Below are 55,156 nucleotides of genomic sequence, written 5' to 3'. Positions count from 1 at the left end.
TTCGTCCGCTTCGTTATCCATCACTGCGGACAGCGATTCCTGCAGGGCTTCACGACTCATGGCGTTCCTCTCTTGGCTGTCGCCGCTGTCTTTAGTTTTCCTGCAACAACGGCTGCAGGGCTTTATCGATGGCCTCCCGGGCGCGGAAGATCCGGGAGCGCACGGTGCCCACCGGACATTGCATGACGCTCGCAATGTCCTCGTAACTCAGACCATCGAATTCACGTAAAGTTAAAGCCGTACGCAAATCTTCCGGCAGTTGCTGAATGGTTCGATGGACGGTGCCTTCGATCTCATCCCGCAGCAAAGCCCGTTCTGGCGACTCGAGATCCTTGAGGCCATGATCGCCATCGTAGAACTCTGCATCCTCGGAACTGACATCGCTATCCGGCGGCCGGCGGCCGCGTGAAACCAGATAGTTCTTCGCCGTGTTGATGGCGATGCGGTAAAGCCACGTATAAAACGCGCTGTCTCCGCGAAAATTTCCTAGTGCACGGTAGGCCTTGATAAAGGCTTCCTGTGCCACATCCTGGGCTTCATGGGTGTCGTGCACAAAACGCACGATCAACCCGAGAATTTTGTGCTGGTATTTCAGCACTAGCAGATCGAACGCTCGCTTGTCGCCGCGTTGAACGCGTTCGACCAGCTGCTGATCCTCTTCCTGGGTTAGCATGAACACTCCTCGATAAGCTCGAAGGAGGCTTGCACAACTAAACGTCCGGACTTGCAAACATAGACTCGGGCTTTTCGCAAAAGTTCTCCCCCTCCAGGCAAGTTTCCTGCGGGCTCTGATCGGCACGCACGAAAAACGCAGCGCGAGATTCCCCGGCTGCGCGAATAATCTTGTCATCGGTTTCGCCGGCAAGGATCCAAAGCAGATCCCGCGCTGAAGCCGACACTGTCCCTTGAATCAGGCAACCGTCTATTGATCTTGGGCCTTTGGCAAAAGTTCCAAATATTTATAGCTGCATGATCCGACATTGTGCGACCGTGCGGCGAAAAAGACTGTTAAATCCACGATACAGTTCAGTTGTCGCCAAATCGACCAAAAAAACATCCGACGAAGCGTCAGCTCTTTTCCATCACAGTAGTTTCACAATGCCATATAGGCTCGGCTATTGTGCCGATCCCCCCCTCTATATACTAGTGGGCTGTTCGCGAACCTGACTCGCCTGTCCAGTTGTCCAGCGCCTCCCTGACCCGGGTCGCTTTGAGCGGAATCCTGAAATGAGCCAACAGTTTCAACACGATGTTCTGGTAATTGGCAGCGGTGCTGCCGGCTTGAGCCTGGCGCTGACCTTGCCCGGTCATTTGCGCATCGCTGTCCTGAGCAAAGGCGACCTCGCCAATGGCTCGACATTCTGGGCGCAGGGCGGTGTCGCTGCGGTACTGGATGACACCGATACCGTCGAGTCCCATGTCGATGACACCCTGAATGCCGGGGGCGGCTTGTGTCACGAAGACGCCGTACGCTTCACTGTCGAGCACAGTAAAGAGGCGATTCAATGGCTGATCGACCAAGGCGTACCCTTTACTCGTGATGAGCAATCGACTGTTGAGGACGGCGGATTCGAGTTCCATCTGACCCGCGAAGGTGGACACAGTCATCGACGTATCATCCACGCCGCCGATGCTACCGGTGCGGCGATTTTCAGAACCTTGCTGACCCAGGCCAGGCAACGGCCGAACATCGAACTGCTGGAACAGCGCGTCGCCGTCGATCTGATCACCGAAAAACGCCTGGGCCTTGAAGGCGACCGTTGCCTGGGCGCTTACGTGCTCAATCGTGGTACCGGAGAAGTCGATACCTATGGCGCCCGTTTCGTGATCCTCGCGTCCGGTGGCGCAGCCAAGGTCTACCTTTATACCAGCAACCCCGATGGTGCCTGTGGTGATGGCATTGCCATGGCCTGGCGCTCGGGATGCCGGGTGGCGAACCTGGAATTCAACCAGTTCCACCCGACTTGTCTGTACCACCCGCAGGCCAAGAGTTTCCTGATCACCGAAGCCCTTCGCGGCGAAGGCGCGCATTTGAAGCTGCCTAATGGCGAACGCTTCATGCAGCGATTCGATCCCCGCGCCGAATTGGCGCCCCGGGACATCGTCGCACGGGCCATCGACCATGAGATGAAACGCCTGGGCATTGACTGCGTATATCTGGACATCAGCCACAAATCAGAAGACTTCATCAAGACGCACTTCCCGACTGTCTACGAGCGCTGCCTGGAGTTTTCCATCGACATCACCAAGCAACCGATCCCGGTGGTTCCGGCCGCGCATTACACCTGCGGCGGCGTTATGGTCGACCAGCAAGGTCGCACCGACGTACCCGGGCTGTACGCGATTGGCGAAACCAGCTTCACCGGCCTGCATGGCGCCAACCGCATGGCCAGTAACTCGCTGCTGGAGTGCTTTGTCTACGCGCGCTCGGCGGCTGCGGACATCATTGAGCAGTTGCCGCAGATTTCTGCCCCCATCGCCCTGCCCGCCTGGGATGCGAGCCAGGTAACGGATTCCGATGAAGACGTGATCATTGCGCACAACTGGGATGAGTTGCGTCGGTTCATGTGGGACTACGTCGGCATTGTGCGCACCAACAAGCGTCTGCAACGGGCCCAACACCGGGTGCGGTTGCTGCTCGATGAAATCGACGAGTTCTACAGCAACTATAAAGTCAGCCGCGACCTGATCGAGTTGCGCAACCTGGCTCAGGTGGCCGAATTGATGATTCTGTCAGCCATGGAGCGTAAAGAAAGTCGCGGTCTGCATTACACCCTCGACTATCCGAACATGTTGCCAGTGGCGCTGGACACTATTCTGGTGCCGCCCACCTACGCCGACTGAATTTGAGCCGAACCCGCAGGCGTCGGTGTATATCCGCCGCCTGCGAATCCCGGGGTACGCAAATGGCCCGGATCCGTCGCTCACCTTGCAGGCGAAAACGCAGCACCACCACCCAGGGCAGTGCCAAACTATCGGGCCGCAGCTGCACCGATTGCCACCCCGCCGCCCGATTCCACAACTGCCAGCCATCGGCATCGCGACGCAAGCCCAAAAACGCTTGTGGGTGTGTCAGCAGAATCTGGCGTGGCAGTAGCCGAACGCCATGGAGAAGGCAGCACAAAGCACTCGACACACTGGCCCAGAGCGGTAACTCAAGAAGAAGCAACGAACCCAGTGCGAACAACTGGGCAAAAACGTAAGCCGCCAGCAACTGCCGCGAGGCATGCCAGCGGCATTCGAAAGAATTACTTGGGCTGGACACGATCCAGGATCATGCGAACCATGCGCTGAAGCTCCGGATCTTCCGATTCGTTGCGCTCCATGAACCAGCCGAACATGTCCTGATCCTCGCATTCCAGCAAGCGGACGTACAACGCACGATCCACCTCGTTCAGACTTGCGTAAACCTCTTTCACAAACGGCACCAGCAACACGTCAAGTTCAAGCATGCCGCGGCGGCTGTGCCAGTAGAGGCGATTCAGTTCAACATCTTCGACCATGGAGCGCTCCTCAAATAGGCCGCAAGTATACAGCCCCGCGCTTCGCCGAACAGTCGGCTTTGGTCGGGCACCGGCGATCCTTTGTGAACTACCCATTTCGAAGGCGCCCCCTTATCATGTCCCCCAGACTCTTTAACCCTGCGATGACCCATGGCCGATTCTGCTTTTTTCTGCACGCTGTCTCATGAAGGTGTTCTGGCGGTCCGCGGCGCGGACGCCGGCAAGTTCCTGCAAGGCCAATTGACCTGCAACCTCAATTACCTGAGCGACACACAGTCCAGCCTCGGCGCGCGCTGTACCCAGAAAGGCCGGATGCAATCGAGCTTCCGTATCCTGCTCGAAGGTGACGGCGTGTTGCTGGCCATGGCCAGTGAACTGCTGGAACCTCAATTGGCGGACCTGAAAAAATACGCTGTGTTCTCCAAGTCCAAGCTGACTGACGAAAGTGCTGCCTGGATTCGTTTCGGCATCGAGCATGGCGATGCTGCAATAAAGAGCCTCGGGCTCGACCTGCCGGCAGAAACCGACAGTGTTGTGCGTCACGACGGTTTGATCGCCATTCGCATTTCACCCGAGCGCGCCGAACTCTGGGTCGCTGCCGATCAAGCCGACATCATCAAGGGAAAGCTGTCCGCCATGCTGGCCGAAAGCGACTTGAATCAGTGGCTGCTGGGCCAGGTCCGTGCAGGGATCGGCCAGGTCATGCCCGGTACCCGCGAGCTGTTCATTCCGCAGATGCTCAATCTGCAAGCTGTCGGTGGCGTGAGTTTCAAAAAAGGCTGTTACACCGGTCAGGAAATCGTTGCCCGGATGCAGTACCTGGGCAAACTCAAGCGTCGACTCTATCGCGTGAAACTGGATGCCAGCGACCTGCCTGAGCCCGGTACCCAACTGTTCTCCCCAAGTCACAACAGTTCAATCGGTGAAGTGGTGCTGGCAGCCCGTGGCGAAAACCACATTGAACTGTTGGCCGTATTGCAAGCCGAAGCTGCAGAAGGTGGCGATATTCATGTGGGTGCAATTGACGGCCCTGCGCTGCACTTGCTCGACCTGCCTTATCAACTGGACCGTGACCGCGAAATCCAGCGTTGAACGCAGTACTTTTTTGCGACACCTAGAGAAACTAAATGATTGAGCTGGCGGAAAAGGTCCAACAGGATTTGGTTGAGGCCATCGATAACGATGACCTGGTTCTGCCGACATTACCGGAAGTGGCGTTGCAGATTCGCAAGGCCGCTGAAGACCCGGAAATCAGTATCAGCAGTTTGAGCAAAGTCATCGGCCGTGATACGGCGCTGTCGGCGCGCCTGATCAAAGTGGTCAACAGCCCGCTGCTACGCGCAACCCAGGAAGTCACTGATCTGCACACGGCAATCACCCGCCTGGGCATCAACTACAGCAGCAATCTGGCGATTGGCCTGGTCATGGAGCAGATCTTCCATGCCCGCTCCGAGGTGGTGGAACAGAAAATGCGCGATGTCTGGCGCAAGAGCCTGGAAATCGCCGGCGTCAGTTATGCGCTGTGCCGCAGCTACACCCAGCTCAAACCCGATCAGGCAGCCCTTGGCGGACTGGTGCATCAAATCGGTGTGTTGCCGATCCTGACGTATGCCGAAGACCACTACGAACTCTTGTCCGATCCGGTCAGCCTCAACCATGTGATCGAGCGCATTCATCCGCTGCTCGGCGACAAACTTCTGAGGGTCTGGGAGTTTCCGGAATTGCTGGTACAGGTGCCACTGCTGTATCAGAACTTCAAGCGCCAATCAGCCCAGATCGATTATGTCGACTTGGTGCAAGTTGCCAGCCTGTATTGCCACAAAGATACCGATCACCCGATTTCACGCATCGATCCTTTCAGCGTTCCGGCCTTCGTCAAACTCGGGATCGATCCGGACAACAAGGCTATGTGTGCTGATTTGGAAGAAACGCGCTCGATGTTTTACTGAAAGCTGCGCGGGCAAGCCTCACTCCTACACGATTTCCACCGTCTTGCAGGAGCGAGGCTTGCCCGCGAACACTCCAGAACAGATGCCATCACTCCCCGGCAATGAAACTCACCCGAACTTTCAACCCTGCATGCTCACCATCATGCAGGCTGATCTGCGCCAGGTGTGCGCGGCAGATCTCGCCGACAATCGCCAGTCCCAAACCTGATCCGGCCACTTGCTGGTTGCGTCGATAAAAACGTTCGAATACTCGCTCGCGCTCAGCCAGCGGTATTCCGGGGCCATCGTCCTCGACTTCCAGTACCGCTGGTGCCGAGACTCTCAAAATAACGTTGCCGCCCGGCGGCGTGTGGGCCAGTGCGTTGTCCACCAGATTGCTCAACAACTCGTTAAGCAGGGTCGGCTCCCCACGCAACCAGACCGGCTCGTCCGCCTCCAGCGCCAGCGCTACGCCGCGTTTGTGGGCCAGCGGTGCCATGGCCATGCCAAGCTCTCGCGCCAATTGACTGAGATCGAGCAATTGCGCGCCGCCCTCGGCAATCGCCCGGGCACCGTTTTCGACCCGCGCCAGCGAGAGCAGTTGGTTAGCCAGATGAGTCAGGCGATCTGTGCCCTGCGCCGCGGTTTCCAGTGTGCTGCGCCAGGTTTGTGGCTCGTCCGAACGCAAGCCCAGCTCAAGCCGCGCCTTGAGCGCCGCCAACGGGGTGCGCAGCTCGTGGGCGGCATCGGCAATGAATTGCGCCTGACGCTCGAATTGTCCACGCAGACGTTCGGTAAAGTGATTGAGCGCACGCACCAACGGCCACAATTCGTGTTGCACTTCAACCAGCGGCAACGGCCGCAGATCATCGGGCTGACGCTCCTCGACCGCCGTGCGCAAGCGCTCCAGCGGACGCAGTGCGGCGCTCACCGCGAACCAGACGATCATCAGCGCCCCGACGGCCAACATGCCCAGACGCAGCAAAGTGTCTGCCGCCAGGCTGCGAGCCATGCTTACCCGCGCTTCATCGGTTTCCGCCACGCGGATTTCCGCCATGCCGTTCATGTTAGGTTCGCTGACAGCCTTGAGCAGGCTGACGACCCGCACGTTCTGCCCCCGATACGTCGCGTTATAGAACCGCGCCAGCGCCGGGTAATCATCGGTGCGCGGGGTTCCGGGCGGAGGAGCCGGAAGGTTTTCGTAGCCGGAAATCAGGTTTTGATGGATATCGTTGACCAAATAGAAAATCCGCCCGGCACTGTCGTAGGCGAAGGTGTCGAGGGCCACGTAGGGCACGTCGAGACTCAGAGAGCCATCGCGCTCGGAGAGACCCGCAGCGATGGTCCGCGCCGAGGCCAGCAGCGTTCGGTCATAGGCGGTATCGGCGGCCTCGCGACCGTTCCAGTACGCGCTCAAACCACTGGCCAGCATCAATACCACCAGCAGCAATGCCAGATTCCACAGCAACCGCCAGCGCAGACTGCTGGGTTTATGCATCGCGGCTTTCCAGCAAATAGCCGAGGCCGCGGAAGGTCACGATGGCAACCGGCTGGCCGTCGAGTTTCTTGCGCAAACGGTGCACGTAGATTTCGATGGCGTCGGGGCTGGCCTCTTCGTCGAGGCCGAACACCTGGGAGGCCAGTTGCTCCTTGCTCATCACCCGCCCCGGACGGGCGATCAGTGCCTCAAGCACAGCTTGCTCGCGCGAGGTCAGGGTCAGCAGCTCCTCGGCGAGCGTGAAGCGCCGGGTCTCCAGATCGTAGGCCAGCACGCCGCAGCGTTGCAGGCGTTCACCACCCAGCACACTGCGGCGCAGCAGGGCCTTGACCCGCGCTTCGAGCTCGGTCAACTCGAACGGTTTGGCCAGGTAATCATCGGCGCCAAGGTTGAGGCCATGCACCCGATCCTTCACGTCGCTGCGCGCCGTCAGCATCAACACCGGCAGATTCTTGCCCCTTGCGCGCAAGCGTGCGAGGACTTCGAAGCCGTCCATGCGCGGCAATCCGACATCGAGGATCGCCATGGCGTATTCCTCGCTGCCCAACGCCAGATCGGCCGCCACGCCGTCGTGCAGCACATCCACGGTCAAACCGGTGCTCTTGAGCGCCTGGGCGACACTTTCGGCGAGCTGCAGATGGTCTTCGACGAGCAGAACACGCATGGATCTTTTCCTCATTCAGGGATGGTCGACACCATTCTTTGGCGCGGAGTTTACAGCGGCATCCGTCGCTGTGAAGCCTGAACAACCGTGAAAGTCTTCTGAAAGGTTAGCGAAAGGTTGGGCCGTTAGAGTCGGGCGACGGATGGTTTCGTCTGCCTGCCATCCAATCGTGCTTTGAAATGTAGCTCCCGAAAAACGCCTCGATGCGTTTTCGACAATAAGAACAATAACCGAGGTACCCAATCATGTTGTCGAACCAACATCAGGCTTGCACGCCCCGCCCCATCGCTCACTCCCCATCGTATACCTTCGCCAGCGCCGAACCCGGCTGCACCGCGCGTAACTGCCGCACCTGAATCATCCCCAAAAACAAAAACTCCTGTGGAGACAAAAATGAATCGATCAATGCGCCGTCTCGCCCTCGCCGCCAGCTGCATGCTGTTCGCCGGTCAACTGATGGCCGAACCCAAACGTCCGGAATGCATCGCTCCGGCCTCCCCGGGTGGTGGTTTCGACCTGACCTGCAAACTGGCACAGAGCGCGCTGGTCAATGAAAAATTGCTGACCAAGCCCATGCGTGTGACCTACATGCCCGGCGGTGTCGGCGCGGTGGCTTACAACGCGGTGGTCGCCCAACGCCCGGCCGATGCCGGCACGCTGGTGGCATGGTCCAGTGGTTCGCTATTGAACCTGGCACAAGGCAAGTTCGGGCGTTTCGATGAAACCAATGTGCGCTGGCTCGCCGCTGTCGGCACCAGCTACGGTGCCATCGCGGTGAAAAGCGATTCGCCCTACAAGACACTCGACGATCTGGTGCAGGCTCTAAAGAAAGATCCGAGCAAAGTGGTGATCGGTTCCGGCGGCACCGTGGGCAGCCAGGACTGGATGCAAACCGCGCTGATCGCCAAAGCCGCCGGGATCAACCCGCGTGACCTGCGTTACGTCGCCCTCGAAGGCGGCGGAGAAATCGCCACCGCCCTGCTCGGTGGTCACATCCAGGTCGGCAGCACCGACATCTCCGACTCCATGCCGCACATCCAGAGCGGCGACATGCGCCTGCTGGCGGTGTTCTCCGACAAGCGCCTGGACGAGCCGGAAATGAAAGACATTCCTACCGCTCGCGAACAAGGCTACGACATCGTCTGGCCAGTGGTTCGTGGTTTCTACCTGGGGCCGAAAGTCAGCGACGAAGACTACGCCTGGTGGAAGGACTCCTTCGACAAACTGCTCGCTTCACCCGAGTTCGCCAAGCTGCGCGATCAGCGTGAGCTGTTCCCGTTCGCCATGACCGGCCCGGAACTGGACACCTACGTGAAGAAGCAAGTTGCGGACTACAAAGTGCTGGCCAAAGAGTTCGGCCTGATCCAGTGATCGCCTCTGTCTAGTGGCCGCGACTCCGTTTGGCGGAGTCGCGGCACAGGAGTTCCTCATGCTCTTACAACGCATTTTTGCTTCGGTGCTGTTGCTGGTCTGCCTGAGCCTGGTGGCGATGGCCCTACCTTATCAGGCACCTTTTTCCTACGAGCCGATCGGCCCGCGGGCCTTTCCGCTGTTGATGCTCGGGCTGATGGGCCTGGCGCTGGTTTACATGGTGTATCGCCCCTCGCCAATCAAGCACACCGATGAAGATCCGCCGATGGATCGCGAGACCTTGACCAAGATTGCTGTCTGCGTGCTGTTGCTGCTGGTTTTCGCCGGGCTGTTCGAACCGTTGGGCTTCATCCTCAGCAGCATGCTGGTTGGGATTCCGCTGGCCCGCCTGTACGGCGGACGCTGGTTGCCGGGCGCAGTCATCATCAGCTTGATGAGCGTCGGCCTGTACCTGCTGTTCGACAAAGTCATGGACGTGCCACTGCCACTGGGCCTGCTCGACGTTCTGGAGAACTGATATGGATACGCTTGGTTATTTGAGTCACGGCTTCGGTGTCGCGCTAACCCCTTACAACCTGGTGACTGCACTGAGCGGCACATTGATTGGCACCGTTGTCGGTCTGCTTCCCGGCCTGGGTCCGATCAACGGGGTGGCGCTACTGATCCCGATCGCGTTTGCATTGGGTCTGCCACCAGAGTCGGCACTGATCCTTCTGGCGGCGGTTTACCTGGGTTGCGAATATGGCGGTCGGATCAGTTCGATCCTGTTGAACATCCCGGGCGAAGCCTCGACCGTCATGACCACCCTCGATGGCTATCCGATGGCCCGCCAGGGTCTGGCCGGAGTGGCCTTGTCTCTATCGGCATGGAGTTCGTTCATCGGCGCCTTCATCGCCACCTGCGGGATGGTGGTGTTCGCGCCCATGCTGGCGAAGTGGGCGATCGCCTTCGGCCCCGCGGAATACTTCGTGCTGATGGTGTTTGCGATTGTCTGCCTTGGCGGCATGGCGGGTGATCGGCCGCTCAAGACGTTTATCGCGGCGCTGATCGGCCTGTTCCTGTCGACCGTCGGCATTGATGCCAACAGCGGTGTCTACCGGTTCACCGGCGACAACATCCACCTCACCGACGGCATTCAATTCGTGGTGCTGGTGCTGGGTCTGTTCTCCATCAGCGAAATCCTGTTGCTGCTGGAAAAAACCCACCGAGGCCAGGAAGCCTTCCAGGCGACCGGCCGGATGCTGTTCAACTTCAAGGAAGCCGCTTCGGTGTTCTGGGTGAACATGCGTTGCGGGGTGCTCGGCTTCATCATGGGCGTGCTGCCGGGGGCTGGTGCGACGCTGGCCAGCGCCGTGGCCTACATGACCGAGAAACGCATCGCAGGCCCCGGCGGAAAATTCGGTCAAGGCGACAAGCGTGGCCTGGCTGCACCGGAAACCGCCATTGGCGCAGAGGCTTGCGGTGCTCTGGTGCCGATGCTGACGCTTGGCGTTCCCGGCTCGGGCACCACGGCAGTTATGATTGGCGCGCTATCGCTGTACAACATCACGCCCGGCCCGCTGCTGTTTCAACAGCAACCAGACATCGTCTGGGGCCTGATCGCTTCTTTGTTCATCGCCAACATCATGCTGGTGATCCTGAACATCCCGATGATTCGCATCTTCACCAAAATCCTTGCCGTACCGAACTGGGCGCTGGTGCCGATGATCGCCATCATCACCGCCATTGGCGTGTACGCCGTACACGCCACGACCTTCGATCTGTTCCTGATGATCGGCATCGGTATTTTCGGTTACATCCTGCGCAAGCTGGACTTCCCGTTATCGCCGGTTTTGCTGGGTTTCATCCTCGGTGGTTTGATGGAGCAGAATCTTCGTCGGGCTTTGTCGATTTCCAACGGTTCGCTGGATATTCTCTGGTCGAGCGGTATCACCGTCGGTGTCTGGGGGTTGATCGTGGTCATGTTGCTGGTGCCGATTGTACGCATCTGGCGCAAGCGCTCCGTTGCGCAACGCGCTATCGCCGATGTCTGATCGGTCCCCCTTCAAGCTTTGGTGGGGAACCCCGCTGGTCGGCCTGCTGGGCGGTTATCTCGCCAGCCAGGTCGGCTGGCCTTTGCCGTGGATGGTCGGCTCGTTGCTGGCGATCATCCTCGTGCGCTGCCTGACGCCGTGGCAACTGGCCGAAATCCCTGGCGGACGCAAGTGCGGCCAGTGGATCGTCGGCATCGGTATTGGCCTGCACTTCACCCCGGTGGTGATGGAACAGGTACTGAGTCATTTCGGTTTGATTTTCTTTGGTGCGTTGGTGACCAGCCTGTCGGCCGTGGTCGGTGTCTGGTTGATGCGGCGTACCGGTGAAGATCGCGCCACCGCATTTTTCTCCAGCATGCCGGGCGGCTCCGGGGAGATGGTCAACCTCGGCGCCCGCAACGGCGCAGTGCTCAGCCGTGTTGCGGCGGGACAAAGCTTGCGCGTGCTGGTCGTCGTACTGTGTGTCCCGGCAGCGTTCAAATACCTGATGGGCGACGGTGCGCCGATTTCCCACGCTGGCAGCATCGATTGGCGCTGGCTGGCGATTCTGTTTCCCGCAGGAGCGTTGGCCGCCTGGATTTGGGAGCGCCTGCGTCAACCCAATCCGTGGCTGTTCGGACCGTTGCTGGTCAGTGCGGCGGTGAGTATCGGTTGGGATTTGCACATCGGCTTGCCCAACGGCGGCAGCCAGATCGGCCAATGGTTGATCGGCAGCGGTCTGGGCTGTCACTTCAACCGGCAGTTTTTCCGTCGCGCGCCTTCATTCATGGGCCGGACCTTGATCGGCACGGTGCTGACCATGTTGATCGCCACGGCAGCGGCACTGGGCTTGAGTGCGCTGACCCACCTGGATCTGCGTTCGCTGACGTTGGGCATGATGCCGGGCGGGATTGCCGAAATGAGCCTGACGGCGGAGACCCTGCAATTGTCGGTGCCGCTGGTGACGGCGATGCAGGTGATGCGGTTGTTGTTTGTGTTGTTTCTGGCGGAGCCGTTGTTCAAGTATTGGAACCGAAACCCGGATTCAGACTGATGGACCTGTGGCGAGGGAGCTTGCTCCCTCGCCACAAGGGCCCGTGGGGCAATCATCAAATTGGCGGTAACCGCCACTCGATCGGCGTCTCGCCATTCTGCTCGAGAAACTTGTTGGTTCGGCTGAAGTGCCCGCAACCAAGAAACCCGCGATAGGCCGACAGCGGAGACGGGTGCACCGAGGTCAACACCAGATGTTTGGTGGCGTCGATCAGCTTCTGTTTGCTCTGCGCATGAGCGCCCCACAGCATGAACACCAGGTGCGGCTGCTGCTGGCTGACCACTTCGATGATCCGATCGGTGAAAAACTGCCAGCCCTTGTCCTTGTGCGCATTGGCGTTGGCGCGCTCGACAGTCATGGTGGTGTTGAGCATCAGTACGCCCTGCTCGGCCCAACTCTGTAGATAACCGTGGTTGGGGATGTCGATGTTCAGGTCACGCTTCAACTCTTTGTAGATGTTCACCAGCGAGGGCGGCGCCGGCACGCCCGGTTGCACCGAGAAACACAAACCATGGGCCTGGCCCGGGCCGTGGTACGGGTCCTGGCCGAGAATCACGACTTTGACCTTGTCCAGCGGCGTGGAATTGAGTGCGTTGAAAATCATCGGACCCGGTGGATAGATCTCCTTGCCGGCCGCCCGCTCCTGTTGCAGAAAGTTTCGCAACTCCGTCATGTAAGGCTGGTCGAATTCGGCACGCAGGGCCTCCTTCCAGCTCGGTTCGAGTTTGATACGGTCGTCAGCAGTCATGGTTACATCCGGCAAAAACAATGGGGCGAACCCTAGGAAAGCACACCTCGCTTGTCAATTGATCTGACACAGATCCGGCACTTTCCTACACAGCGATCATACTTAACCCTCAAATTCCCGATCGAGGTCACGATGAATCTGCACTTCGAAGAACTCACCGGCACCGACGGCGCCCGCATCGGCATTGCCACGCTGGATGCCGAAAAGTCGCTGAACGCACTGTCCTTGCCCATGATCAACGCCTTGCGCGACCGACTGGATGCCTGGGCCAAAGAGCCACAAATCGTTTGCGTGCTGCTGCGTGGCAACGGTGCCAAAGCCTTTTGCGCCGGTGGCGAGGTACGCAGCCTGGTAGATGCCTGCCGGGCCCATCCGGGCGAAGTGCCGCCTCTGGCCGCGAACTTCTTCTCAGCGGAATATCGCCTGGACTTCAGCCTGCACACCTATCCGAAACCGTTGATCTGTTGGGGCCATGGTTATGTGCTCGGCGGCGGCATGGGCCTGCTGCAGGGCGCGAGCATTCGTATTGTCACGCCGAGCAGTCGACTGGCCATGCCTGAAATCACCATCGGCCTGTACCCCGACGTAGGCGCCAGTTGGTTCCTGTCGCGCCTGCCGGGCAAGCTCGGATTGTTTCTCGGCCTGACCGGCGCCCACATGAATGCGCGCGATGCGATTGATCTGGACCTGGCCGATCGCTTCCTGCTCGATGAACAGCAGGCAGATTTGATCGAAGGTCTGCTGCAATTGAACTGGCAGGAACAGACGCCGATGCAACTCAACAGTCTGCTCAAGGCCTTGCAGCAGGAAGCCGTTGCGCAAATGCCCGAGCCTCAGTGGCTGCCGCGGCGCCAGCGCATCGATGAATTATTGGATGTCAGTGATGTGCGCTGCGCATGGAAGGCGATCAGCCCATTGCGTGATGACGCCGATCCGTTGCTCAGTCGCGCCGCCCGGACCATGAGCGAAGGCTCACCTCTGACCGCTCACCTGGTCTGGGAACAGATCGCCCGCGCCCGACATCTGTCACTGGCCGAAGTCTTTCAGATGGAATACACGCTAAGCCTCAACTGCTGCCGGCATCCGGAGTTCAGCGAAGGCGTACGCGCGCGGTTGATCGACAAGGACCAGAAACCGCACTGGCACTGGCCGGACATCAATAACGTGCCTGAAACGGTGGTGGAAGCGCACTTCCACAAGGCTTGGGAGGGGCGGCATCCGTTGGCGGATCTTTCCCAGTTCTGAACGAACTGTGGGAGCGAACTTGCTCCCACAGATTTTCTCATTAGACGCAATGATCAGCGGTGATTGCCCCGGCCGTCCCGATCACCGCGCCCGTTATGGTCACCTCGACCGCGATAGTTGTCGTTACGCCCGCCATGGCCCCGATTATTGCTGTCCCAGCCACCACGGTCACGTCCATCCCAACCACCACGGTTGCGGCCATCCCAGCCATGACTCTGATGCGCCCGGTAGTCGGGGCGCGACTGATAGTGGCGCGGCGCCGTCTGGTAGTAGCGCGGTGCGGGTTGGTAGGTCCGCGGCTGCGAGTAATAGCGCGGCGTTGGTTTGTAATATCGCGCAGGAGGCGCGTAGTAACGGGCGGGTGGCGAGTAATAACCGCCATTGGAATAGTAACGATCGCCCCCGGCGTAGTAGCCCGGCGCTGGCGAGGTATACACCTCGGAACTGTAGTAGCTGACGCCTCCATCGGAATAAGGCACGCATGCACCCAGGGATAAGCCCGACACAGCAATCAAAAGCACTCGACGCAGCATTTTTAGACAGAGCATAGCGGCCTCCTGGACCGCGAGTGAGCCGCACCAGCGACGCTGGCGGGCGACAGTCAATGATTCGGCGACTGTCGAAAGATCAGACATCGAATTCCGAATCCGGTGCGTCCCAGCAACAAGTTGAAACATCTGCCCGATGAAAGGTTTTTCATCCATTCACGCGCTGATTAGTGGTGACCATGGCGATATCCACCGCCGTAATGCCGAGGCCCGTGCCCGCCCCAGTAGTAATAGCGGTAGCCACCATAGAAGCGCGGACCGCCGTAGTAATAGCGTGGGCCGTAATAGTAGGAATAAGGTGAATAACCAGGGTAGTAATAAGGCGAGGAGTACACGTCGTAGGAGCCGGTGTAGTAATAACAACCGGTCAACCCGAGCCCCAAAAATGCACCGAGCAACAGTCGACGAAACATGGCGGCCTCCTGAAAGACCCACAATCGGAGCAGGCCCGACTGACTCCTGTTTTGACTGAAATTCCCTCACGGAGTGCCGGATTGCAGTGACCTTCGGATCAGCGGCCGCCCGCGCCACATCTCAGTGCATCGACGCACCATCTCAAAGCAGCCCGCCCCTCGCGCACTCACCGAAGATGTTGCACGCCCCTACGCTAGAGGCCTTCTACGGACTTGGCACGGGTCTCGCTTTAGCAATCGCGTGCAGGAGTCATCACAGGTTCGCGGCACCACAATTTGCAAATGGCTGACTAGGGTTCCGGCTCGCAAGTGCGAGTGACTGGTCCGAGAGTTGGCGACCTCCAGTTGAGGTTACACGGCGGGACAAAAGCCCGGGAGACAAGCCACCGTTCGCGGTGCCGCGTTGACTCCTGCCCGCCCTTATCAACTGGAGATTCCGAAATGTCCCGACTACGTTTCCCCGCCTTGCTCGCCGCCGCGTTTGCAGCGTTGCTCAGCAGCCAATCCCAGGCCGCCCAGAAAGACCACTTCAGCGTTTGCTGGACGATTTATGCCGGCTGGATGCCCTGGGAATACGCCGGCAGCCAAGGCATCGTCGATAAATGGGCGAAGAAGTACGGCATCAAGATCGATGTGGTGCAGCTCAACGACTACGTCGAATCCATCAACCAGTACACCGCAGGCCAGTTCGACGGCTGCACCATGACCAACATGGATGCGCTGACCATTCCGGCCGCTGGCGGCGTCGACAGCACCGCGCTGATCGTCAGCGATTTCTCCAACGGCAACGACGGCATCGTGCTTAAAGGCGAAGGCAAGAAAGTCGCCGACCTCAAGGGCATGGACGTCAATCTGGTCGAGCTCTCGGTGTCCCACTACCTGCTGGCCCGGGCCTTGGATTCGGTGGATCTCACCGAGAAAGACCTGAAAGTGGTCAACACCTCGGACGCCGATATCTCGGCGGCCTTCAACACCGATCAGGTCAACGCCGTCACCACCTGGAACCCGATGCTCTCGGACATCAAGGCCAAACCTGCGGTGACCGAAGTTTTCAACTCCAGCCAGATCCCCGGGGAAATCATGGACATGATGGTGGTCAACAGCGCCACCCTCAAAGACAACCCGGCCTTGGGCAAAGCCCTGACCGGCGCCTGGTTCGAAGTGGTCGAGCTGATGAACGCGAAAAACGCCGCCGGCAAGGCTGCCCTTGAGCACATGGCCAAGGCTTCGGGCACCGACCTTGCGGGTTTCCAGGCGCAACTGGACACCACCAAATTGTTCGCCACCCCGCAAGAAGCCCTGGCCTTCAGCACCAGCAAGCAACTGCCGGAAACCATGCGCAAGGTCGCCGAGTTCTCCTTCCAGCACGGCTTGCTGGGTGAAGGCGCCAAGGACACCAGCGCGGTCGGCATGGCCTTCGCCAATGGCGTGACCAGCGGCGACAAGGGCAACCTCAAGCTGCGTTTCGACCCCAGCTACGTGCAGATGGCCGCTGACGCCAAGTTGTAAAAAGAGGACTTGGCCATGCGCCTGATCAATCGTCACCCGGATCGCCCGAGTCGCCTGTTGCTGGTGATCCTGCCATTCGCCCTGGTGCTGTTCGCCTACTTCATGGGGTCGGCCGAGCGACTGGCGGACAACCCCAATGACAAGCTGCTGCCCAGCGCCGTGCAAATGACCGACGCGGTAAAACGCCTGGCCTTCGCTGCTGACAGCCGCACGGGCGACTACCTGCTGTGGCAAGACACCGCCTCCAGCCTGCGTCGCCTGGCCATCGGCCTGGGCATCAGCGCCGTGGCCGCGCTGTGCCTGGGCATCGCGGCGGGCACCCTGCCGCTGTTCGGGGCGCCGTTGTCGCCATTGCTGACGGTGTTGTCGATGGTGCCACCGCTGGCGATCCTGCCGATCCTGTTCATCGTTTTCGGCTTGGGCGAGTTGTCGAAAGTGATGCTGATCGTGATCGGCATCACCCCGGCACTGGCCCGGGACCTGGAACAACGCGCCCGGGAAATCCCCGTGGAACTGCTGATCAAGGCCCAGACCCTCGGCGCTTCAACCTGGACCTTGATGCTGCGAGTGGTACTGCCGCAATTGCTGCCACGGCTGCTGATCTCGTTGCGCTTGATGCTCGGTTCGGCGTGGCTGTTCCTGATTGCGGCCGAAGCCATCGCTTCCACCGACGGTCTGGGCTACCGGATTTTCCTGGTGCGCCGCTACCTGGCAATGGACGTGATCCTGCCCTACGTGGTGTGGATTACCCTGCTCGCCTGGCTGATGGACTGGGCTCTGAAACGCCTGACCCAACGCGCTTTCCCCTGGTACGAAGGAGCGCGCGCATGAGCTTCATCACGGTTAAAAATGTCTGGCAGCAATACGCCGATCAGGTGGTGCTCGAAGGCCTGAACCTGAGCGTCAGTGAGGGTGAGTTCTGCACGTTGGTCGGCGCGTCCGGTTGCGGTAAATCGACGTTCCTGCGCTTGCTGCTCGGCCAGGAAAAAGCCAGTCGCGGCGAAATCCTGCTGGATGGCCAGGCCTTGGCCGGTGAGCCGGATGCCAGCCGTGGCGTGGTGTTCCAGCGCTACTCGGTGTTCCCACACTTGAGCGTGCTGGACAACGTCGCTCTCGGCCTCGAACTGCCCCGCTCGCCCTTGCTGGGGCGTTTGTTCGGCAGCGCCAAAAAGGCTGCCCGCGAGCAAGCCGCCGTGCTATTGCACAAAGTTGGTCTCGGGCACTCGCTGGACAAGTACCCGGCGCAGCTCTCCGGTGGCATGCAGCAACGCCTGGCCATCGCCCAAGCGCTGATCATGAAGCCCCGGGTGTTGCTGCTCGACGAACCCTTCGGCGCACTCGATCCGGGCATCCGCAAAGACATGCACGCCTTGCTGCTGGAGCTGTGGCGCGAGACCCAACTGACCGTGTTCATGGTCACCCACGACCTGAGCGAAGGCTTCAGCCTCGGCACCCGCTTGCTGGTCTTCGACAAGGTCCGCCTCGATCCGCATGCCCCAGGCGCTTATGGCGCCCGCATCACCTACGACATCCCTTTGAACACTGACCGCCGCACCACCCGTGCCGCCGTCGATGCCTTGCCGATGCAACTGGCAAGCGCGCTTCGAACCGCTTGAGAGGACTTCCGCATGACTGATTCGACCCAACTGTTCCCGCCCTTCGCCGAAGAAACGCTCCCCGGTGGCGGCCATCGCTCCTTCGTCCTGAAGCGTGGCCAACTGCTGCGCCTGACCGACCTTCGCGGCGGCGCCAACGTCAGCCTGACGCTGCTCAACGCCAACGAAAAAACCGAGCGCCTGAACCTGCCCGACAGCCTCAAATGCCAGCACACCGCCAAGCTCACCGCCGGTCATTGCCTGTATTCGGACATGGGCCGCGTGCTGGCCGCCATCACCGCCGACACCTGCGGCTGGAGCGACAGTCTCGGCGGCGTTCTCTGTGCTGAAGAAGTCGCGGAAAAATACGGCGCCGGGCGCTACCAGGAACTGCGCAATGGCTTCTTCCGCAACGGCACCGACAACCTGTTGGTGGAACTGGGCAAATGGGGTCTGGGCCTGTCGGCCTTGCTGATGACCCTCAACCTGTTCAGTCGCGTCAACGTCGATGACGGCGGGCACTTCCACTTTGTCGAGGGCAATTCCAGGGCCGGCGATTACATCGAGTTGTACGCACCGATGGACACGCTGGTGGTGCTCACCGCGCTGCAACATCCGATGGACCCTTCGCCCGAGTACGCACCGAAACCACTGAAGCTCAGCTGGATGAACGCCGACGCCAGCGTCGCCGAACATTGCCGCACCTCGCGCCCGGAAAACGAGCGCGGCTTCATCAACACCGACCGTTTGTTTGCCTGAGGATCGCTGCCATGTCACTCGCTCTCATCAACACTGAAAAGCAGCCGGAAAACGCGATCTACCGCGCCACCATCCCCGCCGGTGAACCCTGGCTGATGGAGGTCAAGGCCGGCCAGACCTTGCGCATTCTCGACCTCGAAGGCAACCAGGCGGTCGATACTCTGTTCTACAGCGTTGCCAACCCCAGGGAACGCTACGACGTACAGCGCACCCTGCGCCGGCAGAACAGCGTGTACCTGAGTACCGGCAGCGTGCTGTATTCCAACCTCGGCAAGCCGATGCTGACCATCGTCGCCGACACCTGCGGGCGTCATGACACCCTCGGCGGCGCGTGTGCACAAGAGAGCAACACCGTGCGTTACGCCCTGGAAAAACGCTACATGCACAGCTGCCGCGACAACTACCTGCGCGCTTGCGTCCACGACGGACGACTGGGCAAGGGCGACATCGGGCCGAACATCAATTTCTTCATGAATGTACCGGTCACCGCCGACGGCGGGCTGACCTTCGAAGACGGGATTTCCGCACCAGGCAAATACGTCGATCTGCGTGCCGAGATGGACGTGATCGTGCTGATCTCCAACTGCCCGCAACTGAACAACCCGTGCAACGCCTACAACCCGACCCCTGCGGAGCTGCTGGTATGGAACTGAAATTTTCGCGGTTGCGCCGTTGGTTGTTTGCCCTGTGCCAGGCCCGTTCCGGGCAGTGCCTGAAATCTCCAGACCACCGCTAACCCTGTGGGAGCGGGCTTGCCCGCGATGAGGCCAACACATTGCACATTGATGGCGACTGACCCATCGCTATCGCTGGCAAGCCAGCTCCCACAGGAGTCGGTGCTGGTCTGAAGAGAATTGATTCTGCCGCTGGGGACGACCTCGGCGCTTATCGAAAAACTGCGGGACGGCCCGCATCCCCTTCAGGGGTTATGCCATGTTCGAAAAAGTCCTGATCGCCAACCGTGGCGCCATTGCCTGTCGCATCCTGCGTACCCTGCGCGAACTGCACGTCCAGGGCGTTGCCGTGTACTCCGAAGCCGATGCCGCCAGCCTGCACATCCTGCAAGCCGATGAGGCCCACAGCCTCGGCGAAGGTGCCGCCGCCGGCACGTATCTGGCGGTCGACAAAATCCTCGCCATCGCCAAATCCACGGGCGCCACGGCGATCCATCCCGGCTATGGCTTTCTGTCGGAAAACGCTGCGTTCGCCGAAGCCTGCGCAGCCGCCGACATCGCCTTCATCGGCCCGACGCCGGAGCAACTGCGGGTGTTCGGCCTCAAGCACACCGCCCGTGCACTGGCCAGACAACACGGCGTGCCGATGCTCGAAGGCACCGAACTGCTCGACAGCCTCGACGCCGCCCTGCTCGCCGGTGAACAGGTCGGCTACCCGGTGATGCTCAAAAGCACCGCCGGCGGTGGCGGCATCGGCATGCGGGTGTGCCGCAGTGCAGCCGAGTTGAGCGAGTCCTTCGAAGCGGTCAAACGCCTGGGGCAGAACAATTTCAGCGATGCCGGTGTGTTCATCGAGAAGTACATCCAGCGTGCCCGCCACTTGGAAGTGCAAGTGTTCGGCGATGGTTGTGGTGAAGTGATCGCCCTCGGTGTACGTGACTGCTCGGTACAGCGGCGCAACCAGAAAGTCCTCGAAGAAACCCCGGCACCGAACCTGCCGGACGGCATGGCCGATGAACTCTGTGCCGCCGCGATCAAACTGGCCAAAGCAGTGAGTTACCGCAGCGCCGGCACCGTGGAATTCGTCTTCGACAGCGACGCCCAACGCTTCTATTTCCTGGAAGTGAATACTCGCTTGCAGGTAGAGCACGGCGTCACTGAACAGGTGTGGGGCGTCGATCTGGTGCGCTGGATGGTGCAACTGGCGGCCGGTGATTTACCGCCGTTGAGCGGGCTGATGCACGGCTTGAAACCTGAGGGTCACGCGATCCAGGCGCGGCTGTATGCGGAAGATCCGGGACGGGATTTCCAGCCGAGCCCGGGCTTGCTCACTGCGGTGGATTTCCCTTCGGCCAACGGCATACAACTGCGCATCGACACGTGGGTCGAGGCCGGGTGCGAGATCCCGCCCTACTTTGACCCGATGATCGCCAAGGTCATCAGTTGGGCGCCGACTCGCGAAGAAGCCCGTGCCGATTTGCATCAAGCCCTCGGCGAAAGCCAACTGTATGGCGTGGAGACCAACCGCGATTATCTGCGGCAGATTCTGCTCGATCCCCCCTTCGCCAGCGGCCAGCCATGGACCCGTTGCCTGGAAGGCCTGGTTTATCAGGCCAACACTTTCGAAGTCATCAGCGCCGGCACCCAGACCAGTGTCCAGGACTATCCCGGCCGCCTCGGCTACTGGGCTGTCGGCGTACCGCCGTCGGGACCGATGGACAGTCGTGCATTGCGTCTGGGCAACCGCTTGCTGGGCAACGACGAAGGCGCGGCGGCACTGGAAATCACCATGAGCGGGCCGTTGCTGCGCTTCAACTGCGCAGCCGTGATCGCCGTGACCGGGGCTGTGATTCCATTGACGTTGAACGGCGAAAGCGTGCCGATGAACACGGCTTTGTTGATTCCTGCAGGGGCGACTTTAAGTCTCGGCACCATCGCCGGCGCCGGTGCCCGCAGCTACCTGTGCCTGCGCGGCGGCCTGCAAGTGCCGGATTATCTGGGCAGCAAAAGCACCTTCACCCTCGGCCAGTTCGGCGGCCATGGCGGTCGTGCCCTGCGGGCCGGTGACGTGTTGCATGTTCCGGCGCTGAGCGACCTCAGCGTCGGTCGCCAACTGACTGAGGAACTCGTCACCGCGTTGCCAGCCGTGCGACAGATCCGTGTGATCTACGGCCCCCACGGAGCCCCGGAATATTTCACCGAGAACTACATCGAGACCTTCTTCGCTACGCAGTGGGAAGTGCATTTCAATTCCAGCCGCACCGGCGTGCGCCTGATCGGGCCGAAGCCACAATGGGTGCGGGCCGACGGTGGCGAGGCGGGTCTGCACCCGTCGAACATTCACGACAATCCCTACGCCATCGGTGCGGTGGATTTCACCGGAGACATGCCGGTGATCCTCGGCCCGGATGGCCCGAGCCTCGGTGGGTTTGTTTGCCCGGTGACGGTGATCGAGGCCGATCTTTGGCAGTTGGGGCAATTGAAGGCTGGGGACAAGGTGCAGTTTCTACCCGTCGACCTCAAGACCGCCCGTCAATTGGCAACACAAAGCCTTTGTGGCGAGGGAGCAAGCTCGCTCGCCACAGGCCAAGTGCTCCCACAGGGTCTTGTGTCGCCAGTGGTGTTGGATCTTGGCCAGGACGATACCCGACTGGTCGCGCGTTTGTCGGGCGACACGCATTTGCTGCTTGAGATCGGCGCCCCCGAACTCGACCTCGTCCTGCGTTTCCGCGCCCACGCCTTGATGCAGGCGCTGGAAAGCCAAGACTTGCACGGTGTGATCGACCTGACACCCGGCATCCGTTCCCTGCAAATCCACTATCAACCCGAACAACTGCCGCTGTCCGACCTGCTCGGCATCGTCGCCGGTGAATGGGACGCGGTGTGCGCCGCCAAGGACCTGCAAGTGCCGTCGCGCATCGTCCATCTGCCGCTGTCCTGGGACGACCCGGCGTGCCAGTTGGCGATCGAGAAGTACATGACCACCGTGCGCAAGGACGCGCCGTGGTGCCCGAGCAATCTGGAGTTCATCCGCCGTATCAACGACCTGCCGAACCTCGATGAAGTGCAACGCACGGTGTTCGACGCCAGCTATCTGGTGATGGGCCTGGGCGACGTTTACCTCGGCGCACCGGTCGCCACCCCGCTCGATCCGCGCCATCGCCTGGTCACCACCAAGTACAACCCGGCCCGTACCTGGACCGCCGAGAACTCGGTGGGTATCGGCGGCGCCTACATGTGCGTTTACGGCATGGAAGGCCCCGGTGGTTATCAGTTCGTCGGGCGCACGTTGCAGATGTGGAACCGCTACCGCGAGGTCGCCGCGTTCGACAGCAAACCGTGGCTGCTGCGCTTCTTCGACCAGGTCCGTTTCTACCCGGTCAGCGCCGATGAACTGCTGCGCATTCGCCGGGATTTCCCTCTCGGGCGCTTCGATCTGAACATCGAACACAGCCAGCTGAACCTGGCGGATTACCAGGCGTTTCTGGCACAGGAAGCCGAGACCATCAACGCTTTTCGCGACCAGCAACAAGCCGCCTTCAATGCCGAACGCGAGCGCTGGATCGCCAGCGGCCAGGCGCATTTCGACAGCGAGGAACTGGCCCCGCAAGTGATCGAAGACGCACCGCTGGGCGATGGCCAACTGAGCGTCGACAGCCACATCGCGGGCAACCTCTGGCAGGTTCAGGTGGAAACCGACAGCCGTGTCGCAGCCGGCGATGTGCTGGTGATTCTGGAGTCGATGAAGATGGAAATCCCCCTGCTCGCCCCGATGGCCGGCGTGGTGCGCGAGATCCGCGTGCAACCGGGTTCGGCGGTGCGCGCCGGACAGCGCGTCGTGGTGCTGGCACTCGACTGAACCCATTTTGAAAAGGACGCACACCATGAACATCAATCTGCAACTCGACGCCCTGCGCAACGCCTACCGCGACGGCAGCACCACACCTCGGCAATTGCTGCTGAGCCTGCGGGACAAAGCCGCAGCGCTGAACCCGGACTACCACCTGTTCATCCACTTGCTGAGTGTCGAAGAACTGGAACCCTATCTAGCCGCGCTCGACGGTCGAGAAATCGACAGCCTGCCGCTGTACGGCGTGCCGTTCGCGATCAAAGACAATATTGATCTGGCGGGCGTTCCGACCACGGCGGCTTGCCCGGCCTTTGCCTACGTACCGCAACGTTCGGCCACTATCGTCGAACAACTGCTGGCGCTGGGCGCGGTGCCGCTGGGCAAGACCAATCTCGATCAATTCGCTACCGGCCTCAACGGCAGTCGTTCGCCCTATGGCGCGTGCCCGAACAGCGTGTTGCCGGAATATCCGTCGGGCGGTTCCAGTGCCGGTTCTTCGTTGGCAGTAGCGCTCGGTGTCGCGAGTTTTGCCTTGGGCACCGACACCGCAGGCTCCGGACGCGTCCCGGCGGCGCTGAACAATCTGGTCGGGATGAAAGCCACCAAGGGCCTGATCTCCACCGCCGGGGTAGTGCCGGCCTGTCGTACGCTGGACTGCGTGACCACGTTTACCGCGACCGCCCGCGAAGCCAGTCAGTTGCTGGCATTGACCGCCCGACTCGACCCAAGGGATGAGTACAGCCGCAGCAACCCACTGTGGAATGACGGCTCGGCGTTTGGTGTCGTGCGTCCGTTCCGCTTTGGTGTGCCGCGGGCGCAAGACCTGGAGTTCTTCGGCTGCACCGAGGGGCCGGTGCTGTTCGCCGAGGCCATCGATCAGCTCAAGGCATTGGGCGGTGAAGCCGTTGAGCTCGACCTGTCGCCCTTCCTTGAAGCCGCGCGCCTGTTGTATGAAGGCCCCTGGGTGGCTGAGCGCTACAGCGTGGCCGGCGAGTTGATGGCGCAAAATCCCGAGGCCGTGTTGCCGGTGATCCGCGCCGTGCTGGCCAAGGCCCCGGCTGTCAGTGGCGTGCAAACCTTCCGCGCCCAATACCGTCTGCAAGCGTTGAAAGCCCTGTGCGACAAGGCGCTGGAAAATCTCGACTGCGTGATCACGCCAACCATCGGCCGCCCGGTCACACTGGCAGAACTCGCCGCCGAACCAGTCCAGCGTAATTCCGAATTGGGCTACTACACCAATTTCATGAACCTGTTGGACTACGCCGCTGTGGCCGTGCCCAGCGCTTTCATGGGCAACGGTTTGCCTTGGGGTGTGACACTGTTTGGTCGGGCGTTTACCGATCAATACCTGTTGAGCGTGGCCGCTGGTTTGCAGCGCCAGCAGGGTTTGTCTGCCCCTGCTCCGACATCCGTGGCGCGCAATGATCGTGCGCGGCTGGTGGTCTGCGGCGCACACCTGGACGGGCTGGCGCTGAACTGGCAGCTCAAGCAGCGCGGCGCTCGATGGGTGGAAACGACAACCAGCTCACCCGACTATCAACTCTACGCCTTGGCCGGTGGCCCGCCGTTTCGTCCGGGCATGGTTCGGGTGAAGGAAGGTGGCGTGGCCATCGCCGTTGAAGTGTGGGAATTGCTGAGCAGTGAACTTGGCTCATTCCTGATCGGGATTCCCGCACCGCTGGGATTGGGCAAGGTGCAGCTGGCAGACGGGCGTTGGGAGAGCGGGTTTATCTGCGAATCGTATGGACTGGAAGGGGCGGTGAATATCAGCCACCTGGGCGGCTGGCGTGCCTACCTGAAAACCCTCGCCTGACTGATCGTTCCCACGCTCTGCGTGGGAACGCTCCTGTGACGCTCCGCGTCACCGGGGCGAAGGGACGCGGAGCGTCCCTGGCGGCGTTCCCACGCGGAGCGTGGGAACGATCAAACCCTCCAACTGTGTGGGAACGACCATTCGCGGCGTACATGGAGCAGTTATTTTCGGCGACAGCCCTTAGAATATCTGCCATCGGATTACTGACAATGGAATTGCCATGCCGCTCCGCTCGCCGCTGTATTCTCAACGCTGGTTGATACTCACGCTGATCGGGTTGCTGGGCGCAGGTTTCCTGGCCACGTCATTCCTCAGTTACTACGCCTCGCGGGCATCAATCCGCGACAACATCGTCAACACCGAACTGCCGCTGACTTCCGATACGGTGTACTCGGAAATCCAGAAAGACCTTGTCAGACCGATCCTGATTTCCTCGATGATGTCCCGTGACACCTTCATGCGCGACTGGGTGGTCAACGGTGAAAAAGACACCGATCAAATGACCCGTTATCTCAACGAGGTCATGACCCACTACGGCGCCTACACCGCGTTTTTCGTCTCCAACACCAGCCTGACTTACTACCACGCCAAAGGAGTGCTCAAGCAGGTCAAGGCCACCGAACCGCGAGATGCCTGGTATTTTCGGGTGCGTGACATGAAGGATCCCTACGAGATCAACGTCGACCCGGACCTCGCCAACAAGGACAACCTGACCGTCTTCATCAACTACAAAGTCTACGACTACAACAACCGTTTCATCGGTGCCGCCGGTGTCGGGCTCACGGTCGATGCAGTGATAAAACTGATCGACAAGTACCAACAGCATTATCAGCGCAGTGTGTACTTCGTCGACACCTTTGGGCGGCTGGTACTCACCGGTGCCGAAGGGGGTCCGCAAGGCGCCCAGGCCGGGCAGCCTCTGGGCGAACTTGAAAGCATGAAAAACCTGGTCAGCCAGTTGCCCAAGCCCCACAGCGGCAGCTACGAATATTCCGGCCAGGGCCAGGGCCATTTCCTCAACGTGCGGTTCATCCCGGAGCTGAACTGGTATCTGTTCGTCGACAAACTCGAAGACGGTGACCTCAGTGACATCCGTCGCTCGCTGTACCTCAACCTGCTGATTTGCCTGGTGGTCACCCTGAGCGTGCTGACCCTGCTCAACCGGGTGATCAAGCGCTATCAGAGCCGAATCCAGGCCCAGGCCACCCTCGACAGCCTGACCGAGTTGCCCAATCGCCGAGGCTTCGATCTGCTGGCTGCACAAGCGATGCACGAAGCTCAGCGCGAACCGAAGCCGCTGACGACGTTGCTGCTGGATCTGGACCACTTCAAGGCACTGAACGACACCTACGGCCACCTTGCCGGCGATCAGGTGCTGATCGGCTTTGCGCGGGATCTGGAAAGCTGTCTGCGGCATTCCGACATTGTCTGCCGCTGGGGCGGTGAAGAATTCATCGTGATGCTCAAGGACACCGACGCTGAGACGGGTCTGAAAATCGCCGAGAAAATTCGCCGGCACGTGGAACAGCAACGTTATGCCTACAACGGCAACGTGCTGCATCTGACAGTCAGCATCGGCCTGACTACCCTGCAAGCCAACGACACCTTGCACACCCTGCTGTCGCGGGCCGATCATGCGATGTATCGGGCCAAACAAAGTGGCCGCAATCGAACCTGCGTGGAAAAGCCTCACTCCCGTTATGAACCAGCCTGATCTGTGCCCCGCTTGCGGCGCCCCCAACGACTGCACCCTGGCCGATCCGCGAACTGCCGATCGGGCGTGTTGGTGTTATGGCGTCAGTATCGACCCGGCGGTGCTCCAGGCACTGCCGGCCGAACTGCGCAACGCTTCATGTCTGTGCCCGCGCTGCGCTGAGGTCGAGGCGCAGTTGCAGTTGCAAGCAGCGGCTCGACCGATCGAGTAAGATGCGCGGCCCTTTTATCGCCGATATTCAACCATGCGCGTCGACCGTTTCCTCAGCAACCTGTCGTGCTTCAACCGTAAGCAAGTGCGCCTGTTGCTGGTGGAAAAACGCGTGCGGGTCGACGGAAAAGTCGTCAGCGATCCACACAGTGAGGTCCGTGAATTCAGCCGCGTTGAAGTCGACAATGACGTACTGCAAGCCGGTAAACCGTTGCGTCACTTCATGCTGCACAAGCCTGCCGGTTGCGTCAGCGCCACCCGCGACTCGCAACACCCGACCGTTCTCGACCTGATCCACGAGCCGGACAAAGACGAGCTGCACATTGCCGGGCGCCTGGACTACAACACCACCGGCCTGATGCTGATCACCAACGACGGCAGCTGGTCACGACGCCTGACCCAACCGCAGACCAAACTGCCGAAGGTCTATTTCGTTGAAACCGAACAGGACATCGGCCCCGAATACGCAATCAAATTCCACGAAGGCCTGTACTTCGCCTTCGAAAACCTCACCACCCAACCCGCCGAACTGGAGCTGCTCGCACCAAAGTGCGCACGCTTGAGCATCGTCGAAGGCCGCTATCACCAGGTCAAGCGTATGTTCGGCCACTTCAACAACAAAGTGCTGCGCCTGCACCGCGAACGCATGGGCCCGCTGGCACTCGACACCTCGCTAAAACCGGGCGAATACCGCGCTTTAAGCGCCGAAGAGATCCAATCGATCTAAGCAGCCTACCGCTCAGCAGAAGTTGTCGAACAATTTACCAGCGGCACTTGCGCAAAGATGTGACCCCTGCTTGAATCAGGACGTCGGCCCGAATTGTGACCGACGAGTCACAACATACTTCTAAGAAACTTTTTGCCGGTAGGGACCCTTGGGTTCCGGCCTCACCCGGCAGACTGCCCGCCAATAACAATACCCGTCGACCGGACTGCACTGGATCGACATGGGCCTCCAAATTCCAAGGCATATGCCTACCTGTCACAAAGCTCGTGCAATCTCTTTTGCGCGCATACCCGCTTGCCAGGAGTCTTATGACATGAGGCCAGAAATCGCTGTGCTGGATATACAGGGTCAGTATCGGGTTTACACGGAGTTCTATCGCGCAGACGCCGCAGAGAAGACCATTATCTTGGTCAACGGCTCGATGGCCACGACTGCGTCGTTTGCACAAACCGTGAAAAACCTCCATCCGCAATTCAATGTGGTCTGCTACGACCAGCCCTACGCGGGCAAATCAAAAGCCCACAACCTGCATGAGAAATTGCTGACCAAGGAAGTCGAAGGGCAGATCCTCCTGGAGCTGATCGACCACTTCGCCGCCGAACACGTGCTGTCGTTTTCCTGGGGTGGCGCCGCGACCCTCGTCGCCCTCGCCCAACGGCCACGGCGCATCGAAAAAGCCGTGATCAGCTCGTTCTCGCCGGAGATCAACGCGCACATGCTCGACTATCTCGAGCGCGGTGTGGACTACCTCGGCAGCCGTGATGGCGACCGGGTCGGCAACCTGGTCAACAGCACCATTGGCAAACACCTGCCGACGTTGTTCAAGCGCTTCAACTACCGGCACGTCAGCAGCCTGGCCGATCACGAATACGGGCAGATGCATTTCCACATCAGCGATCTGTTGCACAGCGACCGCCAGTGCTTTTTCAAAGCGGCAGAGAAAATCAATGTGCCGGTGCTGTTCATGAATGGCGAATGGGACGAATACACCGCCGCCGATGGCGCCCGGTTGTTCGCCAACCACGTGCAACACGCCACTTTCACCACCCTTGAGGCCACCGGCCACTTTCTCGACATGGAACACAAAGCTGCCTGCCGAGACAGCCGCAACGCACTGATTGGGTTCCTGAAGCCGGCGCAGCACGAAAGCCGACCGCGTTACCACTACGTCCAGGACCACCATGCATTGGCCATCTGAAACAGCGTCATCGCGAGCAAGCCCGGTTCCGCAGGAACGAGGCTTGCCCGCGAATGACCGTCTCAGGTCCTTGTAGTGTTTCACCTGCGCTAAAGCCGTATCGCGCAAAGAAAAACTTCATTTCCACACGCACATCTGGTACAAAGTCACCGCTCTGAGCGGGTGTCGTATAATGGCATTACTCCAGCTTCCCAAGCTGATAACGAGGGTTCGATTCCCTTCACCCGCTCCACATCGTCTTTCCATGGACGTCTATACAAGTCCACGGAACGCATGCAAGTCACTGAGCTGATATGGATTTTTTCCTAGCCTCGTTCCAGTGACATCCAGCGAAAACCACTGACTACCGGTCTTTTCTGGTACATAAAGTGGTACATCAATGCAGTTTTTTTCGCGTATCGCATTGTGGCTGGAGGAGCCATCCCCAAGGGATAACCATCGCATCCAACTCTAATTCTGAGGGTTGGAAATGCTCACCGATTTCAAAATCCGCCAAGCCAAATCCACTGGTAAAAACTTTTTGCTTGCCGATTGCGTGTGGTCTATCCCTGTTCGTCTCAAGCCGCCAGCGGCGGGTGGACACTCAGCCAAGGAGTTGAGCGCATATCAGCGTATTGAAGATAATCATGCTCGGTAAATGATCAGCCGGGAATTGGGCCATGAAAGGATACAAATCACCGCAACGTATCTCGGCAGGTAGTTCGGCGAAGCTGTTAGATTCGTCATCTCGAGGTCTCACCATCTCCAGTTTACTAACACTTAGACAGGGCCAGAGTGGCGGATTGCGCCATTGTATTCACTGCCCTTCCTGGGTGTCGCATGCGATACCGGAGCACAAATGGGAAATCACCAGTCACTCGAAAAGGGTTTTCATTGGTGCAGCAAGACAAAAGGCATGAGATGACGGGAGAAGAGCAGGCCATCTGGGATGACGCGATCAGGTTTGCCCGATCGAACAAGAAGGCTATTGGTAAACGACTCACGGATCAGAGCAAGTATCCGCCCGAAAAGGAGCCTGTTTCGGTTTTCATGGCAGGGTCGCCCGGTGCCGGCAAAACAGAAGCATCCTTAGCCCTGCTCAACCTTTTCTCCGATACGCCCATCTTACGAATTGATCCAGACGAGCTCAGAAGCGAATTTGAAGCGTATCGAGGTGGCAACGCCTGGCTTTTCCAAGGCGCCATTTCGATCCTAGTTGGAAAGCTGATTGACCTCGCCCTAGAGCGAAAGCAATCCTTCCTGCTGGACGGGACGTTTTCAAATATCGAGATCGCGAGGAAAAACGTGCGGCGGTGTTTGGGTAAGGGAAGATTTGTGCAAATTCTCTACGTCTATCAAGACCCTGGGCTTGCCTGGTCCTTTGTGAAGGCTCGAGAGGAGGCTGAAGGACGACGGATTCGACCGGAGCATTTCGTCGAGCAGTATTTCGCAGCACGTGACGTGGTAAACACCCTTAAGCTAGAGTTTGGCAAGGATCTTCATGTCGATCTGCTTGTGAAGCATATTGATAACACTGGACGCCTCTACAAGGCTGGCGTCGACAAGATCGACTACCATATCCCCGAGAAGCATTCGACATACGAACTGATGACCATGCTTGGGATAAACGACGGAGCAAACCCATGAAATTCGGATCCATAAAGGAGTCCACGAGTCCATTCGCAGACTTCATTCGGAATGCAAAATCAGAAGAGAAAAAGCGCGTTTACAGCGAAGTGTTGACCGAAGCCACTAAAAAGCAGAATGAAGTTATGCTGGCGGCGCGTGAAAAGCAGGCCTGATAACGATCTGATTTCAAAAAAAGCCCGGCCGAGTGTCGGGCTTTTTCATTTTGCCGACGACCCCATCTCGGTACTGCCGATTATCGTAATCCATTAGCTACTAGTCGCGAGCGGTAGCATTCGGCCGATTCTGTTGAAAAAATCGGATTTTCAAATGGCCTGAACTCAGGCACGACCACCACCGGAGAACCTACTCACCACAATGAGTGGTTTTTCGGCCCTTCGGTGACCTTTGCTGCTCTGTTATTGGGTTAATTTGAGGTTTTTTGCTGAGTGCAGGCGCACCTATCCCGTGGCGGGTGGCCTTTGAGATGTAAATTTAGCCAGCCGTCGCAGGTTCTGCACCGCAGCGGCCAGCGTGAATTCATCTGTCGCACCATTCATGCCACGTAGCCGCAGGCGATCCAGTTTCAGGATGCGCTTGAGGTGGGCAAACAACATTTCGACCTTCTTGCGTTCGTGGCGAGAGCGCTGCGATTCGCCGAGCCACATCACGAGCGGCTTCATGGACGCTGCGGGCGATCTTGCGGAACGCTGTGTTCGGGCAGCACTTGGCTTTCATCGGACAGGCAACGCAGTCGGTCTGCCGGGATCGGAAGATGATGGTGTTGGCTTTGGTGACGTGCGAACGCTCGTTCTTGAAGGCTCGCCATTCGCTACATAATGCATTGCCGGCCGGACAGAGGTATTCCTCAGCCTCTTCATTCCAGTGGAAATTGTTGCTCGAAAAACTATCGTTCTTGCGCTCGGTTTTGTCCCACACCGGCACATGTGGCTCGATGTCTTTTTCCTCCACCATCCAGGCCAGCATCGGCGCGGTACCGTAAGCGGTGTCGCCAATGAGGCGTTCCGGCTTGATGTCGAACTGCGCTTCGACCCGGTCGATCATCGTCTTGGTGCTCTCGACTTCGGCCGTGCGATGAGCGGGTGTGGGTTCCACATCCATGATCACGCCGTGCTCGGTATCGATCAGATAATTCGTAGAATAAGCGTAGAAAGCTGGGCCGCCTGGAGCTGCGGTCCAGCGGGCCTGAGGATCCGTCAGCGATAGGCGCTTCGGTAGCGTTTCGGCCAGAGCCTCTTCATCGAGTGCCTCAAGATACTCACGCACGGCGCGGGTGCTCAGGGCCGGATCGCTCCAGTTGATCGGTTCATCTCCCGGTACCCCGCGCTGCCGACTCGCATCCGCTTTGATGATGCTGGCGTCCACGGCAAAGCCTTCGCCCTTGACCAGACCGGCGTCCATGCAGCGACGCAGCACTTCATTGAACAACCAGCGAAACAGATCACTGTCCCGAAAACGGCAGTGTCGATTTTTGGAAAAGGTCGAGTGATTGGGGACTTCATCTTCAAGACTTAACCGGCAGAACCAGCGATACGCCAGGTTCAAATGGGCCTCTTCGCACAGCCGCCGCTCGGAGCGAATACCGTAGCAATAGCCCACGATCAGCATGCGGATCATCAACTCTGGGTCAATCGAAGGACGCCCAATTGGGCTTTAAAAATCGGCGAGGTAATGGCGCAAATCGCTCAGATCGAGACACCGATCAACGCTACGCAGAATGTGATTGGCGGGGATGTGGTCTTCAAGGTTGAACGAGTAAAACAGCCGCTCCTGACCACTCGATAACTGTCCCATCATACTGCGTGCTTCCCTGCTGGCCGATGCGCGGATTTTGCCGCAGGCCAGACAGGGGAGCTACTTTTTCAACAGAATCGGCCGATTGCGGCCTGTAGCGAAGGACTGCAATCGACCCAAACCTACCTGTCAATACGGGCAAAATCGGCCAGGAGCGGGTGTTTAGAGTAACAAAAATAAATCTGTCCCCTTTTCACTTTTCTACTGCACCATCCGGAAGAGAAGAGCCGTTCGGGTTTTCTGGCGTCGGCAGCGCTCAAGGTGTTGCAGCAGGGCTAAGGGATGCAGGCACGATCACTATCACTTCTGCTAGTACAAGAGATGTCTTTCATACTGTAAAAACAGCGATGCCGCCTCTTCTTCGAGCATCCCATGACCACGCCCATTCGAGTTATCCAAAACAGCGGAAAAACGATTCTGCTTGCGACCAGTCAGAACCAGTCCGTCATGGCGGAAGTGATTCGAGGCATTGCAAACCCAATGGCATACACAGCCTATGGACACCTCTCAGCCCTTCGTCTTACTTCAACGCATCTGGGTTTCAACGGCGAACTTAGAGATCCGCACACTCGTTGGTATCTGCTCGGCAACGGTTATCGGGCCTATAACCCAGTGCTGATGCGTTTCCACAGCCCAGACAAGCTGAGCCCGTTCGGGGCTGGTGGATTGAACTCATATATGTACTGCGCTGCAGACCCCATCAATCATCGTGACCCAACTGGACGCTTCGCTATACCGGGTTTCCTCATCTCACTAGGGGGATATGCAGGCGGGATTTCCTCGTTTGGGGGGATTGGACTTTCATTGACCAACAGTGCCCGATTTAGCGGGCAAGGCACTTTGGCCCTTGGTACAGGGGCCGCTGGCGTTTTGCTCGGTGCCGCGGTGATTGCAAATCCTGCCACAGCAATAGCGCCGGTTCTGGCGAGTGTGAGTATGGTCGCAGGGGGAGCGGGCATAGCGCTGGGTTACAGGACTGCACGTGCAGCAACGGCAACTGGAACCCAATGGTTCCAGTCGGTGGCTCGATCCTTAGATAATCCACCGCGATACTCAACTTTATCGTTACTCGATCAGCCTCCATCATTCTCCAGCCTGGACTTGAGTCCGCCACCGCCATACAGCCCACCCAGAGTTTCAAATCAGATTGCCCCCACGCATTCAACTGTACGCACGACTCCGCAACAGCCAGGGCAAAGAGCAAGCTCTACGAGACATCAGAAGACCATCTTGGAGACCACACAAATGAGAGAGCTGCCTCGCCTGCAATTCATAGATGAAACAAAATCCGCAGGCAAAAAAATCAGAACCCCATAGTTCGGGTTTTCTGGCCTCGGCGGCACTCAAGGTATTGCAACAAGGCTAAGCGTGGTCCAGCGATGTATCGACCGGCCCTCAGTAGCCGGTTTTATTTGGACGGGATTGGGTGAAAGCGTGCTTTGAGCGGGCGCTTCGCCGTGCGTATTGCAGATAAAGCAACGTCCTACAATAGTCTGGGAAATGTCCGTACACTTGCGCATTGCTGTGCCTTTGTCATGAGACCTATAGTCCGGGCACGCCCAAATGGCGTGTCGGGTTTGGCGACTTGACGATACGGTGCAGAAGCTTCCGAGCAGTTATCGGTGTGCTTTTGAACGCAATGTGCTGCCAGTTTTTTGGTAGCTGTGCGTGGGAGATCCCAGGATCTGCCGGTTTTGCCGTGTCCCGGTTCGCCAACCCGCGTACAGCTGCCACCCTATTGTTTGGCGACGATGGAGTGGTTAATTCGCAAATTACACGGATACCGCTCATGAACGAATACATGGCTTTAACCAGCAACGCCGACGACCTCCCCACGTTTTACGTCAACACCACCCAACCTCTGCACTCCCTGCTCAGCAGCGCCCGTTATCGAATCGGTGCCGTTACGCAGGTTCTCGAAAACCTCGCGATGCGCGGTGAAATCAGCAGCGACTCGGTCATCCTCAGCGATTTCGCGTTGTTGTGCTGCATATCTTTGCGCGATGGCTGCGATGTGCTGGACGTCATTGCCCGTCGAATGGATGCAGAACCCTCCTGATTGCATAATGGCCCTGTGCAGGAGCCGGCTCGCTGGCGATAGCATCTTCACGATCGCCATCGCTGGCAAGCCAGCTCCCACAGGTATTGTGCCGACCGGCTCCTACGAAGAGCGATTCAAGCACCGATGATGATGTTGGTTGCGTGCAGCGCTGAAAGCCGCCCGTATATTTTGCGTAAGGATCGGCGTGCGCCAGTAAAGAAGGCGTAGCAAGGCGTTGAGACCGTAAATGGATGTCTTATCCTCTGGGCTCACCCTTCGCATCGAGATCAGCATGGAAAGTTCAGAGTTGGGGATCATGATCATTTCAATGATCGGGTTGTTCGGCTTTGCTTCATTTGTTTTTGAATACTTGAGCGCCAGGCGCTCAAAGAAAAGCAAACCGCAGTGATTTTCTCAGCGGTCAAAAATAGGGACAGATGACTCATCTGTCCCTATTTCGCTTCAGCGCGTCGCCACCATGAACAGCCGTGGAAACGGCAACAGCACCGATCCGTCGCTCAACGCAGGGTAGGCCTTTTCGATAGCTGTCTGATATTGCTTGAGGTATTGCGCCCGCTCGGCCTCATTCAGCGGCTCGAGAAACGGCCGCAAACCGCTGCCCTTGAACCACTCGACGACGCCCGAGGCGCCGCCCGCGAGTGGATGATGGTAGGTGGTGCGCCACACATCGACGCGGGTGCAGCAGGCTTTCAGTATCGAGTAGTAACCGCTTGCACTTTCAATGTCGGTTCGCTGGCCGGCGGCGTTCGCCAATTTGCCTGCCCATGGCCCATCAGCAGCCACTTCGCGCATCAAGCGGTGGGAGTGCTCATTGATATTGTCCGGCATCTGGATTGCCAGGCTGCCACCGGGTGCAAGTTTATTCACCAGCGAAGGCAGCAATGTGGCGTGATCAGGTACCCACTGCAGCACCGCGTTGGCGAAGATCACATCGAACGGGCCGTTGTCGTTCCAGGTGTCGATGTCGGCAACATCAAACCGCACGTTGGGCAGGCGCTTGCGTGCGGCCTCGATCATGTCGGCCGAACTGTCCAGCCCTCGCACTGTGGCACCGGCGAAGCGCTCCACCAGCAACTCGGTCGAGTTGCCCGGGCCGCACCCGATATCGATGGCCGAACGCACGTCCCCGGCGGGAATCGCCGCCAGCAGGTCACGGGCCGGACGGGTGCGTTCATCTTCAAAAGCGACGTATTGTTTGGCGGACCAACTCATTGCGTTCTCCTGTCGGTGCGTTGTCATGATCAGAGTCGACAACCGGTTAGCTACGATACCGCGATGCGCGCTGCCAGTGGATGCAGAACTAGGCTTTTCCAGTTGTACGTCAACCCCGGCCGAATTTTCATCTGCCCCCCGATGTCTGAATTTCAGGTTCATCCCTAATAAGGAAACACGGCCATGAAATTCGCAAAAATCGCGCAGAAACTCGCCCTGTGGGCCGGTAGCCCCACCACGTTCCTGGGAGCGATCATTCTGATTTTTTTGTGGGCGGTGAGCGGTCCGTTTTTTGGTTACAACGACACCTGGCAACTGGTCATCAATACCTCGACCACCATCATTACGTTCCTGATGGTGTTCCTGATCCAGAACACGCAGAACCGTGACACCGACATTTTGCATCTGAAGGTCGACGAGTTGCTGCGGGTGACGAAGGAAGCGCAGAACGCGATGCTCGGGCTCGAAGCACTGGACCTCAAGGAACTGGAGGCGCTGAGAAAGCGCTATCGCAGCCTCGGCGAGGGGCAGACCATTGAACTGGAAGGCACGGTTGTCGAAGAAAAGGGCAAGTCTGGTTTGAAGGACTGCTGAAATGCGCAGGCGACCGATGTCGCCTGCGCAATACCAAAAGCTAGCGGCTGGCTTGCAGCGCCCTGGCCATTTGCAGATGGTTCTGCAGTTTGGGCAGGGTTTCTTCGGCGAATGCCTTGATTTGTGGCACGTCGGTGGTTTGCGCCGTTTGCTCAAGCTGCTCGATGGCTTCTTGAGTGGTCTTCACCTGGCTCGCCGCGTAGGCCTTATCGAACGTTTCGCCATCCATCACTTGCGGCATCAGGGCCTTGGCCTTCTCCACCACTTCTTCACGGGGAGCCACAGGCAGATCCAGCTGTTTGGCGATCTTCGCCAGGTGCTGATTGGCGGTGGTGCGGTCGTTGATCACGACGATGGTGTAATCCTTGACCTCTTTGGATTCGGATTTCTGGTGCGCCAGGCGGCTGGCTTCGATTTCTGCCACGCCTTTGGCCGAGGTATCGTTGATGAATTCGGTGGGTGTCTGGGCGAAGGCGCCAGTGGCACACAGGCCCAGTAACACGGCAAAACCGCTGTTGCGTAATCGGGTGGCCATCCGGTTCATGGTCGCGCCCTCCTCTTAAAATTCAAACGGGAGCTTTCGCTCCCGCTTCTCAATCAAAACTACCAACATCCATTACTTGGATTTCTGTGCGGGCTTACGACCCATATCGGGTTTAGGCTCTTTGTCGACAGTCGTGGTGGTAGTTTTCCCACCTTTGCGACCGGCTTCAGACGCCTTCGTTCGATCGTTGGAGAAGTTTCCCGAGTTCGAGTTTCTTGAGTTAGGCATGATTCTCTACCTCTTGGTAATGATCGCGGCGAGCTGTAGCCCGCATAGAATCTGAATTTTCGCGATGCAAAAGGTTTAGAAAATCTGGAATCGCCACGACGAACGGTGAGATTTTTTCAGACGAGCCGCAGGTGTTGTTCACGCTTGGCGGTGTACATCGCTTCGTCGGCATGCCGGAACAATTGCTTTTCTTCCGTACCATGTTCTGGGTATTGCGCCACCCCGATGCTTGGCTGGATGCTCAGGCTGTGGCCGTCCAGACGCAACGGCGCGGCCAGCACCTGACGGATTTTCCCGGCCACGCAGTCGGCATCGCCTGAGGCGTGGATGCTGTGCAGCAACACCACGAATTCGTCACCGCCAATGCGCGCAACGGTATCGGTTTCGCGCACGCAGCCCTTGAGTCGATTGGCCACGGTTTGCAGGAGCATGTCGCCCACCGCATGGCCATGGGTGTCGTTGACCTGCTTGAATCGGTCGAGGTCGACATACAGCAGCGCCATGCGTCCGCAATCTGCGCGGGCCGCTTCGATTGACAGCTTTAACCGGTCACGCAGCAATTCGCGGTTAGGCAGTTGGGTCAATTGATCATATTGGGCCATGCGTTGCAGGCGTGCGTGCAATTGTTTGCGCTCGATCGCCGTCGCGACCTGGGCGCAGACGTACTGCAACAGCTCTTTATCCTGCTCGGTATAGCGCTCGCCACCGGGGATGCTTTTGACGATCAGTGCGCCGATGGTGCCGTTTTGCGAGTTCAGCGGCACACCCAGCCAGCACGGAGAATTCTGCCCGGTCACCAGTAATTCGAACCCTTCGGGTGGATTATCCTGGCCTGGGGTCAGCAGGATCGGCATGCCGCTGCGAATGACCTCGGCGCACAGACGCCCGGTCATTGTGCCGGGCTGTTCGGGTTGGGGTTCGTGATCGTCGACGTGATACGGGAAATTCAGCTGCGCGCAATGCTCGTCATACAACGCCACGGAAAAGTTCAGCGCTGGCAACCATTCACCAATGATCAGGTGGATGCGTTTGAACAACGCCAGCAGGTCTTCCGCCGCATGGGCCGCTTCCGAAATCGCGTACAGCGCCGCTTGCCGGGACTCCGCCTGCTTGCGCTCGGTAATGTCGCGGGCCACGGCGATGCGCAACTGATCGACCTCCGACCAACGCGCCGACCAAAGAATGTGCACCACCTGGCCGTCCTTGCGCAGGTAGCGGTTTTCGAAATTGAGCTTGGGCTCGCCGCCCATGATTTCGCGTGCAGCGTCCAGGGTTCGCTGGCGATCGGCCGGGTGCACCAGATCGATCATCGACTGGCCGATCAGTTCGTCAGGGCTATAGCCGAAAATGCGCTCGCAGGCGGCACTGACAAAAACGAAGCGACCCTGTTTGTCGACCGCGCAAACGGCGTCCAGCAAGAGATCGATGTAGCTCGCCATCGGAGCGGAATTTCTGGAGGTCATGGTGCCGAGCGCGTGTCCGAACAATGCAACAATATAAAAACCATCCCGTACGTGTGCGACTGATGCATCCCGGCAATCAGCGTCAAGCCTTGTTCGTCACCAGCCCCGGCAGCGCATGGGCCAAGGCGTTGATGGCGAAGCCGATGAACATCACCCCGCACAACCGGGTGATCGCCAGTTCATGCCGTTGATACAAGGTACGTACCCGGCGCGCCCCGACAATGCCGATGAGGATAGCGTAGGCGACAAGGCCGCCGACGAAGCTCAGGAAAATCAGCCAGGGCAACATCGACCAGGTCAGCAACTCGGCGCGGCTGGACAACAACGCCGTGAACGTGGCTACCGCTACCGGGTAGGCCTTGGGGTTGGTCAGGCCGAACAGGATGCCATGCCAGAACGGCTGACGCGCCGGGCCTTGCGGCGCTTGGGCACTTTGGCGGCGCACTCGTACTGCACGCCAGCCAAGCCAGAACAGATAGAGACCGCTGAGCACGCCCAGTACGTCAAACGCGGTGCTGCCGATTTCTCGCGCCCCGACAATCGCCACCAACGCGGTGCTGCACCAGATCACATCGCCCAGCAAATGCCCGCAAAGAAACCCCGCCCCTGCCCGTCGCCCATGCGCCGCGCCGATGCCAAACACAGCCAGTACGCCGGGCCCCGGAGTGATGCCGTAAATGAATCCCGAGGCGAGAACAGCCATCAGCAACGAGGGGGTCATGGGAAGTCCCTTTGAACTTTCTGGTGAATGGGCGCCAGTCTATATCAGGTCTTTAAAAGACGAATGACTGATCGTCGAAGAAGTCGCGGCAGGGACTACTAACGCCAGGATCAAAGGAAGGCACCGCCAGCGCCGTGTCAGTGAGAGGCAGGCATGCGGTGGGGGGAGTGAAGAAACAACCGCAAGGCGACATCAATTCCGCCATCACCAGCACAGCTCGCACAGGGTATTGACGGCGAATGCAAAACTGATGGCTGATGCAGTCAATGTGGGTGCGAGCGCGCTTGCGATGGCGCTGGGGTTGGCTCAGACACCGCTATTTTCGGTCATGCAAATCAAAAAGATCGCAGCCTTCGGCAGCTCACACAGGGATGCGTGGTCCTTGTGGGCTGCCGTAGCCTGCGAATCGTCAGATCTTGTCGAGCGTACGCAGCTTCTGCGGCAGCCCCCACATCAGCAGCGCCACGGCGATCAGCGCACAAACTCCAATCACATACAACGCCGGTGTGGTGCTGCCGGTCAGGTCTTTGATGCGTCCAACCATGACCGGGCTGACAATGCCGCCAAACTGACCCAGGGTGTTAATCACCGCAATCCCGCCCGCAGCTCCCGCGCCCGCACCGGCCAGCAATTTCGGTGGCAGGGTCCAGAAGCTTGGGATGGAAGCGATGATCCCGGCGCCGAGCAGGCCCAGCGCAACGATCAGGAAAGTCGTGTGGTTGGCGAAGATTCCCGCACAGAAGAAGCCGACTGCGCCCACCGCTACCAGACCCGCGACGAACTTGCGGCGCTCGCCGCAAGCATCGGACAAACGCCCAATCACCACCATGCTGATCGCACCGCAGATGTACGGAATCGCGGTCAGCAGACCAATCATCACCGGGCTCTCGGTCCCTGCGCTGCGGATCAGTTGAGGTGCCCAGAAGTTCAGGCCGTAGGACGCCACTTGAATCAGGAAGTAGATCAGGCCGAGGGTCAGGAAGCCCGGAATCCGCAGCGCCGCGAGCAGCGAGCCGCCGCTCTTATGCGGTTCATGGTGAGCGATGCGACTGGCCAGCAGTGTCTTTTCCGACGGTGTCAGCCAATGGGCGTCTTCGATGCGGTCCTTGAGCAAGGTCAGTACCAACAACCCGAGACCAATGCATGGCACGCCGCCGAGCAGGAACAACCAGTGCCAGCCACGCATTTCAAGAAAACCATCCAGGTGTTGCAACACCAGTCCGGAGAACGGTGCACCGACCAGACCGGCAAACGCCGACGCCAGGAACAACATCGACGTGATGCGCCCACGATAGTGCTGGGGGAACCACAACGTCAGGTAATACAGCACACCCGGCGCAAATCCGGCCTCCATCGCACCGATCAGGAATCGCAGGACGTAAAACTGCCATTCGCTGTTGACGAACACCATCAATGCGGTGGCCAGGCCCCAGGACATCATGATCCGGGCGATCCAGCGCCGGGCGCCGACCTTGTACAACATCATGTTGCTCGGCACTTCGAAAATCACGTAACCGACCACGAACAACCCGGCGCCGAGGCCATACGCGGTATCGCTCAGGCTCAGATCGGCCTGTAGCTGGAACTTGGCGAAGCTGATGTTGATGCGATCGAAAAAAGCGAACAGATAGCAGACCATGATCAGCGGCATCAGGCGCCAGGCGACCTTGCTGACCAGGGCTTTTTCTTCATCGTGGGTAACGGCCGGGCTCGCGCCGGCCTCCAGTGCATTAAGGCTCATTGTTTTCTCCAGGCGGACTTCCCTTGGGTGTCCGATTGTTTTTGTTGTCTGGTTGGTTTTTTACAGGTCACGCGTCATCAGGGGACTGGATGCAAATCGCAATTGCGTCCAGCCTTGGCCAGCTGGCCTGGCACTTCATGGCCCAGCAGTGCCGGCAATCCTCGGGAAAGCTTCAGCAACAACGGCAGATCGATACCGGTTGGAATCCCGACTTCATCGCACAGGTTGACCAGGTCCTCGGTGCAAATATTGCCCGACGCACCCGGCGCGAACGGACAGCCGCCGAGCCCGCCAAGTGCCGCGTCGAAACGTCGGGCACCCGCCTCGTAGGCGGCCAGCACGTTGCACAGGCCAAGGCCTCGGGTGTTATGAAAATGCAGGGTCAAATCCGCCGGCGATACCTGCTGCAACACCCGGCGCACCAAGCGCTCGACCTGGCGCGGATTGGCCATGCCGGTGGTGTCGGCCAGGGTGATGCCCTGGATGCCGAGCTCCTGATAGGCCTCGACGATCTGCAGCACCCGGTCTTCATCGATCTTGCCTTCGAACGGGCAGCCGAACGTGGTAGCGATGCTGGCGTTGAGTCGCACCTTGGAGCCCTGCACGAAGTGCACAATCTCGCCGAACGCGGCCAAAGAGTCTTCGCAGCGCATGCGCATGTTCGCCAGGTTATGAGTCTGGCTGGCGGACATCACCAGGTTCAGTTCATCGGCAGTGCAGGCCATTGCCCGTTGCGCGCCCTTCAGGTTGGGGATCAACGCGACGTAGATCACCTCCGGTTGGCGAGTGATGCCCTTGAACACCTGCTCACCATCGCGCAATGCGGGAATGGCCTTGAGCGACACGAACGAACCGGCCTCGATACGGCTGAACCCGGCTAGCGACAGTTGATCGATCAGGGCAATTTTGTCGATGGTTTCAACCCAGGTCGGCTCGATCTGCAAGCCGTCGCGCGGGGACACTTCCTGAACGATGAGGCGCTCGGAATAATCAGTGATCATTGCACCACTCCTTCAGTTTTCAGGCGTTTGATGTCCGCTTCGGTCAGGCCCAATTGCGCGAGGATACCGTCGGTGTGCTGACCCAGACCGGGGCCGGACCAGTTCACGCCGCCAGGGGTTTGCGAGAGTTTCGGCACGATGCCCGGCATCTTCACCGTGGCGCCACCCGGCAGTTCGGCGTTGAGCAGCATGTCCCGCGCCTGATAGTGCGGATCGGCAACAATATCGGCCACTGAGTAGATGCGCCCGGCCGGGACTTCGGCGGCTTCCAGCGCGGCCAGAACGTCGTCGATCGGCAGGCTGCTGGTCCAGTGAGTGATCGCTGCGTCGAGCAGATTGCTTTGGGCCGCACGTCCGTCGTTGTGGGCAAACTCGGGGGCGTCGGCCAGATCGTGGCGGCCGATGGTTTGCATCAGGCGCTTGTAGATGGGATCGCTGTTGCCGGCGATCACCACATAGGCGCCATCGGCCGTGAGGTAGGTGTTGGAAGGCGCGATGCCGGGCAAGGCACCGCCACTGCGCTCACGCACGTGGCCGAGCATGTCGTACTCGGGCACCAGGCTTTCCATGACGTTGAACACGCTTTCGGCCAGCGACACATCGACGATTTGCCCGCCGCCCTGCCCGGTCTTGACTCGCAGCAACGACATCAGCGCGCCGATCACCGCATGCAGCGACGCCAGGGAATCGCCGAGGCTCACGCCGACGCGCGCCGGCGGGGAATCCGGGTTGCCGGTGGTGTAGCGAATCCCACCCATGGCCTCGCCGATGGCGCCGAAACCCGGACGGTCGCGGTACGGGCCGGTCTGGCCGTAGCCGGAGATCCGCACCAGGGTCAGGTTCGGGTTGAGGGCATGCAGCACATCCCAACCGAGACCGAGTTTTTCCAGCGCGCCGGGGCGCAGGTTTTCGATCAGCACGTCGGCGCTGGTCGCCAGTTGCTTGACCAGTTCGATGCCTTCGGGGGATTTCAGGTTCAGCGCCAGGGATTTCTTGTTGCGTGATTGCAGATACCACCACAACGAAGTGCCTTCGTGCAGCTTGCGCCATTTGCGCAAGGGATCGCCCTGGCCCATGGCTTCGATCTTGATCACTTCGGCGCCGAACTCGGCGAGCATGCGCGCGGCGAACGGCGCGGCGATCAGCGTGCCGATCTCGATCACTTTGATTGCACTCAAGGGGGCAGTCATCGCGGGTACCTCTTGTTCTTGGAATATGGGCCAAGGCTAGAGGACGACGGGGCCTGCAATCCAACCTTCAGTTGGCAACGGGCGTTCGCGAAATGCGAACGCTTCTGAATTTTTCGCGACCTCAAGGCCGCCATCGCGGGCAAGGCTGGCTCCTACATGGATTACGCTAGACCTGTAGGATCGAGGCTTGCCCGCGAAGGGCCGGTACCTTCAACGCAGAACGATCAGACCTGACCACGCAAGTGTTCGAACAACATCCGGCTGACCGGCGACAGTGACGCCTCATCCCGCACCACCAGAATCAACGCCCGATCCGACCATTCATCCGTCAACGGCACCGCGTGTAACCCCAACGCTCGACCAAACAATTCATAGGCCCGCTGCGGCAGGATGCCGATGCCCATGTTGGCTTGCACCATGCGACACACCGCATCGAACCCCGGTACATGAATGCGGATGCGCAAGACTTTGCCAGCCTGCCTCGCGGCGGCGTGGGTGCGCATGTTGATCGAACTGGCGGCATGCAGGCCGACGTAATCGGAATCCAGGGTTTGCGCAAACGGCACCGATTCGCGTGATGCCAACGTGTGCTCGGGCAGCATCACCACCACCAGTTTGTCCTGACGGTACAACACGCTGTGCAGGCCTTTGATGTCGCTGTCGATGGAACAGATCCCGAGGTCCGCCACACCATCCAGAACCCCCTGAATCACCCCGGCGCTGGGACGTTCTTCGAGATCGGTCTTGACCTGCGGGTGCCGCTCGGAAAAATCCCGCAAGTCTTCCGGCAGAAACTGAATGATCGCCGACAGGTTGGCGAGCATCCGCACATAACCGCGCACCCCGTGGCTGTGCTCACCCAGTTCCAGGCCCATTTTCTCGACGTTGAACAGCATTTGCCGCGCATGATGCAGCAAGGTTTCACCGGCCGCCGTCAGCGTCATGCCCTTGGCCTGGCGCACGAACAGACTGATGCCCAGCGCCTCTTCCAACTCCATCAAACGCTTGCTCGCCGCCGACACCGCAATCGCTTCGCGCGCGGCAGCACGGGTGAGCGTGCCCTCTTCATGTACGGCGACAAACAGTTGCAGGGTGATCAGGTCGAGGCGGCGGATCAGGCTTTTTTGCAGCATTGGGCACTCGGCAAAGTCGGCTCAGGCGAAGGCGCAGCATAACGTCCTTCGTCCGGGCTGTGCCGGGGATGCAGCGCGCGACGAAAAATCTCCCCGCCCGGCATGATAAAGTCGCCGCCCATCAGCCCCTTTTGCCGTGAGTCGAAAAAACGCAATGACCGATTTCCTGGATGTCGATGCCCAACTTGAAGACTGGAACGCCTTGCGCACGAGCGCTGCGTTCAGCGGCCTGCTGGTGGGCAACGGTGCCAGCCGCGCGGTGTGGGATGATTTCGGCTATGAGTCGCTGTTTGAAAACGCTCGCACAGTGGAAGAAAAACCGCTGAGCCCATCCGAGCTGAGCGTGTTCGACGCGATGCAAACCCGCAGTTTCGAGCAGGTGCTGAGCGCACTGAAAACCACCAGCCGGGTCAACAAGGCCCTGGCCGTCAGCTCCGCCGCGCCGCGCAATCGTTACTACGCGATCAAGGAAGCGCTGATCAACACCGTGCATGCCGCGCACATTCCGTGGCGGTTGGTCCAGGCATCAACGCTGGCGACGATCAACCAGGAACTGAGCACCTGGCGCACGGTGTTCACCACCAATTACGACCTGCTCAACTACTGGGCGGTGCAACACCAGCCCGAGACGATCACCGATCTGTTCCAGGGTGCCGAACCCGCCTTCGACCTCAGCACCACCGCCACCGATAAAACCCGCTTGCTGTACCTGCACGGCGGTCTGCACCTGGTGCGTAACCAGGACGGCACAGCGCGCAAATTGATGTCGACCGAGGGCACGTTGCTGGGCAATTTCGCCATCAACAACACGATCAAGACCCTCGACGACGTACCGCTGTTCGTCAACGAAGGGCCGAGCGCGGACAAACTCAAGACCATCCGCAGCTCCGATTACCTGTCGTTCTGCTACCAGCAGCTACTCGGCCATGGCGATGGTTTGTGCATTTTCGGGCATGCGCTGGGCGAGCAGGACAAACACATCATCCATGCCTTGCGCCTGGCCAAACCGCAGGTGCTGGCGATCTCGATCTATCCGCGCAGCAAGGCGTTCATCCAGCATCAGAAGCGGCATTACGCGAAGGTGTTCGAGGGGACGGGGATTGAGTTGCGGTTTTTTGATTCGAAGACCCATGCGCTGGGTAGCCCGAAGTTGGCCGTACCCGTTGAGGTCTGAGGCGAACGCCTGACCTGTGGCGAGGGAGCTTGCTCCCTCGCCACCAAAACCGACCCACTCAGTCTTCAGCGCTATGCACCACTACCAGCAACTGCGCCTGCACCTCGCCCACCGAGCGAATCCGGTGCGGTTTCTGTGAGTTGAAGTGCAGTGCATCGCCTCGATTGAGCAGCACGCGTTCGCTGACGAAATCCACTTCCACCTGCCCTTCGTGGACGAACAGGAACTCCTCGCCCAAGTGTTCCTTGAAGGCCTTGTCGATGAACTCGGTCGGCGGGTAAATGATGAACGGTAGCAGGCTGCGTTCACTGACCTGATGGGCCAGCACCGCATAGCCCGGGTTGTCCTCGCTGGAACCCAACGGTTGCCGTTCGTGGCTGCGCACCAGGCTGTAGCTGTCGACACTGACCTTGTCCTCCGAGAACAACTCCTCGACCTTCACGTTTAGCGCCTTGGCCAGTTTCAACGCAGCCGCAATCGACGGCGTGTTCAACCCGCGTTCGACCTTCGACAGGTAACTCTTGGTCATGCCGGATTTTTCCGCCAATTCCTCAAGGGTTACGCCAAGTTTTTTTCTCAATAATTTCAAACGGATAGACATTTGGAGCGATTAATCCATCAAGAAGGTGACGAATTGTCCTTGCTCATGACACAAAGTGTCATATAGCATCTTTCGTGTCATCTGCATGACTCAGCCAAAGAGGACACCGATATGGCCAAGACATTAGCACTGCCCAAAGATCAACTGGTCAAGCAAGCGCTTAACCAGATGCAAAACACGTTGGCGGATAATACGTGGACCGACCGGCAAAAGCTGGCCCTGACCTGCCGCATTCTGTTCGAGAATGGCCACGACTCGGGTCTGGCCGGGCAAATCACCGCCCGCGGCCCACAACCTGGCACTTACTACACTCAACAACTGGGCTTGGGATTCGACGAAATCACCGCGGGCAACCTGCTGCTGGTCAACGAAGACCTGGAGGTGCTCGAAGGCCACGGCATGCCGAACCCGGCCAATCGGTTCCACAGCTGGGTATACCGCGCACGGCCGGATGTGAACTGCATCATTCACACCCATCCGACCCATATCGCCGCGTTATCGATGCTGGAAGTGCCGCTGCAGATTTCCCACATGGACCTCTGCCCGCTCTACGACGACTGTGCGTTTCTCGAGGGCTGGCCCGGCGTGCCGGTCGGCAATGAAGAAGGCGACCTGATTGCCGGCGCACTCGGCGACAAACGGGCGATTCTGCTTTCTCACCACGGCCAGTTGTCCACCGGCACCACCATCGAGGAGGCCTGTGTGATCGCACAATTGATCGAACGCGCCGCCAAACTGCAATTGCTGGCAATGAGCGCCGGGACCATCAAGCCGATCATTCCGGAACTGGGTCGCGAAGCCCACGACTGGATCGCCCGGCCCAAGCGCCATGCCGCTGCTTTCAACTACTACGCTCGGCAGAACCTGCGCCAACACGCCGATTGCCTGAACTGACACCCCTGCCCTTTTACAACGGAGCGACACCATGTCCACCGCAAACATTCACGGCATCATCGGTTACACCATCACCCCATTCACCGCCAACGGCGAAGGCGTTGATCTTGTCGCGCTCGGGCGTTCCATCGACCGCTTGATCGACGGCGGCGTGCATTCCATCGCACCACTGGGCAGCACCGGCGAAGGCGCCTACCTGAGCGATGCGGAGTGGGATCAGGTCGCCGAGTTCAGCATCAAGCACGTTGCCAAACGGGTGCCGACCATCGTCAGCGTGTCGGACCTGACCACTGCCAAAGCGGTACGCCGCGCACGCTTTGCCGAGGCCCATGGCGCCGATGTGGTGATGGTGCTGCCGACCTCCTACTGGAAGCTCAGCGAGGCAGAGATCCTCGCCCACTACCGCGCCATCGGCGACAGCATCGGCGTGCCGATCATGCTCTACAACAACCCGGCCACCAGCGGCACCGACATGTCGGTGGACTTGATTCTGCGCATCGTCAATGGCGTCGAAAACGTGACCATGGTCAAGGAGAGCACCGGCGACATCCAGCGCATGCATCAACTGCAACGTTTGGGCGAAGGTCGGGTGCCGTTCTACAACGGCTGTAACCCGCTGGCGCTCGAAGCCTTCGCGGCAGGCGCGAAAGGCTGGTGCACGGCGGCACCGAACCTGATCCCGCAGCTCAACTTGGACTTGTATGAAGCGGTACTGGCCAATGATCTGGACAAGGCGCGCGAGTTGTTCTATCGCCAGTTGCCATTGCTCGACTTCATCCTCAAGGGTGGCTTGCCGGCGACGATCAAGGCCGGTTTGCGCGAAACCGGTCTGGAGGTGGGTGATCCGCGGTTGCCGGTGTTTGCGTTGGGTGAAGCGGGTCGTGCTCAGTTGCAAGGGTTGATCAAAACCTTGCGTTAAAACGCGGAACATGTGGGAGCGAGCCGGCTCGTGATGGCGGTCTGTCAGTCAACATCACGGTTGAATGTGACGGTCTCATCGCGAGCAGGCTCGCTCGTACAGGGTTGGATTCAAAGCACCGGCAAGGTCTTGTCCTTGATCACCTTGGTCGGCCCGTTGGCCTTGACGCTGGCGATGCCTTTCTCCATCGCGGCGTCGGAGGCATAGGATTCGCTGCTGCCGATAATCTCGTGGTTACCGGCCTTGAGATTGAAATAGGGATGGCCATCCTTGGTGGTTTTCTTCTCGTAGCGCTCATCCTGAGGGCTGTTGGCCTGGACTGACGCGATGCCTTTGTCGGCCGCGGCGCGGGTGGTGTACAGCTCGCTGGTCAGAATGGTTTCGGCATTCGCCGCCTTCAGCACAAACCTGAACTGACCGCTGCTGTTTTTGCTCACTTCATACCATCCGGACATGCTGATTCTCCTTGGCGATTGAGAGATTGCGCGCTTCAGAGTAAAGACCAGCCTGCTATTTCTGTCGCCTATAAAGGCCCCATCGCCAGCAGGCTGGCTCCTACATTGGACTGTTTGTACGCAATCCACTGTAGGAGCCAGCCTGCTGGCGATAGGGCCAGTAAGCACGCCGCAAAGCTACCTGACTGAACGCTTCACCATCGACAATTTCGGAGCGATTGTGCGCCGCTGACTCAAATACCGGGTACAACTCACCCGCAAAAACGAGGCGAAGTTCACCACTTCGCCACGGTAGTCCATCACTTCTTCATACAGTTTGGCGATCAACTGGTTGGTGGTCATGCCGTCGACTTCGGCGATTTCGCTGAGAATGTCCCAGAACTGGTTTTCCAGGCGCAGAGTGGTCACTACCCCGCAAATGCGCAGCGAACGGGAGCGCGATTCGTAGAGAATCGGGTCAGCCTTGACGTACAGCTCGCACATGACAGGTTCCTCGTTACAGCGTGATTTTGGTGCCCAGCAAACCGAGGAAACCGGCGAGCCAGTTCGGGTGCGCTGGCCAGGCCGGCGCCGTGGCCAGATTGCCTTGAACATGGCCGTCCGTCACCGGGATATCGATAAACGTACCGCCGGCCAGACGCACTTCCGGTGCACAAGCCGGATAAGCGCTGCACTCGCGCCCTTCGAGAATCCCGGCCGCCGCCAGCAGTTGCGCGCCGTGGCACACAGCGGCGATCGGTTTGCCGGCCTTGTCGAAATCGCGCACCAGTTCCAGGACTTTTTCGTTCAGACGCAGGTACTCCGGCGCACGACCGCCCGGAATCAGCACCGCGTCGTAATCCGCCGCGTTGACCTTGGCAAAGTCGAAGTTAAGGGCAAACAGGTGACCGGGTTTTTCGCTGTAGGTCTGATCGCCTTCGAAGTCATGGATGGCCGTGCGCACGGTCTGGCCGGCGGTTTTGTCCGGACACACCGCGTGAACGGTGTGGCCGACCATCAGCAACGCTTGAAAGGGGACCATCACTTCGTAGTCTTCGACGAAATCGCCGACCAGCATCAGGATTTTTTTAGCGGCCATGAGTAGGACTCCTCTTGGAAATGCATAGGAATATTCAAGGTAGTCCTTATCTGGCGGACCGGGTAACAACCGGCTACTACCCGAAGACCGCGTTTTCGTTCTTCGCGGGCAAGCCTCGCTCCTACAAAGAACACGCCAAATCTGTAGGAGCGAGGCTTGCCCGCGAAGAAGCCCTCAAACTGTACGGATAACTCTTCACCCAGCTGTTACAGCGGCTTGGGACGCGATTATGGCTAGATAACCGCACCCTCCACGATTCTGGTTGCCATCATGTCCTCGCGCGAAAACACCGGTATGGCCCTGGGCCTGCTTGGCGTTGTGATTTTCAGCCTCACCCTGCCCTTCACACGAATTGTCGTGCAGGAACTGCACCCGCTGCTCAATGGCCTGGGCCGAGCATTGTTCGCGGCGATCCCGGCGGCGTTGCTGTTGCTGTGGCGCCGGGAAAAATGGCCGACCTGGAAACAGATCAAAGGCTTGAGCCTGGTAATTGCCGGGGTGATTCTTGGTTTTCCGGTGCTGTCGGCCTGGGCCATGCAAACCTTGCCGGCGTCCCACGGTGCACTGGTCAATGGTCTGCAGCCGCTGTGTGTTGCGCTGTACGCCGCATGGTTGTCCCATGAACGGCCGTCGAAAGCCTTCTGGGCCTGCGCCGCGCTGGGCAGTGCGCTGGTGCTCGGTTATGCGCTGATCAGTGGTGCCGGCAGCATTCAGGCTGGCGACTTGCTGATGCTCGGCGCGATTGCGGTGGGGGGATTGGGTTACGCCGAAGGTGGCCGGTTGGCCAAGGAGATGGGCGGATGGCAAGTGATCTGCTGGGCACTGGTGCTGTCGACGCCGCTGCTGATCGGCCCGGTGGTGTATCTGGCGCTGCAACACCAGGGCGAGATTTCGGCCAAGACCTGGTGGGCCTTCGGTTACGTCTCGCTGTTTTCGCAGTTCATCGGCTTCTTTGCCTGGTATGCCGGGCTGGCCATGGGCGGCATTGCCCGGGTCAGTCAGATCCAGTTGTTGCAGATTTTTTTCACCATCGCCTTTTCCGCGTTGTTCTTCGGTGAACACGTGGAACCGATTACCTGGCTGTTCGCGGCCGGGGTGATCGTGACCGTGATGCTCGGGCGCAAGACTGCGGTGCAGCCGGCTCGTGTAGCTAGTGCATAACCCTGTAGGAGCCAGGCTTGCCTTCAGATCGCCAAGCACGTGTAGGAGCAAAGCTTGCTCGCGATGGCGATTTTGAGGACGCCATCGCGAGCAAGCTGTGCTCCTACAGAGTCATCATTTGATAAAGCCGTCGGCTCGCAGCAGGGTTTCCAGGCAATGCTCGGTGATCTGGTAGAACGCCTTCAATTCCTCGATCTTTGCCAGCAACTGCGTTGGATCGACCGGCTCGGCGCGTTTGACCGCCAGGATCATCTTGTTCTTGTTGGTGTGGTCCAACGAAATGAACTCGAACACTTTGGTTTCGTAACCACAGGCTTCGAGGAACAGCGCACGCAAACTGTCGGTGACCATTTCCGCCTGCTGGCCCAGATGCAATCCGTATTGCAGCATCGGCTTGAGCAACGCCGGGCTCTGGATTTGCAGGCGAATCTGTTTGTGGCAGCACGGCGAGCACATGATGATCGACGCCCCGGAACGGATGCCGGTGTGGATGGCATAGTCGGTGGCGATGTCGCAGGCATGCAAGGCGATCATCACATCCAGCTCACTCGGCGCCACGCTGCGCACGTCGCCGCACTTGAACACCAGTCCCGGATGCTCAAGCTTGGCTGCCGCGGCGTTGCACAAGGTGACCATGTCCTCACGCAGTTCAACACCGGTCACTTCGCCCTCGGCGTTCAAGGTATTGCGCAGGTAGTCGTGGATGGCGAACGTCAGGTATCCCTTGCCCGAACCGAAGTCTGCAACGCGTACCGGTTTGTCCAGCGCCAGCGGTGACGAGGTCAGCGCATGGCTGAACACTTCGATGAACTTGTTGATCTGTTTCCACTTGCGCGACATCGCCGGGATCAGCTCGTGCTTGCTGTTGGTCACACCGAGGTCGGAGAGGAACGGTCGGCTCAAATCCAGAAACCGGTTCTTCTCGCGGTTGTGTTCGGCGGACGGCACTTCACGCAATTGCTGGGGTTTGCTCTTGAACAGCGAACTCTTGCCCTTTTTGCTGTATTCGAGCTGGGCTTCATCGGTCAACGACAGTAAATGCGCATTTTTGAACGATGCTGGCAGCAAACCGGCAATGCTTGCCACGCCTTCGTCCAGCGGCAGGTTCTTGGTGATGTCACGGGTTTTGTAGCGGTAGACGAACGACAGGCACGGCTGCGTCTTGACCGTCACCGGTTTGACGATGATCCGCTGCAGATCGGTTTCATCGCCAACATATTTGGCCAGCACCAGTTTGATAAAGGCGTTTTGCTCCAGGCTGGTTTGCAGCAAGTGGATGAATTGGGTGTGATGATCCGGCGCGAGGCTGGCGGGAGTGGCGGTGACAGACATGGAAAAACGGCCTCAGGCAATTCGAATCGGGAATGCAGGCTATTTTAGGGTGCATGGATTTTTTGGGCACGGAGTTATTTCACGCCAGGTCCTGGGGCCACCGCCCAAGACCTGATTGCACACACAGAAACTTCTGTATTACACCAATCGAAGTTTGCGATTACTCGGTGAGTTGATCACGTATTTGACGATCAGCCCCACAGGCACCGCCCAAGTAAGCCCGTTGACGGGGTCGGTCACCACGGCGACAGTTTCTGAACTCGCGGCGATATCCAGACGCCGCCGGTCATTGCACGACTTGAGTACTCCATAGGCATGACTGACCAGCTTTTCCGCCATGTGCCGGGGCACCCCCATACACTGCATGTGTTTTACGGCACGGCAGAACAACACTTGGTCATCTGACAATCCGTCACTTCCATGACGGGCCAGAAACCCTTGGGCAATAATCAATAGCTCATCATCCAACTGCAGACTTTCATCGATTTCATTCATGAGTCAATGCCTGTGACGGATCCGTCGAAACGTTGCTTTGAACCACAGGCCGGGCAGCATGGCGCAAGTCGGGGTCGGCAAAGGGTAAACGTACGGCCGGGTTGGGCATTCCACTGGGAGAGAGCTCGTGGGTCATTTCGAACTCGGCGCGAACCGACCAGCCGCATGCCTCCGACGTACATTGCAGATAGGCTACTCGCAGAAAGATATGACGACCCTCGCTGGTTCGAATGCGCATCCGGCTCAAGCAGTGCGGACATACCATTTTGTAAGTACTCATGCCCGATTCCCCGTAGTCATTTGGTGGTAATCGACATGACCAACCGCAATACTGCCACCCGCGTTGATCGCCGCAATCCGTCCTTGCAAGACAAGCCTGCCGGACAAAAGGAAGTGCAATGGGCAGATATGGGATGGGTAACAACCAAACTCGTAGGAAATCACCCTGATACCATTAGGAAGTTTCGACATCGTATTCTTCTGACTCATAGTTGATGATTGATTACTTACAAGAAAAAAAGTACTCATTTCGCATACGTTAAGCACGATTAAAGCATATGTCAAAAGGAAGAGGCTCAAATTGCGTAGCAAAAAATCACAAGCTGTTCTGGCGCGACTGAAACAAATCACCAATACAAAAAGCGATGCTTCTTTGTCTTCAGCGCTGCAAATCAGTCCGCAGACCCTCAGCAGCTGGAAAGGTCGTGACAGCACGCCATACTCATTATGCGTAGAAATCGCACAGACTCGTGGCATCTCCCTTGATTGGCTGCTGCTTGGCGAAGGTCCGATCATGCGAACAGCGGTGACCGAATCAGTCGCGCACCATCAGGACAGTACGGTTCGTGAAGATGCGATTCTCGCGCTGTGGAGATCACTCAACGAAGAAGATCGCTGTGCCATTCAGAATGCATTGGAGGAAAAGCGCCGCTTGCGGGAAATGGAACTTCAACTGGCAGAAATCGCCTCTATCCTGTCGACCCTCCAACAGTCGAATAACCCATGAAACCTGCTAGGGCCTGATGTCGAATGCCTTCGCAGCTTGCCACAGCGTAACGATCCTTCCACCGCTTCTGATGATCAGCATGCACAGGAAAAAACTGGCTACCGCATGCCATGGGCTCACCGGCACGAATGTCAAAAAAACATCCATCCCGGCAACGCAGGACAGTCCTCCGCACAGACTGGTCACCAGTCCTTCACGCCAGCAGTGATGCACTTCATCACGCTGATAGCAGGCCAGCCTGACCGCACTCAACAAATGAGCAATACCGGTAAGGAAGACCAGTGCAATCATTGCATAGCCCATCACCCCCGACCTCTCAAGTGCTTGAGAATGTCGCCCAGCCCGGCCCCGTCGATCCAGAGCATGAGCTTGATGCTGATGGGAATGACGACCATCGCGCAGAGAAACGCCGTCACGCCGACTGTCAGAAAAGGAACCATCGGCAGCGCGACGGGCGTAAACAGATATCCGACTCCCGCCGACAATAACCATGAGCCGATACGCTGCCAGGCCTTGAAATTGCTGCGAGTGGTGGTTACCAGCCAGGCTCCCAGCGATGCACCGAACAGGACCTCCCCGTCAATCGAAGGCAATGTCGAAATGCCCAATCCCAACAGAAGGCCGCCGATGCTGTTGTAGGTCGATTCAGCCAGGCTCATGGGACACCTCGCGATTCGATTGAAGCAAGGCTGATGGCTCCCACTTCTATCGCCTTGAGCAGAGCCGCACTGCGCGAACTGACGGCGAACTTGCGGCGAATGTTGGAGAAGTGAAAGTTGACCGTGGATACGGAGCAGTTTTGAATCCTGGCGATCTCCCAGGACGTTTTACCCTTTAAGCACCACAGTAGGACTTGTGTCTCTTTTGCAGTCAGTTTCGCCGGCAGATCGATTTCGCTCGCTGCCTCATGCAAAGAGTCATGTTTTTGATGCGCTGGCATGAGAACTCCCTCTACGTCAGAGCGGCCGCCTCGAGGCGTTCGCTTATAGAGGGATGTTGAAGACTGGCCCTGCGTCGGACAACTTGCCCGGGTTGTGCCGCCACAGGCTACAAAAACGCTCCACCTCAAGGGTTAGGCGAGTACCACCAAGCGATTCGGCAACTCATTGCGAACATGGGTCACCGGCACGTGCACCTTGAGCAATTCACCGCACGCCTCGACGCAACTGACAAAGCCTTGCAGCGTCTGCCCTTGCCGGACTTGCTGGGTGAATGCAGCGACTATTGCGTCCCAGTTCTTGTTGTCCAGACGCCTGGAAATGCCCTCGTCCACCAGGATTTCCACGTAGCGCTCGGCTTCAGAAACAAAAATCAGAATGCCGGTGCTGCCTTCGGTGTGGTGCAGGTTCTGCTCCAGAAACTGCCGACGGGCCAGGTTCGAAGCGCGCCAGTGACGCACCGAGCGCGGGACCAAATGGGTGGTGACTTTCGGTAGCCGGAACAGCAGGCACAACACGATGAAAGAAGTCCATTGCACCATGAGCAGGCTATGCAGGGTCAGCCAGCCGCTCAGGTAATGCACGATCCCCGGCACCACCAGCGCCAGCAGGCTGGCCCACAGCAGCGGGATGTACGCATAGTCGTCGGCGCGGGCCGCGAGCACTGTGACCAGTTCGGCGTCGGTGTCACGCTCGACCCGGGCGATCGCCTCGGCGACTTTGCGTTGTTCGTGTTCAGTCAGTAATGCCATGTCGTGAAG

Annotated in this window: 58 protein-coding genes, 1 tRNA gene, 2 pseudogenes and 1 riboswitch; of the genes and pseudogenes, 32 read left to right on the top strand and 29 right to left on the bottom strand. The window is 59.0% G+C overall.

Going from position 1 to position 55,156, the window contains the following annotated elements; all coding sequences use genetic code 11:
- Positions 1-91: 91 nt before the first annotated feature.
- Complete coding sequence (rpoE, locus tag D8U73_RS25805; protein WP_003172477.1) at positions 92-673, bottom strand: RNA polymerase sigma factor RpoE; 582 nt, start codon at positions 671-673, stop codon at positions 92-94.
- A gap of 554 nt (positions 674-1,227) precedes the next feature.
- On the opposite strand from rpoE, the gene nadB reads away from it, so the two are divergent.
- Complete coding sequence (gene nadB, locus D8U73_RS25800) at positions 1,228-2,844, top strand: L-aspartate oxidase (protein WP_056856021.1); 1,617 nt, start codon at positions 1,228-1,230, stop codon at positions 2,842-2,844.
- Here nadB and D8U73_RS29630 read toward each other — a convergent pair.
- Together D8U73_RS29630 and D8U73_RS25790 are read right to left on the bottom strand one after the other, a co-directional pair.
- Positions 2,813-3,265, bottom strand: coding sequence for a protein YgfX (locus D8U73_RS29630; protein ID WP_130906112.1), 453 nt, complete (start codon positions 3,263-3,265; stop codon positions 2,813-2,815). The two genes, nadB and D8U73_RS29630, sit on opposite strands and share 32 nt — an antisense overlap.
- Entirely contained in the window at positions 3,249-3,503 is a 255-nt protein-coding gene (locus D8U73_RS25790; protein WP_056856022.1) for a succinate dehydrogenase assembly factor 2, read from the bottom strand. The genes D8U73_RS29630 and D8U73_RS25790 overlap by 17 nt, the downstream gene beginning before the upstream one ends.
- A 150-nt stretch (positions 3,504-3,653) precedes the next feature.
- Between D8U73_RS25790 and D8U73_RS25785 the strand changes: the two genes are divergently transcribed.
- Complete coding sequence (locus D8U73_RS25785; RefSeq protein ID WP_130906111.1) at positions 3,654-4,595, top strand: folate-binding protein YgfZ; 942 nt, start codon at positions 3,654-3,656, stop codon at positions 4,593-4,595.
- Positions 4,596-4,630: 35 nt separating this feature from the next.
- Positions 4,631-5,452, top strand: a complete 822-nt coding sequence (locus tag D8U73_RS25780; protein WP_056856024.1) for an HDOD domain-containing protein — start codon at positions 4,631-4,633, stop codon at positions 5,450-5,452.
- 88 nt (positions 5,453-5,540) lie between these two features.
- On the opposite strand, the gene D8U73_RS25775 is transcribed toward D8U73_RS25780, so the two are convergent.
- On the bottom strand, positions 5,541-6,929 hold the full coding sequence (locus D8U73_RS25775) for a sensor histidine kinase (protein WP_130906110.1): 1,389 nt from the start codon (positions 6,927-6,929) through the stop codon (positions 5,541-5,543).
- Positions 6,922-7,593: a response regulator gene (locus D8U73_RS25770; RefSeq protein WP_056856026.1), complete on the bottom strand. Its 672-nt coding sequence runs from the start codon at positions 7,591-7,593 to the stop codon at positions 6,922-6,924. The genes D8U73_RS25775 and D8U73_RS25770 overlap by 8 nt, the downstream gene beginning before the upstream one ends.
- 393 nt (positions 7,594-7,986) lie before the next feature.
- Here D8U73_RS25770 and D8U73_RS25765 point away from each other — a divergent pair, with 393 nt between their 5' ends.
- The 4 genes from D8U73_RS25765 to D8U73_RS25750 are packed head-to-tail and all read left to right on the top strand — an operon-like array spanning position 7,987 to position 12,030.
- Entirely contained in the window at positions 7,987-8,964 is a 978-nt protein-coding gene (locus D8U73_RS25765) for a tripartite tricarboxylate transporter substrate binding protein (protein WP_056856027.1), read from the top strand.
- 58 nt (positions 8,965-9,022) lie between these two features.
- Positions 9,023-9,481 carry a tripartite tricarboxylate transporter TctB family protein gene (locus tag D8U73_RS25760; RefSeq protein ID WP_056856028.1) on the top strand — a complete coding sequence of 153 codons (459 nt, stop codon included), beginning with the start codon at positions 9,023-9,025 and terminating at the stop codon, positions 9,479-9,481.
- Position 9,482: 1 nt separating this feature from the next.
- Positions 9,483-10,997 (top strand): tripartite tricarboxylate transporter permease, encoded by a 1,515-nt coding sequence (locus D8U73_RS25755; RefSeq protein ID WP_056856029.1) that lies wholly within the window; start codon positions 9,483-9,485, stop codon positions 10,995-10,997.
- Positions 10,990-12,030, top strand: a complete 1,041-nt coding sequence (locus D8U73_RS25750; RefSeq protein ID WP_130906109.1) for an AbrB family transcriptional regulator — start codon at positions 10,990-10,992, stop codon at positions 12,028-12,030. Before D8U73_RS25755 ends, D8U73_RS25750 begins: the two co-directional genes overlap by 8 nt.
- 55 nt (positions 12,031-12,085) lie before the next feature.
- On the opposite strand, the gene ung is transcribed toward D8U73_RS25750, so the two are convergent.
- Complete coding sequence (gene ung / locus D8U73_RS25745) at positions 12,086-12,778, bottom strand: uracil-DNA glycosylase (protein ID WP_056856031.1); 693 nt, start codon at positions 12,776-12,778, stop codon at positions 12,086-12,088.
- A gap of 132 nt (positions 12,779-12,910) precedes the next feature.
- Between ung and D8U73_RS25740 the strand changes: the two genes are divergently transcribed.
- On the top strand, positions 12,911-14,023 hold the full coding sequence (locus tag D8U73_RS25740; protein WP_056856032.1) for an enoyl-CoA hydratase/isomerase family protein: 1,113 nt from the start codon (positions 12,911-12,913) through the stop codon (positions 14,021-14,023).
- 53 nt (positions 14,024-14,076) lie between these two features.
- Here D8U73_RS25740 and D8U73_RS25735 read toward each other — a convergent pair whose 3' ends face one another.
- Both D8U73_RS25735 and D8U73_RS25730 read right to left on the bottom strand, forming a co-directional pair.
- Entirely contained in the window at positions 14,077-14,571 is a 495-nt protein-coding gene (locus D8U73_RS25735) for a hypothetical protein (protein ID WP_130906108.1), read from the bottom strand.
- A gap of 167 nt (positions 14,572-14,738) precedes the next feature.
- Positions 14,739-14,984, bottom strand: a complete 246-nt coding sequence (locus D8U73_RS25730; protein WP_130906107.1) for a hypothetical protein — start codon at positions 14,982-14,984, stop codon at positions 14,739-14,741.
- A gap of 279 nt (positions 14,985-15,263) precedes the next feature.
- Positions 15,264-15,364: riboswitch (guanidine-I (ykkC/yxkD leader) on the top strand.
- A gap of 61 nt (positions 15,365-15,425) precedes the next feature.
- Here D8U73_RS25730 and D8U73_RS25725 point away from each other — a divergent pair.
- The 14 genes from D8U73_RS25725 to D8U73_RS29275 all read left to right on the top strand — a co-directional run bounded on the left by D8U73_RS25725 (position 15,426) and on the right by D8U73_RS29275 (position 30,814).
- Positions 15,426-16,493 (top strand): putative urea ABC transporter substrate-binding protein, encoded by a 1,068-nt coding sequence (locus D8U73_RS25725; RefSeq protein WP_130906106.1) that lies wholly within the window; start codon positions 15,426-15,428, stop codon positions 16,491-16,493.
- A gap of 15 nt (positions 16,494-16,508) precedes the next feature.
- Positions 16,509-17,324, top strand: coding sequence for an ABC transporter permease (locus tag D8U73_RS25720; RefSeq protein WP_056856036.1), 816 nt, complete (start codon positions 16,509-16,511; stop codon positions 17,322-17,324).
- Entirely contained in the window at positions 17,321-18,109 is a 789-nt protein-coding gene (locus D8U73_RS25715) for an ABC transporter ATP-binding protein (RefSeq protein ID WP_130906105.1), read from the top strand. The genes D8U73_RS25720 and D8U73_RS25715 overlap by 4 nt, the downstream gene beginning before the upstream one ends.
- A gap of 12 nt (positions 18,110-18,121) precedes the next feature.
- Entirely contained in the window at positions 18,122-18,847 is a 726-nt protein-coding gene (locus D8U73_RS25710) for an urea amidolyase associated protein UAAP1 (RefSeq protein WP_130906104.1), read from the top strand.
- Between the two features lie 11 nt (positions 18,848-18,858).
- Positions 18,859-19,500: an urea amidolyase associated protein UAAP2 gene (locus D8U73_RS25705; protein WP_130906103.1), complete on the top strand. Its 642-nt coding sequence runs from the start codon at positions 18,859-18,861 to the stop codon at positions 19,498-19,500.
- A 280-nt stretch (positions 19,501-19,780) separates the two neighbouring features.
- A complete protein-coding gene (uca, locus tag D8U73_RS25695) occupies positions 19,781-23,380 on the top strand; it encodes an urea carboxylase (protein ID WP_130906102.1) in 3,600 nt (1,199 codons plus the stop codon).
- A 25-nt stretch (positions 23,381-23,405) separates the two neighbouring features.
- Positions 23,406-25,184, top strand: coding sequence for an allophanate hydrolase (gene atzF, locus D8U73_RS25690; RefSeq protein WP_130906101.1), 1,779 nt, complete (start codon positions 23,406-23,408; stop codon positions 25,182-25,184).
- A gap of 220 nt (positions 25,185-25,404) precedes the next feature.
- Positions 25,405-26,898, top strand: coding sequence for a sensor domain-containing diguanylate cyclase (locus tag D8U73_RS25685; protein ID WP_130906100.1), 1,494 nt, complete (start codon positions 25,405-25,407; stop codon positions 26,896-26,898).
- Complete coding sequence (locus tag D8U73_RS25680) at positions 26,885-27,109, top strand: cysteine-rich CWC family protein (RefSeq protein ID WP_130906099.1); 225 nt, start codon at positions 26,885-26,887, stop codon at positions 27,107-27,109. The genes D8U73_RS25685 and D8U73_RS25680 overlap by 14 nt, the downstream gene beginning before the upstream one ends.
- A 33-nt stretch (positions 27,110-27,142) precedes the next feature.
- Positions 27,143-27,835: a pseudouridine synthase gene (locus D8U73_RS25675; RefSeq protein ID WP_056856044.1), complete on the top strand. Its 693-nt coding sequence runs from the start codon at positions 27,143-27,145 to the stop codon at positions 27,833-27,835.
- A gap of 313 nt (positions 27,836-28,148) precedes the next feature.
- Complete coding sequence (locus tag D8U73_RS25670) at positions 28,149-29,033, top strand: alpha/beta hydrolase (RefSeq protein ID WP_056856045.1); 885 nt, start codon at positions 28,149-28,151, stop codon at positions 29,031-29,033.
- 158 nt (positions 29,034-29,191) lie between these two features.
- Positions 29,192-29,265 (top strand) — tRNA-Gly (locus tag D8U73_RS25665).
- A 668-nt stretch (positions 29,266-29,933) separates the two neighbouring features.
- A complete protein-coding gene (locus D8U73_RS25655) occupies positions 29,934-30,659 on the top strand; it encodes a zeta toxin family protein (protein WP_130906114.1) in 726 nt (241 codons plus the stop codon).
- The gene (locus D8U73_RS29275) at positions 30,656-30,814 is read left to right on the top strand and encodes a hypothetical protein (protein ID WP_177434503.1); all 159 of its coding nucleotides are present in this window, start codon (positions 30,656-30,658) and stop codon (positions 30,812-30,814) included. The genes D8U73_RS25655 and D8U73_RS29275 overlap by 4 nt, the downstream gene beginning before the upstream one ends.
- A 285-nt stretch (positions 30,815-31,099) precedes the next feature.
- Here D8U73_RS29275 and D8U73_RS25650 read toward each other — a convergent pair.
- A pseudogene (locus D8U73_RS25650) lies at positions 31,100-32,456 on the bottom strand (IS1182 family transposase).
- Between the two features lie 195 nt (positions 32,457-32,651).
- On the opposite strand from D8U73_RS25650, the pseudogene D8U73_RS25645 reads away from it, so the two are divergent.
- The 4 genes and pseudogenes from D8U73_RS25645 to D8U73_RS29270 all read left to right on the top strand — a co-directional run.
- Positions 32,652-32,732: pseudogene (locus D8U73_RS25645) on the top strand (type II toxin-antitoxin system HicB family antitoxin); the annotation flags it as partial.
- Positions 32,733-32,825: 93 nt separating this feature from the next.
- Complete coding sequence (locus tag D8U73_RS25640) at positions 32,826-33,770, top strand: RHS repeat-associated core domain-containing protein (protein WP_130906098.1); 945 nt, start codon at positions 32,826-32,828, stop codon at positions 33,768-33,770.
- A 472-nt stretch (positions 33,771-34,242) separates the two neighbouring features.
- On the top strand, positions 34,243-34,512 hold the full coding sequence (locus tag D8U73_RS25635; RefSeq protein WP_130906097.1) for a short-chain dehydrogenase: 270 nt from the start codon (positions 34,243-34,245) through the stop codon (positions 34,510-34,512).
- Between the two features lie 229 nt (positions 34,513-34,741).
- Complete coding sequence (locus tag D8U73_RS29270; RefSeq protein ID WP_177435542.1) at positions 34,742-34,903, top strand: hypothetical protein; 162 nt, start codon at positions 34,742-34,744, stop codon at positions 34,901-34,903.
- A 53-nt stretch (positions 34,904-34,956) separates the two neighbouring features.
- Here D8U73_RS29270 and tam read toward each other — a convergent pair whose 3' ends face one another.
- Positions 34,957-35,727, bottom strand: a complete 771-nt coding sequence (gene tam, locus D8U73_RS25630) for a trans-aconitate 2-methyltransferase (RefSeq protein ID WP_130906096.1) — start codon at positions 35,725-35,727, stop codon at positions 34,957-34,959.
- A 183-nt stretch (positions 35,728-35,910) separates the two neighbouring features.
- Here tam and D8U73_RS25625 point away from each other — a divergent pair, with 183 nt between their 5' ends.
- Positions 35,911-36,321, top strand: coding sequence for a low affinity iron permease family protein (locus D8U73_RS25625; protein WP_056856052.1), 411 nt, complete (start codon positions 35,911-35,913; stop codon positions 36,319-36,321).
- A 40-nt stretch (positions 36,322-36,361) separates the two neighbouring features.
- On the opposite strand, the gene D8U73_RS25620 is transcribed toward D8U73_RS25625, so the two are convergent.
- The 8 genes from D8U73_RS25620 to D8U73_RS25585 all read right to left on the bottom strand — a co-directional run bounded on the left by D8U73_RS25620 (position 36,362) and on the right by D8U73_RS25585 (position 44,342).
- Positions 36,362-36,865, bottom strand: a complete 504-nt coding sequence (locus D8U73_RS25620) for a DUF4142 domain-containing protein (protein WP_130906095.1) — start codon at positions 36,863-36,865, stop codon at positions 36,362-36,364.
- A gap of 72 nt (positions 36,866-36,937) precedes the next feature.
- Positions 36,938-37,093, bottom strand: coding sequence for a KGG domain-containing protein (locus D8U73_RS25615; protein ID WP_082557648.1), 156 nt, complete (start codon positions 37,091-37,093; stop codon positions 36,938-36,940).
- Between the two features lie 116 nt (positions 37,094-37,209).
- Positions 37,210-38,556 carry a GGDEF domain-containing protein gene (locus D8U73_RS25610; RefSeq protein ID WP_130906094.1) on the bottom strand — a complete coding sequence of 449 codons (1,347 nt, stop codon included), beginning with the start codon at positions 38,554-38,556 and terminating at the stop codon, positions 37,210-37,212.
- A gap of 82 nt (positions 38,557-38,638) precedes the next feature.
- Entirely contained in the window at positions 38,639-39,277 is a 639-nt protein-coding gene (locus tag D8U73_RS25605) for a LysE family translocator (RefSeq protein WP_130906093.1), read from the bottom strand.
- A 409-nt stretch (positions 39,278-39,686) separates the two neighbouring features.
- Positions 39,687-41,018 carry an MFS transporter gene (locus D8U73_RS25600; RefSeq protein ID WP_130906092.1) on the bottom strand — a complete coding sequence of 444 codons (1,332 nt, stop codon included), beginning with the start codon at positions 41,016-41,018 and terminating at the stop codon, positions 39,687-39,689.
- Between the two features lie 77 nt (positions 41,019-41,095).
- On the bottom strand, positions 41,096-42,019 hold the full coding sequence (locus tag D8U73_RS25595; RefSeq protein WP_130906091.1) for a hydroxymethylglutaryl-CoA lyase: 924 nt from the start codon (positions 42,017-42,019) through the stop codon (positions 41,096-41,098).
- Positions 42,016-43,209 carry a CaiB/BaiF CoA-transferase family protein gene (locus tag D8U73_RS25590; protein ID WP_130906090.1) on the bottom strand — a complete coding sequence of 398 codons (1,194 nt, stop codon included), beginning with the start codon at positions 43,207-43,209 and terminating at the stop codon, positions 42,016-42,018. Before D8U73_RS25590 ends, D8U73_RS25595 begins: the two co-directional genes overlap by 4 nt.
- Positions 43,210-43,433: 224 nt before the next feature.
- Positions 43,434-44,342, bottom strand: coding sequence for a LysR family transcriptional regulator (locus tag D8U73_RS25585; RefSeq protein WP_056856060.1), 909 nt, complete (start codon positions 44,340-44,342; stop codon positions 43,434-43,436).
- Between the two features lie 154 nt (positions 44,343-44,496).
- Here D8U73_RS25585 and D8U73_RS25580 point away from each other — a divergent pair, with 154 nt between their 5' ends.
- Positions 44,497-45,516 carry a DUF4917 family protein gene (locus tag D8U73_RS25580; protein WP_130906089.1) on the top strand — a complete coding sequence of 340 codons (1,020 nt, stop codon included), beginning with the start codon at positions 44,497-44,499 and terminating at the stop codon, positions 45,514-45,516.
- A gap of 58 nt (positions 45,517-45,574) precedes the next feature.
- Here D8U73_RS25580 and D8U73_RS25575 read toward each other — a convergent pair whose 3' ends face one another.
- Positions 45,575-46,117, bottom strand: a complete 543-nt coding sequence (locus D8U73_RS25575) for an XRE family transcriptional regulator (protein WP_056856062.1) — start codon at positions 46,115-46,117, stop codon at positions 45,575-45,577.
- Positions 46,118-46,228: 111 nt separating this feature from the next.
- Between D8U73_RS25575 and D8U73_RS25570 the strand changes: the two genes are divergently transcribed.
- Together D8U73_RS25570 and D8U73_RS25565 are read left to right on the top strand one after the other, a co-directional pair.
- On the top strand, positions 46,229-47,011 hold the full coding sequence (locus D8U73_RS25570) for an aldolase (protein WP_056856063.1): 783 nt from the start codon (positions 46,229-46,231) through the stop codon (positions 47,009-47,011).
- A 31-nt stretch (positions 47,012-47,042) separates the two neighbouring features.
- Positions 47,043-47,930 carry a dihydrodipicolinate synthase family protein gene (locus D8U73_RS25565; protein WP_130906088.1) on the top strand — a complete coding sequence of 296 codons (888 nt, stop codon included), beginning with the start codon at positions 47,043-47,045 and terminating at the stop codon, positions 47,928-47,930.
- 110 nt (positions 47,931-48,040) lie between these two features.
- On the opposite strand, the gene D8U73_RS25560 is transcribed toward D8U73_RS25565, so the two are convergent.
- The 3 genes from D8U73_RS25560 to D8U73_RS25550 form a co-directional block, all read right to left on the bottom strand.
- On the bottom strand, positions 48,041-48,385 hold the full coding sequence (locus tag D8U73_RS25560; protein ID WP_056856065.1) for a YegP family protein: 345 nt from the start codon (positions 48,383-48,385) through the stop codon (positions 48,041-48,043).
- Positions 48,386-48,562: 177 nt separating this feature from the next.
- The gene (locus D8U73_RS25555; RefSeq protein WP_130906087.1) at positions 48,563-48,868 is read right to left on the bottom strand and encodes a ribbon-helix-helix domain-containing protein; all 306 of its coding nucleotides are present in this window, start codon (positions 48,866-48,868) and stop codon (positions 48,563-48,565) included.
- Positions 48,869-48,881: 13 nt separating this feature from the next.
- Positions 48,882-49,463 (bottom strand): DJ-1/PfpI family protein, encoded by a 582-nt coding sequence (locus D8U73_RS25550; RefSeq protein WP_056856067.1) that lies wholly within the window; start codon positions 49,461-49,463, stop codon positions 48,882-48,884.
- Between the two features lie 270 nt (positions 49,464-49,733).
- Between D8U73_RS25550 and D8U73_RS25545 the strand changes: the two genes are divergently transcribed.
- Positions 49,734-50,624, top strand: coding sequence for a DMT family transporter (locus tag D8U73_RS25545; protein ID WP_130906086.1), 891 nt, complete (start codon positions 49,734-49,736; stop codon positions 50,622-50,624).
- Positions 50,625-50,738: 114 nt separating this feature from the next.
- Here D8U73_RS25545 and D8U73_RS25540 read toward each other — a convergent pair whose 3' ends face one another.
- The 3 genes from D8U73_RS25540 to D8U73_RS25530 form a co-directional block, all read right to left on the bottom strand.
- A complete protein-coding gene (locus tag D8U73_RS25540) occupies positions 50,739-51,956 on the bottom strand; it encodes an SAM-dependent methyltransferase (RefSeq protein WP_130906085.1) in 1,218 nt (405 codons plus the stop codon).
- Positions 51,957-52,094: 138 nt separating this feature from the next.
- On the bottom strand, positions 52,095-52,451 hold the full coding sequence (locus D8U73_RS25535; protein ID WP_130906084.1) for a hypothetical protein: 357 nt from the start codon (positions 52,449-52,451) through the stop codon (positions 52,095-52,097).
- Entirely contained in the window at positions 52,444-52,731 is a 288-nt protein-coding gene (locus tag D8U73_RS25530) for an ogr/Delta-like zinc finger family protein (RefSeq protein ID WP_130906083.1), read from the bottom strand. Before D8U73_RS25530 ends, D8U73_RS25535 begins: the two co-directional genes overlap by 8 nt.
- A 300-nt stretch (positions 52,732-53,031) precedes the next feature.
- Here D8U73_RS25530 and D8U73_RS25525 point away from each other — a divergent pair, with 300 nt between their 5' ends.
- Positions 53,032-53,457 carry a helix-turn-helix domain-containing protein gene (locus D8U73_RS25525; RefSeq protein ID WP_130906082.1) on the top strand — a complete coding sequence of 142 codons (426 nt, stop codon included), beginning with the start codon at positions 53,032-53,034 and terminating at the stop codon, positions 53,455-53,457.
- A gap of 6 nt (positions 53,458-53,463) precedes the next feature.
- Here D8U73_RS25525 and D8U73_RS25520 read toward each other — a convergent pair whose 3' ends face one another.
- The 4 genes from D8U73_RS25520 to D8U73_RS25505 form a co-directional block, all read right to left on the bottom strand.
- Positions 53,464-53,760 carry a phage holin family protein gene (locus tag D8U73_RS25520; RefSeq protein WP_130906081.1) on the bottom strand — a complete coding sequence of 99 codons (297 nt, stop codon included), beginning with the start codon at positions 53,758-53,760 and terminating at the stop codon, positions 53,464-53,466.
- Positions 53,760-54,116, bottom strand: coding sequence for a putative holin (locus tag D8U73_RS25515; RefSeq protein ID WP_130906080.1), 357 nt, complete (start codon positions 54,114-54,116; stop codon positions 53,760-53,762). The genes D8U73_RS25520 and D8U73_RS25515 overlap by 1 nt, the downstream gene beginning before the upstream one ends.
- Positions 54,113-54,397 carry a helix-turn-helix domain-containing protein gene (locus tag D8U73_RS25510; protein WP_130906079.1) on the bottom strand — a complete coding sequence of 95 codons (285 nt, stop codon included), beginning with the start codon at positions 54,395-54,397 and terminating at the stop codon, positions 54,113-54,115. Before D8U73_RS25510 ends, D8U73_RS25515 begins: the two co-directional genes overlap by 4 nt.
- A 132-nt stretch (positions 54,398-54,529) precedes the next feature.
- Positions 54,530-55,147: a TPM domain-containing protein gene (locus D8U73_RS25505; RefSeq protein ID WP_130906113.1), complete on the bottom strand. Its 618-nt coding sequence runs from the start codon at positions 55,145-55,147 to the stop codon at positions 54,530-54,532.
- Positions 55,148-55,156: the final 9 nt, after the last annotated feature.

It is taken from the genome of Pseudomonas sp. Sample_22 (assembly GCF_004307635.1).
Classification (GTDB): domain Bacteria; phylum Pseudomonadota; class Gammaproteobacteria; order Pseudomonadales; family Pseudomonadaceae; genus Aquipseudomonas.
Note: the sequence above shows the minus strand (reverse complement) of the source record. Positions and strands in the feature narration are given on the sequence as shown.

Excerpts from the sequence above, each read along its gene's own strand:
- ung (WP_056856031.1), bottom strand. The coding sequence starts at position 12,778 with ATGACTGCTGACGACCGTATCAAACTCGAACCGAGCTGGAAGGAGGCC.
- D8U73_RS25710 (WP_130906104.1), top strand. The coding sequence starts at position 18,122 with ATGACTGATTCGACCCAACTGTTCCCGCCCTTCGCCGAAGAAACGCTC.
- D8U73_RS25720 (WP_056856036.1), top strand. The coding sequence starts at position 16,509 with ATGCGCCTGATCAATCGTCACCCGGATCGCCCGAGTCGCCTGTTGCTG.
- D8U73_RS25570 (WP_056856063.1), top strand. The coding sequence starts at position 46,229 with ATGGCCAAGACATTAGCACTGCCCAAAGATCAACTGGTCAAGCAAGCG.
- D8U73_RS25670 (WP_056856045.1), top strand. The coding sequence starts at position 28,149 with ATGAGGCCAGAAATCGCTGTGCTGGATATACAGGGTCAGTATCGGGTT.
- D8U73_RS25620 (WP_130906095.1), bottom strand. The coding sequence starts at position 36,865 with ATGAACCGGATGGCCACCCGATTACGCAACAGCGGTTTTGCCGTGTTA.
- D8U73_RS25505 (WP_130906113.1), bottom strand. The coding sequence starts at position 55,147 with ATGGCATTACTGACTGAACACGAACAACGCAAAGTCGCCGAGGCGATC.
- rpoE (WP_003172477.1), bottom strand. The coding sequence starts at position 673 with ATGCTAACCCAGGAAGAGGATCAGCAGCTGGTCGAACGCGTTCAACGC.
- D8U73_RS25770 (WP_056856026.1), bottom strand. The coding sequence starts at position 7,593 with ATGCGTGTTCTGCTCGTCGAAGACCATCTGCAGCTCGCCGAAAGTGTC.
- D8U73_RS25555 (WP_130906087.1), bottom strand. The coding sequence starts at position 48,868 with ATGTGCGAGCTGTACGTCAAGGCTGACCCGATTCTCTACGAATCGCGC.
- D8U73_RS25605 (WP_130906093.1), bottom strand. The coding sequence starts at position 39,277 with ATGACCCCCTCGTTGCTGATGGCTGTTCTCGCCTCGGGATTCATTTAC.
- D8U73_RS25560 (WP_056856065.1), bottom strand. The coding sequence starts at position 48,385 with ATGTCCGGATGGTATGAAGTGAGCAAAAACAGCAGCGGTCAGTTCAGG.
- D8U73_RS25595 (WP_130906091.1), bottom strand. The coding sequence starts at position 42,019 with ATGATCACTGATTATTCCGAGCGCCTCATCGTTCAGGAAGTGTCCCCG.
- D8U73_RS25565 (WP_130906088.1), top strand. The coding sequence starts at position 47,043 with ATGTCCACCGCAAACATTCACGGCATCATCGGTTACACCATCACCCCA.
- D8U73_RS25685 (WP_130906100.1), top strand. The coding sequence starts at position 25,405 with ATGCCGCTCCGCTCGCCGCTGTATTCTCAACGCTGGTTGATACTCACG.
- D8U73_RS25765 (WP_056856027.1), top strand. The coding sequence starts at position 7,987 with ATGAATCGATCAATGCGCCGTCTCGCCCTCGCCGCCAGCTGCATGCTG.
- D8U73_RS25580 (WP_130906089.1), top strand. The coding sequence starts at position 44,497 with ATGACCGATTTCCTGGATGTCGATGCCCAACTTGAAGACTGGAACGCC.
- D8U73_RS25515 (WP_130906080.1), bottom strand. The coding sequence starts at position 54,116 with ATGAGCCTGGCTGAATCGACCTACAACAGCATCGGCGGCCTTCTGTTG.
- D8U73_RS25635 (WP_130906097.1), top strand. The coding sequence starts at position 34,243 with ATGAACGAATACATGGCTTTAACCAGCAACGCCGACGACCTCCCCACG.
- D8U73_RS25625 (WP_056856052.1), top strand. The coding sequence starts at position 35,911 with ATGAAATTCGCAAAAATCGCGCAGAAACTCGCCCTGTGGGCCGGTAGC.
- D8U73_RS25510 (WP_130906079.1), bottom strand. The coding sequence starts at position 54,397 with ATGCCAGCGCATCAAAAACATGACTCTTTGCATGAGGCAGCGAGCGAA.
- tam (WP_130906096.1), bottom strand. The coding sequence starts at position 35,727 with ATGAGTTGGTCCGCCAAACAATACGTCGCTTTTGAAGATGAACGCACC.
- uca (WP_130906102.1), top strand. The coding sequence starts at position 19,781 with ATGTTCGAAAAAGTCCTGATCGCCAACCGTGGCGCCATTGCCTGTCGC.
- D8U73_RS25750 (WP_130906109.1), top strand. The coding sequence starts at position 10,990 with ATGTCTGATCGGTCCCCCTTCAAGCTTTGGTGGGGAACCCCGCTGGTC.
- D8U73_RS25725 (WP_130906106.1), top strand. The coding sequence starts at position 15,426 with ATGTCCCGACTACGTTTCCCCGCCTTGCTCGCCGCCGCGTTTGCAGCG.
- D8U73_RS25535 (WP_130906084.1), bottom strand. The coding sequence starts at position 52,451 with ATGAATGAAATCGATGAAAGTCTGCAGTTGGATGATGAGCTATTGATT.
- D8U73_RS29275 (WP_177434503.1), top strand. The coding sequence starts at position 30,656 with ATGAAATTCGGATCCATAAAGGAGTCCACGAGTCCATTCGCAGACTTC.
- D8U73_RS29270 (WP_177435542.1), top strand. The coding sequence starts at position 34,742 with ATGGATGTCTTATCCTCTGGGCTCACCCTTCGCATCGAGATCAGCATG.
- D8U73_RS25600 (WP_130906092.1), bottom strand. The coding sequence starts at position 41,018 with ATGAGCCTTAATGCACTGGAGGCCGGCGCGAGCCCGGCCGTTACCCAC.
- D8U73_RS25640 (WP_130906098.1), top strand. The coding sequence starts at position 32,826 with ATGACCACGCCCATTCGAGTTATCCAAAACAGCGGAAAAACGATTCTG.
- D8U73_RS25550 (WP_056856067.1), bottom strand. The coding sequence starts at position 49,463 with ATGGCCGCTAAAAAAATCCTGATGCTGGTCGGCGATTTCGTCGAAGAC.
- D8U73_RS25540 (WP_130906085.1), bottom strand. The coding sequence starts at position 51,956 with ATGTCTGTCACCGCCACTCCCGCCAGCCTCGCGCCGGATCATCACACC.
- D8U73_RS25785 (WP_130906111.1), top strand. The coding sequence starts at position 3,654 with ATGGCCGATTCTGCTTTTTTCTGCACGCTGTCTCATGAAGGTGTTCTG.
- D8U73_RS25680 (WP_130906099.1), top strand. The coding sequence starts at position 26,885 with ATGAACCAGCCTGATCTGTGCCCCGCTTGCGGCGCCCCCAACGACTGC.
- D8U73_RS25655 (WP_130906114.1), top strand. The coding sequence starts at position 29,934 with ATGACGGGAGAAGAGCAGGCCATCTGGGATGACGCGATCAGGTTTGCC.
- D8U73_RS25790 (WP_056856022.1), bottom strand. The coding sequence starts at position 3,503 with ATGGTCGAAGATGTTGAACTGAATCGCCTCTACTGGCACAGCCGCCGC.
- D8U73_RS25675 (WP_056856044.1), top strand. The coding sequence starts at position 27,143 with ATGCGCGTCGACCGTTTCCTCAGCAACCTGTCGTGCTTCAACCGTAAG.
- D8U73_RS25775 (WP_130906110.1), bottom strand. The coding sequence starts at position 6,929 with ATGCATAAACCCAGCAGTCTGCGCTGGCGGTTGCTGTGGAATCTGGCA.
- D8U73_RS25585 (WP_056856060.1), bottom strand. The coding sequence starts at position 44,342 with ATGCTGCAAAAAAGCCTGATCCGCCGCCTCGACCTGATCACCCTGCAA.
- D8U73_RS25755 (WP_056856029.1), top strand. The coding sequence starts at position 9,483 with ATGGATACGCTTGGTTATTTGAGTCACGGCTTCGGTGTCGCGCTAACC.
- D8U73_RS25520 (WP_130906081.1), bottom strand. The coding sequence starts at position 53,760 with ATGGGCTATGCAATGATTGCACTGGTCTTCCTTACCGGTATTGCTCAT.
- nadB (WP_056856021.1), top strand. The coding sequence starts at position 1,228 with ATGAGCCAACAGTTTCAACACGATGTTCTGGTAATTGGCAGCGGTGCT.
- D8U73_RS25530 (WP_130906083.1), bottom strand. The coding sequence starts at position 52,731 with ATGAGTACTTACAAAATGGTATGTCCGCACTGCTTGAGCCGGATGCGC.
- D8U73_RS25760 (WP_056856028.1), top strand. The coding sequence starts at position 9,023 with ATGCTCTTACAACGCATTTTTGCTTCGGTGCTGTTGCTGGTCTGCCTG.
- D8U73_RS25780 (WP_056856024.1), top strand. The coding sequence starts at position 4,631 with ATGATTGAGCTGGCGGAAAAGGTCCAACAGGATTTGGTTGAGGCCATC.
- D8U73_RS25545 (WP_130906086.1), top strand. The coding sequence starts at position 49,734 with ATGTCCTCGCGCGAAAACACCGGTATGGCCCTGGGCCTGCTTGGCGTT.
- D8U73_RS25615 (WP_082557648.1), bottom strand. The coding sequence starts at position 37,093 with ATGCCTAACTCAAGAAACTCGAACTCGGGAAACTTCTCCAACGATCGA.
- D8U73_RS25575 (WP_056856062.1), bottom strand. The coding sequence starts at position 46,117 with ATGTCTATCCGTTTGAAATTATTGAGAAAAAAACTTGGCGTAACCCTT.
- D8U73_RS25740 (WP_056856032.1), top strand. The coding sequence starts at position 12,911 with ATGAATCTGCACTTCGAAGAACTCACCGGCACCGACGGCGCCCGCATC.
- D8U73_RS25735 (WP_130906108.1), bottom strand. The coding sequence starts at position 14,571 with ATGCTCTGTCTAAAAATGCTGCGTCGAGTGCTTTTGATTGCTGTGTCG.
- atzF (WP_130906101.1), top strand. The coding sequence starts at position 23,406 with ATGAACATCAATCTGCAACTCGACGCCCTGCGCAACGCCTACCGCGAC.
- D8U73_RS25705 (WP_130906103.1), top strand. The coding sequence starts at position 18,859 with ATGTCACTCGCTCTCATCAACACTGAAAAGCAGCCGGAAAACGCGATC.
- D8U73_RS25610 (WP_130906094.1), bottom strand. The coding sequence starts at position 38,556 with ATGACCTCCAGAAATTCCGCTCCGATGGCGAGCTACATCGATCTCTTG.
- D8U73_RS25730 (WP_130906107.1), bottom strand. The coding sequence starts at position 14,984 with ATGTTTCGTCGACTGTTGCTCGGTGCATTTTTGGGGCTCGGGTTGACC.
- D8U73_RS25715 (WP_130906105.1), top strand. The coding sequence starts at position 17,321 with ATGAGCTTCATCACGGTTAAAAATGTCTGGCAGCAATACGCCGATCAG.
- D8U73_RS25590 (WP_130906090.1), bottom strand. The coding sequence starts at position 43,209 with ATGACTGCCCCCTTGAGTGCAATCAAAGTGATCGAGATCGGCACGCTG.